This is a genomic window from Neisseria sp. 83E34 (assembly GCF_001308015.1).
Taxonomy (GTDB): domain Bacteria; phylum Pseudomonadota; class Gammaproteobacteria; order Burkholderiales; family Neisseriaceae; genus Neisseria.
Genome location: NZ_LGYH01000008.1, coordinates 57454 through 114629, shown reverse-complemented (window position 1 = coordinate 114629; position 57176 = coordinate 57454). Strand labels below are relative to the sequence as shown.

58 protein-coding genes and 3 tRNA genes (2 of these 61 only partly in view) are annotated in these 57176 nt (G+C 47.8%); 26 read left to right on the top strand and 35 right to left on the bottom strand.

Translation table 11 applies throughout. The features are described 5' to 3' along the window. From AKG09_RS09195 to hppD, 8 genes are all read right to left on the bottom strand, one after another. On the bottom strand, positions 1-589 hold the 5' portion of the coding sequence (locus AKG09_RS09195; RefSeq protein ID WP_054619150.1) for a CoA transferase subunit A. 110 nt of this gene lie to the left of the window's left edge; only the first 589 of its 699 coding nucleotides appear in the window; its start codon is at positions 587-589; its stop codon lies off the left edge, out of view. A 15-nt stretch (positions 590-604) separates the two neighbouring features. Beyond that, positions 605-1405: a 3-hydroxybutyrate dehydrogenase gene (locus AKG09_RS09190; protein WP_054619149.1), complete on the bottom strand. Its 801-nt coding sequence runs from the start codon at positions 1403-1405 to the stop codon at positions 605-607. A 124-nt stretch (positions 1406-1529) separates the two neighbouring features. Next, entirely contained in the window at positions 1530-2171 is a 642-nt protein-coding gene (gene maiA / locus AKG09_RS09185) for a maleylacetoacetate isomerase (RefSeq protein WP_054619148.1), read from the bottom strand. A 57-nt stretch (positions 2172-2228) separates the two neighbouring features. Then, positions 2229-3620 (bottom strand): Na+/H+ antiporter NhaC, encoded by a 1392-nt coding sequence (nhaC, locus tag AKG09_RS09180; protein WP_054619147.1) that lies wholly within the window; start codon positions 3618-3620, stop codon positions 2229-2231. Between the two features lie 158 nt (positions 3621-3778). Next, positions 3779-4780 carry a fumarylacetoacetate hydrolase family protein gene (locus AKG09_RS09175; RefSeq protein WP_054619146.1) on the bottom strand — a complete coding sequence of 334 codons (1002 nt, stop codon included), beginning with the start codon at positions 4778-4780 and terminating at the stop codon, positions 3779-3781. Between the two features lie 89 nt (positions 4781-4869). Next, the gene (locus AKG09_RS09170) at positions 4870-5415 is read right to left on the bottom strand and encodes a VOC family protein (RefSeq protein ID WP_054619145.1); all 546 of its coding nucleotides are present in this window, start codon (positions 5413-5415) and stop codon (positions 4870-4872) included. 30 nt (positions 5416-5445) lie between these two features. Next, positions 5446-6759: an MFS transporter gene (locus AKG09_RS09165; RefSeq protein WP_054619144.1), complete on the bottom strand. Its 1314-nt coding sequence runs from the start codon at positions 6757-6759 to the stop codon at positions 5446-5448. A gap of 104 nt (positions 6760-6863) precedes the next feature. Beyond that, entirely contained in the window at positions 6864-7949 is a 1086-nt protein-coding gene (gene hppD, locus AKG09_RS09160; RefSeq protein WP_054619143.1) for a 4-hydroxyphenylpyruvate dioxygenase, read from the bottom strand. A 169-nt stretch (positions 7950-8118) separates the two neighbouring features. Between hppD and AKG09_RS09155 the strand changes: the two genes are divergently transcribed. Further along, positions 8119-9024 carry a LysR family transcriptional regulator gene (locus tag AKG09_RS09155; RefSeq protein WP_054619142.1) on the top strand — a complete coding sequence of 302 codons (906 nt, stop codon included), beginning with the start codon at positions 8119-8121 and terminating at the stop codon, positions 9022-9024. 51 nt (positions 9025-9075) lie between these two features. Here AKG09_RS09155 and AKG09_RS09150 read toward each other — a convergent pair whose 3' ends face one another. After that, positions 9076-9846 carry a hypothetical protein gene (locus AKG09_RS09150; protein ID WP_054619141.1) on the bottom strand — a complete coding sequence of 257 codons (771 nt, stop codon included), beginning with the start codon at positions 9844-9846 and terminating at the stop codon, positions 9076-9078. A gap of 55 nt (positions 9847-9901) precedes the next feature. After that, positions 9902-10078 (bottom strand): hypothetical protein, encoded by a 177-nt coding sequence (locus AKG09_RS11940; RefSeq protein WP_156320832.1) that lies wholly within the window; start codon positions 10076-10078, stop codon positions 9902-9904. Between the two features lie 104 nt (positions 10079-10182). Between AKG09_RS11940 and AKG09_RS09145 the strand changes: the two genes are divergently transcribed. From AKG09_RS09145 to lpdA, 7 genes are all read left to right on the top strand, one after another. Then, a complete protein-coding gene (locus AKG09_RS09145) occupies positions 10183-11322 on the top strand; it encodes a homoserine O-acetyltransferase (RefSeq protein ID WP_054619140.1) in 1140 nt (379 codons plus the stop codon). Next, positions 11319-11900, top strand: a complete 582-nt coding sequence (gene metW, locus AKG09_RS09140) for a methionine biosynthesis protein MetW (protein WP_054619139.1) — start codon at positions 11319-11321, stop codon at positions 11898-11900. Before AKG09_RS09145 ends, metW begins: the two co-directional genes overlap by 4 nt. A gap of 2 nt (positions 11901-11902) precedes the next feature. Continuing rightward, positions 11903-12628: an SDR family NAD(P)-dependent oxidoreductase gene (locus AKG09_RS09135; protein WP_054619138.1), complete on the top strand. Its 726-nt coding sequence runs from the start codon at positions 11903-11905 to the stop codon at positions 12626-12628. Positions 12629-12776: 148 nt separating this feature from the next. After that, complete coding sequence (locus AKG09_RS09130; RefSeq protein ID WP_054619137.1) at positions 12777-13406, top strand: Smr/MutS family protein; 630 nt, start codon at positions 12777-12779, stop codon at positions 13404-13406. 455 nt (positions 13407-13861) lie between these two features. Beyond that, positions 13862-16534, top strand: a complete 2673-nt coding sequence (aceE, locus tag AKG09_RS09125; protein ID WP_054619136.1) for a pyruvate dehydrogenase (acetyl-transferring), homodimeric type — start codon at positions 13862-13864, stop codon at positions 16532-16534. Between the two features lie 118 nt (positions 16535-16652). After that, positions 16653-18287, top strand: a complete 1635-nt coding sequence (gene aceF / locus AKG09_RS09120; protein ID WP_054619135.1) for a dihydrolipoyllysine-residue acetyltransferase — start codon at positions 16653-16655, stop codon at positions 18285-18287. A 94-nt stretch (positions 18288-18381) separates the two neighbouring features. Next, on the top strand, positions 18382-20169 hold the full coding sequence (gene lpdA / locus AKG09_RS09115; protein ID WP_054619134.1) for a dihydrolipoyl dehydrogenase: 1788 nt from the start codon (positions 18382-18384) through the stop codon (positions 20167-20169). 282 nt (positions 20170-20451) lie between these two features. On the opposite strand, the gene AKG09_RS09110 is transcribed toward lpdA, so the two are convergent. The 6 genes from AKG09_RS09110 to mutL form a co-directional block, all read right to left on the bottom strand. Further along, the gene (locus AKG09_RS09110; RefSeq protein WP_054619133.1) at positions 20452-20961 is read right to left on the bottom strand and encodes an RDD family protein; all 510 of its coding nucleotides are present in this window, start codon (positions 20959-20961) and stop codon (positions 20452-20454) included. Between the two features lie 8 nt (positions 20962-20969). Further along, a complete protein-coding gene (miaA, locus tag AKG09_RS09105; RefSeq protein WP_054619132.1) occupies positions 20970-21920 on the bottom strand; it encodes a tRNA (adenosine(37)-N6)-dimethylallyltransferase MiaA in 951 nt (316 codons plus the stop codon). A 13-nt stretch (positions 21921-21933) separates the two neighbouring features. Then, the gene (locus tag AKG09_RS09100) at positions 21934-22359 is read right to left on the bottom strand and encodes a hypothetical protein (protein WP_156320831.1); all 426 of its coding nucleotides are present in this window, start codon (positions 22357-22359) and stop codon (positions 21934-21936) included. Between the two features lie 11 nt (positions 22360-22370). After that, positions 22371-22610: a hypothetical protein gene (locus AKG09_RS09095; protein WP_054619130.1), complete on the bottom strand. Its 240-nt coding sequence runs from the start codon at positions 22608-22610 to the stop codon at positions 22371-22373. 79 nt (positions 22611-22689) lie between these two features. Further along, positions 22690-23142 carry a hypothetical protein gene (locus AKG09_RS09090; RefSeq protein ID WP_054619129.1) on the bottom strand — a complete coding sequence of 151 codons (453 nt, stop codon included), beginning with the start codon at positions 23140-23142 and terminating at the stop codon, positions 22690-22692. An 80-nt stretch (positions 23143-23222) separates the two neighbouring features. Continuing rightward, positions 23223-25130 carry a DNA mismatch repair endonuclease MutL gene (gene mutL / locus AKG09_RS09085; RefSeq protein WP_054619128.1) on the bottom strand — a complete coding sequence of 636 codons (1908 nt, stop codon included), beginning with the start codon at positions 25128-25130 and terminating at the stop codon, positions 23223-23225. Positions 25131-25230: 100 nt separating this feature from the next. On the opposite strand from mutL, the gene AKG09_RS09080 reads away from it, so the two are divergent. Next, positions 25231-25524 carry a hypothetical protein gene (locus AKG09_RS09080; RefSeq protein WP_054619127.1) on the top strand — a complete coding sequence of 98 codons (294 nt, stop codon included), beginning with the start codon at positions 25231-25233 and terminating at the stop codon, positions 25522-25524. Positions 25525-25721: 197 nt separating this feature from the next. Here AKG09_RS09080 and AKG09_RS09075 read toward each other — a convergent pair whose 3' ends face one another. Together AKG09_RS09075 and AKG09_RS09070 are read right to left on the bottom strand one after the other, a co-directional pair. Then, positions 25722-26204, bottom strand: a complete 483-nt coding sequence (locus AKG09_RS09075) for a DUF3465 domain-containing protein (RefSeq protein ID WP_054619126.1) — start codon at positions 26202-26204, stop codon at positions 25722-25724. A gap of 14 nt (positions 26205-26218) precedes the next feature. Beyond that, the gene (locus AKG09_RS09070) at positions 26219-26965 is read right to left on the bottom strand and encodes a hypothetical protein (RefSeq protein ID WP_054619125.1); all 747 of its coding nucleotides are present in this window, start codon (positions 26963-26965) and stop codon (positions 26219-26221) included. 79 nt (positions 26966-27044) lie between these two features. Between AKG09_RS09070 and AKG09_RS09065 the strand changes: the two genes are divergently transcribed. The 3 genes from AKG09_RS09065 (at position 27045) to AKG09_RS09055 (ending at position 29142) form a co-directional block, all read left to right on the top strand. Continuing rightward, a complete protein-coding gene (locus tag AKG09_RS09065; protein ID WP_054619124.1) occupies positions 27045-27296 on the top strand; it encodes a hypothetical protein in 252 nt (83 codons plus the stop codon). 132 nt (positions 27297-27428) lie between these two features. Further along, positions 27429-28205 (top strand): basic amino acid ABC transporter substrate-binding protein, encoded by a 777-nt coding sequence (locus AKG09_RS09060; protein ID WP_054619123.1) that lies wholly within the window; start codon positions 27429-27431, stop codon positions 28203-28205. Positions 28206-28296: 91 nt separating this feature from the next. Then, positions 28297-29142: a 23S rRNA (adenine(2030)-N(6))-methyltransferase RlmJ gene (locus AKG09_RS09055; RefSeq protein WP_054619122.1), complete on the top strand. Its 846-nt coding sequence runs from the start codon at positions 28297-28299 to the stop codon at positions 29140-29142. Between the two features lie 63 nt (positions 29143-29205). Here AKG09_RS09055 and ruvB read toward each other — a convergent pair whose 3' ends face one another. From ruvB to radC, 5 genes are all read right to left on the bottom strand, one after another. Next, positions 29206-30237: a Holliday junction branch migration DNA helicase RuvB gene (gene ruvB, locus AKG09_RS09050; RefSeq protein ID WP_054619121.1), complete on the bottom strand. Its 1032-nt coding sequence runs from the start codon at positions 30235-30237 to the stop codon at positions 29206-29208. A gap of 94 nt (positions 30238-30331) precedes the next feature. Continuing rightward, a complete protein-coding gene (gene cls, locus AKG09_RS09045; protein ID WP_054619120.1) occupies positions 30332-31813 on the bottom strand; it encodes a cardiolipin synthase in 1482 nt (493 codons plus the stop codon). A gap of 293 nt (positions 31814-32106) precedes the next feature. Continuing rightward, positions 32107-32856, bottom strand: coding sequence for a hydroxyacylglutathione hydrolase (gene gloB / locus AKG09_RS09040; RefSeq protein WP_054619119.1), 750 nt, complete (start codon positions 32854-32856; stop codon positions 32107-32109). Positions 32857-32860: 4 nt separating this feature from the next. Then, on the bottom strand, positions 32861-33394 hold the full coding sequence (locus tag AKG09_RS09035; protein WP_054619118.1) for an NUDIX hydrolase: 534 nt from the start codon (positions 33392-33394) through the stop codon (positions 32861-32863). Between the two features lie 223 nt (positions 33395-33617). Further along, complete coding sequence (radC, locus tag AKG09_RS09030; RefSeq protein WP_054619117.1) at positions 33618-34292, bottom strand: DNA repair protein RadC; 675 nt, start codon at positions 34290-34292, stop codon at positions 33618-33620. Positions 34293-34459: 167 nt separating this feature from the next. Here radC and AKG09_RS09025 point away from each other — a divergent pair, with 167 nt between their 5' ends. Beyond that, positions 34460-34732: a helix-turn-helix domain-containing protein gene (locus AKG09_RS09025; RefSeq protein WP_054619116.1), complete on the top strand. Its 273-nt coding sequence runs from the start codon at positions 34460-34462 to the stop codon at positions 34730-34732. Positions 34733-34795: 63 nt separating this feature from the next. Here AKG09_RS09025 and AKG09_RS09020 read toward each other — a convergent pair whose 3' ends face one another. Continuing rightward, on the bottom strand, positions 34796-35500 hold the full coding sequence (locus AKG09_RS09020; RefSeq protein WP_231623925.1) for a class I SAM-dependent methyltransferase: 705 nt from the start codon (positions 35498-35500) through the stop codon (positions 34796-34798). Positions 35501-35720: 220 nt separating this feature from the next. Here AKG09_RS09020 and AKG09_RS09015 point away from each other — a divergent pair, with 220 nt between their 5' ends. After that, positions 35721-37820, top strand: a complete 2100-nt coding sequence (locus tag AKG09_RS09015) for a LysM peptidoglycan-binding domain-containing protein (protein ID WP_054619115.1) — start codon at positions 35721-35723, stop codon at positions 37818-37820. Positions 37821-38138: 318 nt separating this feature from the next. Here AKG09_RS09015 and AKG09_RS09010 read toward each other — a convergent pair. The 4 genes from AKG09_RS09010 to rho all read right to left on the bottom strand — a co-directional run bounded on the left by AKG09_RS09010 (position 38139) and on the right by rho (position 41233). Next, a tRNA-Glu gene (locus AKG09_RS09010) sits at positions 38139-38213 on the bottom strand. Positions 38214-38229: 16 nt separating this feature from the next. Further along, positions 38230-38306 (bottom strand) — tRNA-Arg (locus AKG09_RS09005). Between the two features lie 168 nt (positions 38307-38474). Next, the gene (locus AKG09_RS09000; protein WP_054619185.1) at positions 38475-39815 is read right to left on the bottom strand and encodes a deoxyguanosinetriphosphate triphosphohydrolase; all 1341 of its coding nucleotides are present in this window, start codon (positions 39813-39815) and stop codon (positions 38475-38477) included. Positions 39816-39973: 158 nt separating this feature from the next. Next, positions 39974-41233, bottom strand: a complete 1260-nt coding sequence (gene rho / locus AKG09_RS08995; RefSeq protein WP_009116774.1) for a transcription termination factor Rho — start codon at positions 41231-41233, stop codon at positions 39974-39976. 292 nt (positions 41234-41525) lie between these two features. Between rho and dut the strand changes: the two genes are divergently transcribed. Further along, positions 41526-41978, top strand: a complete 453-nt coding sequence (gene dut / locus AKG09_RS08990; protein WP_054619114.1) for a dUTP diphosphatase — start codon at positions 41526-41528, stop codon at positions 41976-41978. Positions 41979-42040: 62 nt separating this feature from the next. On the opposite strand, the gene AKG09_RS08985 is transcribed toward dut, so the two are convergent. From AKG09_RS08985 to pcnB, 3 genes are all read right to left on the bottom strand, one after another. Next, positions 42041-42685 carry a deoxynucleoside kinase gene (locus tag AKG09_RS08985; RefSeq protein WP_054619113.1) on the bottom strand — a complete coding sequence of 215 codons (645 nt, stop codon included), beginning with the start codon at positions 42683-42685 and terminating at the stop codon, positions 42041-42043. Then, positions 42682-43176 (bottom strand): 2-amino-4-hydroxy-6-hydroxymethyldihydropteridine diphosphokinase, encoded by a 495-nt coding sequence (gene folK, locus AKG09_RS08980; RefSeq protein ID WP_054619112.1) that lies wholly within the window; start codon positions 43174-43176, stop codon positions 42682-42684. Before folK ends, AKG09_RS08985 begins: the two co-directional genes overlap by 4 nt. Positions 43177-43260: 84 nt before the next feature. Beyond that, a complete protein-coding gene (gene pcnB, locus AKG09_RS08975; RefSeq protein WP_054619111.1) occupies positions 43261-44613 on the bottom strand; it encodes a polynucleotide adenylyltransferase PcnB in 1353 nt (450 codons plus the stop codon). A 295-nt stretch (positions 44614-44908) separates the two neighbouring features. Between pcnB and AKG09_RS08970 the strand changes: the two genes are divergently transcribed. From AKG09_RS08970 to AKG09_RS08945, 6 genes are all read left to right on the top strand, one after another. Further along, entirely contained in the window at positions 44909-45094 is a 186-nt protein-coding gene (locus AKG09_RS08970; RefSeq protein WP_054619184.1) for a DUF3460 family protein, read from the top strand. A gap of 8 nt (positions 45095-45102) precedes the next feature. Continuing rightward, complete coding sequence (locus AKG09_RS08965) at positions 45103-45771, top strand: class I SAM-dependent methyltransferase (protein WP_054619110.1); 669 nt, start codon at positions 45103-45105, stop codon at positions 45769-45771. A 15-nt stretch (positions 45772-45786) separates the two neighbouring features. Continuing rightward, a complete protein-coding gene (locus tag AKG09_RS08960; protein WP_054619109.1) occupies positions 45787-46503 on the top strand; it encodes a tol-pal system YbgF family protein in 717 nt (238 codons plus the stop codon). Between the two features lie 70 nt (positions 46504-46573). Next, positions 46574-47059: a 5-(carboxyamino)imidazole ribonucleotide mutase gene (gene purE / locus AKG09_RS08955; RefSeq protein WP_054619108.1), complete on the top strand. Its 486-nt coding sequence runs from the start codon at positions 46574-46576 to the stop codon at positions 47057-47059. A gap of 281 nt (positions 47060-47340) precedes the next feature. Then, positions 47341-48579 carry an NADP-dependent isocitrate dehydrogenase gene (gene icd, locus AKG09_RS08950; RefSeq protein WP_054619107.1) on the top strand — a complete coding sequence of 413 codons (1239 nt, stop codon included), beginning with the start codon at positions 47341-47343 and terminating at the stop codon, positions 48577-48579. A 138-nt stretch (positions 48580-48717) separates the two neighbouring features. After that, positions 48718-48811 (top strand) — tRNA-Ser (locus AKG09_RS08945). 57 nt (positions 48812-48868) lie between these two features. Here AKG09_RS08945 and AKG09_RS08940 read toward each other — a convergent pair. The 4 genes from AKG09_RS08940 to gshA all read right to left on the bottom strand — a co-directional run bounded on the left by AKG09_RS08940 (position 48869) and on the right by gshA (position 52570). Beyond that, a complete protein-coding gene (locus AKG09_RS08940) occupies positions 48869-49384 on the bottom strand; it encodes an O-acetyl-ADP-ribose deacetylase (protein ID WP_054619106.1) in 516 nt (171 codons plus the stop codon). A 32-nt stretch (positions 49385-49416) separates the two neighbouring features. Next, positions 49417-50193, bottom strand: a complete 777-nt coding sequence (locus AKG09_RS08935; protein WP_054619183.1) for an RNA methyltransferase — start codon at positions 50191-50193, stop codon at positions 49417-49419. A gap of 88 nt (positions 50194-50281) precedes the next feature. Further along, complete coding sequence (thiD, locus tag AKG09_RS08930; RefSeq protein WP_054619105.1) at positions 50282-51124, bottom strand: bifunctional hydroxymethylpyrimidine kinase/phosphomethylpyrimidine kinase; 843 nt, start codon at positions 51122-51124, stop codon at positions 50282-50284. A 99-nt stretch (positions 51125-51223) separates the two neighbouring features. Continuing rightward, on the bottom strand, positions 51224-52570 hold the full coding sequence (gene gshA / locus AKG09_RS08925; protein WP_054619182.1) for a glutamate--cysteine ligase: 1347 nt from the start codon (positions 52568-52570) through the stop codon (positions 51224-51226). Positions 52571-52842: 272 nt separating this feature from the next. Between gshA and leuC the strand changes: the two genes are divergently transcribed. The 5 genes from leuC to leuB all read left to right on the top strand — a co-directional run. Continuing rightward, positions 52843-54249 (top strand): 3-isopropylmalate dehydratase large subunit, encoded by a 1407-nt coding sequence (gene leuC, locus AKG09_RS08920; protein WP_054619104.1) that lies wholly within the window; start codon positions 52843-52845, stop codon positions 54247-54249. A gap of 151 nt (positions 54250-54400) precedes the next feature. Beyond that, positions 54401-54535 carry an entericidin A/B family lipoprotein gene (locus AKG09_RS08915; RefSeq protein ID WP_054619103.1) on the top strand — a complete coding sequence of 45 codons (135 nt, stop codon included), beginning with the start codon at positions 54401-54403 and terminating at the stop codon, positions 54533-54535. 58 nt (positions 54536-54593) lie between these two features. Continuing rightward, positions 54594-55235, top strand: a complete 642-nt coding sequence (leuD, locus tag AKG09_RS08910; protein ID WP_054619102.1) for a 3-isopropylmalate dehydratase small subunit — start codon at positions 54594-54596, stop codon at positions 55233-55235. Positions 55236-55456: 221 nt separating this feature from the next. Continuing rightward, complete coding sequence (locus AKG09_RS08905) at positions 55457-56326, top strand: hypothetical protein (RefSeq protein ID WP_054619101.1); 870 nt, start codon at positions 55457-55459, stop codon at positions 56324-56326. 42 nt (positions 56327-56368) lie between these two features. Next, a protein-coding gene (gene leuB / locus AKG09_RS08900) for a 3-isopropylmalate dehydrogenase (protein ID WP_054619100.1) crosses the window boundary here: on the top strand, positions 56369-57176 show its 5' portion. The gene runs 263 nt beyond the window's last position; 808 of the gene's 1071 nt are visible here — the first part of the coding sequence; its start codon is at positions 56369-56371; its stop codon lies beyond the right edge, outside the window.

Below are 57176 nucleotides of genomic sequence, written 5' to 3'. Positions count from 1 at the left end.
CGACTTCCACAATTTCTTCCACTTCCGCCACAGTGATTTTTCCGGCAGAGGCAACATCAGGGTTGAAATTGCGCGCGGTTTTGCGGAAAACAAGATTGCCTGTTTTATCGGCTTTCCAGGCTTTTACCAGAGAAACATCGGCTGTGAGCGAGCGCTCCATCACATATTCCAGCCCGTCGAATTCGCGTGTTTCTTTACCTTCGGCCACTTGCGTGCCCACACCTGTGCGTGTAAAAAAAGCAGGAATGCCTGCACCGCCTGCACGCAGTTTTTCTGCCAAAGTGCCTTGCGGGGTAAGCTCCACTTCCAGTTCTCCCGATAAAAATTGCCGCTCGAATTCTTTGTTTTCACCCACATAGGAAGCAATCATTTTTTTGATTTGGTGGCTTTCCAATAAAAGTCCGAGGCCGAAGCCGTCAACGCCTGCGTTGTTGCTGATGCAGGTAAGGCCGCTCACGCCGCTGTCGCGCAGGGCGGCAATCAGCGCTTCCGGAATGCCGCACAGGCCGAAACCGCCCACGGCAATGGTTTGGCCGTTTGCTACGATGTCGTTTAGCGCTGTGGGCGCATCAGGGTAAAGTTTGTTCATTTTTTCTCCTTATGGTTATTTCATAGACCAACCGTGGCTGGCAATAAAAGACTGCCCGGTAAATACATTGTTGGGGAAGGCTGCCAAAAACAATGCAAGCTGTGTGATGTCTTCCGTGGTAGTAAACTCACCATCAACCGTATTGCCCAGCATAATGTTTTTAACCACTTCTTCTTCACTGATGTTTTTTTCCCGTGCTTGTAAGGGAATTTGCTGCTCAACCAGCGGTGTTCTCACAAACCCCGGGCAGATAACATGCGAGCGCACATTATGCTCCGCGCCTTCTTTCGCCAATACGCGGTTTAGCCCCAGCAAGCCGTGTTTGGCAGTGACATAAGGTGCTTTCAGCGGCGAGGCTTCATGGGAGTGGACGGAGCCCATATAAATGACCGTTCCGCCCCGCTTATCTGCGTACATATATTTCAGGGCCGCACGAGTGGTGAGGAATGCGCCGTCGAGATGGATAGCGAGCATTTTTTTCCATTCTGCAAACGACAATTTATCAATCGGGTTGATAATCTGTATGCCGGCATTTGACACCAATACGTCTATTCTGCCGAATGCCTGCACTACTTTGGCCGTGCCGGCGTTGACTTGGTTTTCATCGCTCACATCCATACCCACGGCGATTGCCCGCCCGCCTTTAGAGGCGATGTGTTCTGCTACTGCTTCAGCCTGCTCGAGGTTTAAATCAGCCACACCGACATTGGCTCCTGCACGACCGAATTCTACGGACATATCACGTCCGATACCGCTGGCCGCACCGGTAATCAATACGGTTTTGCCTTGTAAATCATATTGGGGAAGGGTAGACATCTATTACTCCGATTGTTGCTGTGCAATGAGACTTAATCTTACCACCTGAAATCATCTGTCATGCTCAAGTTTATGAAGCTTATCGCGGCGCCTATTTTGTTTGCAGATACAGACAGGCATACGCTTATTCTGCGTCCGGTTGGTTTTCCGGTGCAGCTGCCTGAAATTCCGGCAAAGACTCACATTCGCCGACAATGCGCATAATGGTCGGATAAGCAGATAAATCAACGTTGAAACGGCGTGCATTGTAAACCTGGGGAATCAGGCAGCAATCGGCTAAAGTGGGCGTGTTACCGTGGCAGAAACGGCCGGTTTGCGCCGATTGCAGCATACTTTCCAAAGCGGTAAAGCTTTCTTGAATCCAATGGCTGTACCATTCTGTTTTAGCGGCTTCGCTTGCACCCAATTGGTTTTGCAAGTATTGCAGCACCCTCAAATTGTTTAAAGGATGGGTGTCACAGGCAATCAGCTGGGAGAGGGCGCGTACGCGGGCGCGTTCGGCAGGTGCAGCGGGGAGCAGTGGGTGCTCGGGATGGGTTTCGTCCAGATATTCGATGATGGCCAGCGATTGGGTAAATATTTGCCCCTTATCTTCCAAAGAGGGAACCAGTTTTTGCGGGTTTAACTTTGCATATTCCGGTAATTTCTGCTCACCGCCTTGCTTAACCAAATGAACGAATGCGGTATCGTAAGCCAGTTTTTTCAGATTCAGGGCGATGCGCACACGGTAGGCGGCAGAGCTTCGATAGTAAGAATAGAGTTTCATAAACGAATCCTTCGGCACGGTTTTCAGACAGGCCTGTCTGAAAACCGTGTGTACAAATTATGCGGGTTCTTTTTCGGCTTTACTCAGCGTTAATCCCGTAAATCCGAACACCAGCGTCAACGCCAAACTCAGATAACAAAAGAAAGCATAAGGTAAATAATCAATCACTTGCACACCCAGCACATTGCTGATAAACACGCCGCACACGCTCCAGGGTACCAATGGGTTGATAACCGTACCTGCGTCTTCTACGGTGCGCGAGATATTGCGCGGGTGCAGGCCAAGCCTTTCATAAACCGGTTTGAAAGTGTTGCCGGCCAAGAGCAGGCTCAAGTATTGTTCGCCGATTAACACGTTGATGCCTAACGCCGTAGCGGCTACGGTAAAGGTGGCGCGTCCGGCATTGGTCAGCACATGGCCGACTCCGGCCAAAAGTGCCGGCAAAACGCCTAAAGTGTTCAGCAGTCCGCCCAAGCTTAAAGCCAGAATCACGATGGTTTGGGTGAAAAACATGCTGTTGATGCCGCCGCGCGAAATCAGCTTGCCCACTTCGCCCAAATCTACACCTTCGTTGGGCTTGTAGCCTGTGAAAAAGTAGCCGCCCAGCTGAGAAATTGTGGGGCTGCTGTGGATAAACGTGATAAGCAAGGCGGTTAAAATCGTGGCGATAATGGTGTAAATGGCGTTTACTTTTTTGACAGCCAAAACCAGCAACACAAAAAAAGGAAGCAAAGTATAACCGTGCACCAAACCGCTGGCTTCCAATTGCGTTCTGAAAGCCTGCACGCCGGCCAGATCGGCAGAATTGAGATTACCCGACAAAATCCAAAATATAACCGCGGTAATCGCAAAAGCGGGCAGAGTGGTATACATCATGTTTCGGATATGCTCGAACAAATCAATGCCCACTATTGATGCGGCAATGCTGGTGGTGTCGGAAAGCGGCGACATTTTGTCTCCGAAAAAAGCACCAGATACGACCGCTCCGGCAACAATCGCCGGATTTGCGGCAAACGCGCTGCCCATGCCGATGAAGGCCACGCCCAAAGTGGCGCAAGTGGTGAGGCTGCTGCCGATGGCCATACCGATAACGGCCGTCAGCAGGAAAGCGGAAAGATAAAATATTTTTGGCGAAATCAGCTCGAAGCCGTAATCAATCAAGGTGGGAATCGACCCGGCCATCATCAGCGCAGAAACCAACAGGCCGATAAAGAAAAACAGATAAATCGCGCCGATTCCGGATACCACACCCGAAGCCATGCCGCTTTGCATGTTTTTAAACGATATTTTTTTATATTTGCCGAATACCATCAAACCGCACAATACGAAAATTACCGATAAATGCGGCACCCATTCAAAACCGATCATGGTTGTGCCCATCACGGCGACCACCATCACGGCAATCAATAAAGCCTCCCGCGGCCTCATTCTCAATAATGCTTTATCCATGTGCTCCTCCTCTTTTTTCATTTTGTGGTCTTAATGCGCCAAAGTATTGATTTGATACGCATCGTTTCTTATTGCAGCACTTGTTAATAAATCTATATTGGATGCAATGCCTGTCTGAAAATGATGCCGTGTGCTTTCAGACAGGCATGGGGTTAAGGTCAGTATTTCGTGTTTACCTTATTGATGATGGTGCCGAAAATATTGTTGCCGTCTTTATCCAGCATTTCGATTTCCACCACATCGCCGTGCTGCATAAACGGCGTTTTCGGTACGCCGGTTTCAATGGTTTCATACATGCGCAGCTCCGCCAAACAGCAATAACCTACACCGCCGTTTTCCACCGAAGAGCCGTAAAGATCGTCTTGCTTATTGGAAACCGTGCCCGAGCCGACAATCGAACCGGCGGCTGCGTTGCGGGTTTTAGTCACATGCGACAAAAGGCGGCCGAAGTCGAAAGTCATATCATCGCCGGCATTGGGGAAACCAAACGCCTTGCCATTGAGCGTTACACGCAAAGGCAGGTGCACTTTATTGTCTTTCCACGCTTCGCCCAACTCATCAGGCGTAACGGCCACGGGGCTGAACGCGCTGGCGGGCTTGCTTTGGAAAAAGCCGAAACCTTTGGCGAGCTCGGCAGGAATCAGATTGCGCAGTGACACATCGTTAACCAACATTACCAAGCGGATGGCTTTGGCTGCTTCTTCATTTGTTGCGCCTTGTTGCAAGTCTCCGCTCACCACCACCACTTCCGCTTCAAAATCAATGCCCCATTCCGGCTGAGCCAAAATCTCATCACGCGGGCCGATAAAGCTGTCCGAGCCGCCCTGATACATCAAAGGATCATCGTAGAATGACTCGGGCACTTCGGAATTGCGTGCTTTGCGCACCAATTCCACATGGTTGAGATAAGCCGATCCGTCTGCCCATTGGTAGGCGCGCGGCAGAGGGGAATGGCAGTTTTCAGGGTCGAATGCTTCGCCTTTTTCAGGGTTGGCATTCAAGTCGTCATACACGGCTTTCAGACGGCCTTCCGCTTGCGCCCAATCGTCTAAAGCAGCTTGCAGGGTTTGGATTTCCGGCAATACATAACGGCTCAAATCACGGCTTACCACCGCCAAACGACCGTCACGGCCACCTTGTTTCAATGTTGCTAATTTCATATTTTTTCCTTCTTAGTATTTTCAGGCTCTATCTCGAAATACGGTTTTCTTTTTCATCATTAAGTACGGCTGAATAACGTGATAATCGATTAAACTTCCGGCGGTTCCGTACCGTCGTGAATCCAGCGGGCATGCTGCGGAGCACGTTTTGTTTCCGCCCACTCGTTAAGCATATCCCATTTCACATTATCCAAAGCCCGGTTCATTTTTTCAGTCGCAATGTCGCATGCCAGCTCAATGCGGTGGCCGCTCGGGTCAAAGAAATAAATAGATTTGAACAAAGTATGGTTTACAGGCCCGAGCACATCGACACCTTCTGAAATCAGCTTATCTTTGGTTGCCAGTAGTTTTTCCATGCTTTCCACTTTGAAAGCAATATGCTGTGTCCACACCGGCGTATTGGGATCGCGCCCCATTTCAGGTTTGGTCGGCAATTCGAAAAACGCCAGAATATTACCGCCGCCGGCATCCAAAAAAATATGCATATACGGATCAGGTTCGCCGGTAGATGGCACTTTGTCTTCCGCAATCGCCAACACAAAGTCCATATCCAAGTGTTTTTGATACCATTCAACGGTTTCTTTCGCGTCTTTGCAGCGGTAAGCGGCGTGGTGTACGCCTTGAGTAATAGCCATGATATTTCTCCTTCATGATGTAATGGGAAATTATGCTTTGGCAATGCCGAGCATTTTCTGTAAAAAGAGGAAAGCAATAATCACTACAGACGGCACGGCAACGAAATAAAACAGTTGCTGCGGGCTCAAATTACCTGCATGTACCAGCCAGCCTCCTAAAACCGGACCGATAACAGAACCAATACGGCCGACACCTAAACTCCAACCCACTCCGGTAGTGCGGTACTCGGTAGGATAGTAATTGGCTGCCATTGCATTAATTGCAGGCTGACCGCCGATTACGGTGAATCCGATTACGAACACAACTGCAAAAAACATTCCGATAGATCCAACGGTGCTGCCCAAAGCCGCTATCGATACGGCCGACACAGCAAAACACGGTATCAGCACTTTGTAGAAACCCTGTCTGTCGATGATGCGCCCCATCAGCACAGTACCAATCGTGCCTCCCAATTGGAGTGTTGCGCCAACCAACACCGCAGTTTCCAGCGACATGCCGGTTTGCTTGGCTAAGGTGGGCATCCAGCTTGATAAAAAGTAGAGTGCAATCATGTTCATCAGGCTGATAACCCAAATTGTCAGTGTAAACGTGTGACGGCCGTATTCAAACAAAGCCTTAACCGGCATGCTGCCTTGAGCTTTGGCAGTCTGAACACTATCCGGCAGAGGCTGATCCGGATAAAACTCTCCCAAGACGCGACGTACCCTCGGATCTTGCGGATTGCGAAGCGCCAAATATTGCAGAGATTCGGGCATGTATTTGATCATCACGCCGAGTAATAAAAAAGGCAGCACACCACCAACTAAAAATACAGATTCCCAGCCGAAGCGCGGAATCAGGAAAGCTGCCAGAAAACCGCCTAACATCGCGCCTATGGTAAATCCGCAAGAAATCATCATCATGACTGAAATTCGCTGGTGTTTGGGCGTAATCTCGCCGCACAAAGCCATTGCATTTGGCATAATCGCACCCAGACCCAAGCCTGTGATAAACCGGAGCGCGACAAGCTGGGTAACGTTTTCAACAAAAGCCGTGGCAGTCATGCACAGAGCAAAAAACAATGTACTCCACAACAGAATCGGACGACGGCCGAATTTGTCGGAAAAATAGCTGAATACCAACGAACCGATTAACAAACCGAATAATCCTGAACCGAATACTGCCCCCAATTCAGATTTCTCAATCTGCCAATCCTGCAAAATGGCCGGTGCAGCATAGCTTACCGACTGAACATCAAATCCGTCTAATACCATCAAAATTCCGCAAATTACCAAAATCCAATATTGGCGTTTGCCTAAAGGGCGATTATCAATAATCTCTGAGAGATAAGGCTGCTGGTTCAATGTATTTCTCCAATTTTTATTTTAAGAAGCAAAAGCCGTTTGATAATTAAAATTATCTATAATGGATTTATTCAAACGGCACCAAAGCCATCATCTGGCGCTAATTATTCATCAACCGCCAACGCACCGCGGCGGATCTGATCCCGCTCCAGTGATTCAAACAAAGCTTTGAAGTTGCCCTCGCCGAAACCTTCCCGATAATCGCCTTTGCGTTGGATAAACTCGAAGAACACAGGCCCCAACAAGGTTTCGGAAAAAATTTGCAGTAACAAACGCGGGTGGCCGCCTTCGGTTGTGCCGTCCAGCAGAATACCGCGCGCACGCAATTCATCCACCGGTTCGCCGTGCCCGGGCAACCGTTCGTCGAGCATTTCGTAATAAGTAGCCGGCGGTGCAGTCATTAAAGGAATGCCGGCGGCGCGCAATTGGTCTATGGTTTCCGGAAGGTTGTCGCTCAACAGGGCAATGTGCTGGATACCTTCGCCGCCAAACTGCATCAGGTATTCCTCAATCTGACCGCCGCCTTGTTTGGCTTCTTCGTTTAAAGGGATCCGGATTAAACCGTCGGGTGCCGTCATCGCACGGCTGGTAAGGCCGGTGTATTCGCCTTTGATGTCGAAATAGCGGATTTCTTTGAAATTGAAAAGCTTTTCATAAAAGCCTGCCCAATAATCCATGCGGCCGCGGTAAACATTGTGAGTGAGGTGATCGACGACTTTCAGGCCGTAACCGAAGGGATTACGGTCGACATCAGGTAAAAATTCAAAGTCGATATCGTAAATGGATTTGCCCTCTTCAAAACGGTCGATCAGATAAAGAGGTGCACCGCCGATGCCTTTGATGGCAGGCAGGCGAAGCTCCATCACGGAAGTAGGAATCTCAATCGGCTGAGCGCCCAATTCCAAAGCGCGGTTGTATGCCTGATGCGCATCACGCACTCTGAATGCCATACCGCAGGCGCTCGACCCGTGTTCGGCGGCGAAATAAGCGGCTTCGCTTTTAGGCTCCCGGTTGACAATGAAATTAATGCCGCCCTGACGATAGAGCAAAACATCCTTGGAGCGGTGTTTTGCCACTGGTGCAAAACCCATTTTTTCAAACAAAGGCTCTAAAATATTAGGCTCGGGCGAAGCGAATTCAACAAACTCAAAACCACACAAGCCCATGGGGTTGTCAAACAAATCAGCCATAATCTTCTCCTCTTGAATATAGATTTAAATAAAATTTTATTGATTAAACGGTTTGTATATCTAGCTGATTAATATTTAGAAAAGTGAGCAATTTGTATGCAATAAATCATAAAACGGCTATCATTTATCAGACAATCAGTTTTTTATTATTTATTTATTGGTTTTTCTTATGAATATTACCCTACGTCAACTTAAGGCATTTATCACCGTGGCCGATTGCGGCAGTTTTACCCGTGCAGCGGAGGCACTGCATCTTACCCAGTCTGCATTAAGCGGCTTGATTAAAGAGTTGGAAAACAATTTGGATGTTAAGCTGTTTGACCGAACCACACGGCAGTTACATTTATCGGACTATGGCAGCTATTTGCTGCCGCAGGTAAGAAGAATTATCAATGAAGTATCGGTTTTGGATATTGAATTGAAAAATCTGAAGAATTTTCATCAGGGGCAAGTGCATATCGCCGTTTCCCAGCAACTTGCCGCTTCTGCTCTGCCGGCTGTAATGGCGGCGTTTCAACGCCAATATCCTGATATTCAAACCAATCTGATTGATTGCAGCGTAGAGCAGGTATTGCAGCGTGTGGAAGACAGCGAAGCGGATTTTGGTTTGGGGCCGGAGCGCACATACGGCAGTGATATCGAATCGGAGTTGCTGTTTAAATTGCCTTTTTATTTGGTTATGAAGCCGGAGCACCGTTTGGCAGGGCAAAATGCTGTCTGCTGGGCTGATTTGGCATCGGAGCAGCTGATCACACTCAGCAGCCCGTTTACAGACAGGCTTGCAGCTACCTTGCCGCCTGAAACCGCGGAATACATCAAGCATCCACGATATCGTGTGAATTTCCTGTCCACTGCATTGGGTATGACCAAAGCAGGGTTGGGCATAACGATGTGTCTACCATATGCTGCCGACTGGGTGAAGCAGCACGGTCTGGTAATGCGCTTACTTTCCGAACCGCAGGTAGAGCGCAGTTTTTTTCTCTACCGTCGCCGTAGTCGTGCGCTTTCCCCTGCTGCAGAAACGTTAAGGGATTTTTTGCACACTTATTCGGAGCAAGCATTTTCCGGTTTGTAAAAATGCCTGTCTGAAATTATGTTTCAGACAGGCATTCAGGTTGCGATTTTTCTATATCTTTTCCGCTTGATATAACAATTGAGCCAAAGCAGACAACCTGCGGGTATCGTTGCCCATCCAACCGGCCTTCAGTCTCCTCAACCACAATACACGAAGGTAGTTTTTACGCAGAGCGGTTTGCAGATTTTCGGGCAGGCTTTGAAAGTGTCGGCACCAAATGGCAACGGCTTCGGATAGATTGCCGGTTCGCTCAAGCCAGGTGGCGGAAGATTGCAGATAGCATAAATAGTCGCGGCATTGGCATTGTATCAAAGGCATGTGCAGCAACGGGTCGTCTTCAAAATCAATAAAGCCGATACCTCCATCGCTTTGCCGGATAATGTTGCGGATGAACGCCTGGCTGAGGTATTGCCCAGCTTTATGCACACGGGCGATTGCAGCCAAACCTTCTGCAAAGGAACCGAGCTGGGTGGCAGGATTTTCTATTTCGTGCATAAACCCATTTCCCCCCAAGTTGCTGAACATAATTGCTTTCCTGTTTTGCGCGAGCAGTTTGGGCGCCGGCACGCCGGCTTGTTCCAGCTCTTGCAGGCGTCGCGCTTCTATGGCGAGCGCCGCTTCGCCACCCAAATTGGGCACCGGCTGCAAAGCACCGAGTTTGAATACCTTACTGAGCAAACCCAATGCAGCATATCGCCATTGCGGCACATGTTTGCCTGCTTTCCGCACCCAAACGGTTTCCCCGCTTGCCAGCGTGTGGCTGGCAATGGTAGCGGTTTGTTCAGACAGGCATTGCGATAGGGCGGTTTGATAGTCGGTCATGTGAAAAACGTTTGTTAATGTGTTGCCGGAAAACGGGGCATTTTATCATGAGGTTTTAAATACCGAAGGAAAGATGCAGCAGAAAAGCCAATGTGGTTACAACCAATATCACCCAAGCAGCCAAGCGGACAATGTCGTTTAGCGCCCGTTTTTGTTTTTTGCCGAACAAGCGGTTTATGATAAGCGCCGCAATGGAAATCAATAGAATAATGCGTAAGATCCGCCCGATCATGCTTGATGCCTGTCTGAAAAACTCTGATGTGAAAATGCCTGTCTGAATGCACAAAGCAGGCGAAGCCGCTATAATAAACGCTTTTCCGAAAACATGCCTGCCTTATGAACCGTGCCAACAGCGTCGGGCTGGTCAGCCCGCAGAAAATTCCGTTTGAATTACCTTTGCTTTTGCAAAGCGGTCAAACGCTACCCCGTTTTGATTTGATGATTGAAACTTACGGAACGCTCAACGAGGCCAAAAACAATGCCGTCTTGATTTGCCATGCTTTATCGGGCAACCACCATGTGGCCGGATATTATAGCGAGCAGGATAAAACACCGGGCTGGTGGGACAACATGGTCGGCCCCGGCAAGCCGATTGATACCAACCGCTTTTTTGTAGTCGGGCTCAACAATCTCGGCGGGTGCCACGGCAGCACCGGCCCTTTGAGCGAAAACCCGGAAACCGGCGAAGAATACGGCGCCGACTTTCCGGTTGTTACCGTAAAAGACTGGGTTAAAAGCCAGGCAATGTTGGCCGATTATTTAGGCATCGGGCAATGGGCGGCGATTGTCGGCGGTAGCTTGGGCGGCATGCAGGCTTTGCAGTGGACGATTGATTTTCCCGACCGCGTGCGCCACGCTTTGGTGATTGCTTCGGCCACGTGCCTGTCTGCCCAAAATATCGCATTTAACGATGTGGCGCGCCAAGCCATTATCACCGATTCGAATTTTCACAACGGCCATTACCGCCGTTACAACACCATTCCCCGCCGCGGCTTGCGCATCGCGCGCATGATGGGGCATATCACTTATTTAGCCGAAAAAGGCATGGGCAAAAAATTCGGCCGCAGTATGCGCAGCGATGGTTACCAATACGGCTACGGCGTTGAGTTTGAAATAGAGTCCTATCTGCGTTATCAAGGAGATAAATTTGCCGAGCGTTTTGACGGCAACTCTTACCTGCGCATGACCAAAGCGCTGGATTATTTTGCTCCGGCCGACGAATACGGCAACGATTTATCAGCCGCGCTCAGCCATGTAAAAGCCAAATTTTTTGTTGCCAGCTTCAGCACAGACTGGCGTTTTGCGCCGGAACGCTCACGTTCATTAGTCAAACATTTGGTCAGAGCAGGGAAAAGCGTGCAATATATAGAAGTGGAGTCGTATCACGGCCACGATGCTTTTTTGATGACCGACGAGCCGTATGTCCGCGCCATGCGCGCCTATATGAATAATGTTTATAAGGAATTACAGCCATGAATCTGCGCGACGACTTGCAATTGATTTACGATTGGATTCCTGAAAACAGCCGCGTGCTGGATTTGGGCTGCGGCAAAGGCGAATTGCTCTCAGCGCTGGTGCAAAACAAACATTGCAGCGGTTACGGCGTGGAAATCGACACCGAAGGCGTGCTCGCTTCCATGGAGCGCGGCATCAACGTGATACAGGCTGATTTGGAGCAAGGCTTGCAGGATTTCGATTCCAACAGCTTTGATATTCTGGTGTTGAGCCAAACCATCCAAGCCATGCAAAACACAGAAAACATTTTGCGCGACCTCACACGCGTGGCCAAACAGGCCATTGTTTCTTTTCCCAATTTCGGCTATTGGCGCAACCGTGTGCAGCTTGGTTTAACCGGCCATATGCCCGTATCCGAGCGTATGCCGTATCAATGGTATAACACGCCGAATATCCATTTTTGCACCATTGTCGATTTCGAACTGCTATGCGTGAAAAACGGCATCCATATTCTGGAGCGCGCCGTGATGACCAAAGGCAAACGTGTCAACACATTGCCTAATCTTCTTGGCAGTTTGGCTTTTTACCGGGTAGGTTAAATATGGAAAAAGTCATTATCACCGGCCATAGCCGGGGATTGGGAAAAGCCTTAACTCAATACTATCTGGATAAGAATTGCACCGTTTTTGGCTTGTCGCGCAATCTTTTAAAAGAATGCCTGTCTGAAAACTTGCAGCAGCAAGCAATTGATTTGTCAGATAGTCAGGCATTGAATATATGGCTGGAGCAGGGCGTTTTGGCTCATTTTATAAGCAGTACCAAACATATTGTGTTAATTAATAATGCTGGCACAACCTCACCGAACGCTATATTATGCAAACAAAATGCTGCAGACATTATGCAGGCTGTTGCGCTCAATATCACCGCGCCCTTATTGCTCGCCAACCATCTTGCATCGCACAAACCAACCGATGCCTGTCTGAAAATTATCCATATCTCAAGCGGAGCGGGCAGAAATGCCTATCCGGGCTGGAGTGTGTACGGCGCCACCAAAGCCGCGCTTGATCATCATGCACAATGTGTCAATATTGAAGCCAATCCGAATATACGTGCCTTATCCATTGCCCCCGGCGTGGTCGATACTGATATGCAGGCAGCCATCCGCGCTTCTGATGCCGATCATTTTCCGATGCTGCAACGATTCCTCGACTTAAAAAAACAGGGCGGCTTGAGTTCTTCGAAAGAAACTGCCGCCAAAATAGCCGGCATCATTGAGGATGAACGCTTTGAATTGGAAGCAATATGTGATGTAAGGCAATATTCTTAAAAAACATTTTCAGACAGGCCTATGCCTGTCTGAAAACTTTTATGCTATATAGTTCTGAATACAGCAACATTTTAAGGCGTTGAAAAGCATAGTGATAAAACACATATTTCATGTCACAGCAAAACAAATAAATAACGCAGAGTAAATTATGAAACAAGATTTCCAAGCCACCTTGAAAGCGCTGGGCAAACAAGCCAAACAAGAAGCCGAAGCCAAAGCCAAGCAAGAAAAAGCAGCCCGCAAACAAGCAGCCGAAGAAGTGGATTTCGCCAAAATGATGAGCGACGTTAAACCCTTAAAAGGTCAAAACCGCTATATTCCTCCACGGGATAATTCGCCCATCAAGCCGCGCAAACACAACGAAACCGAACTTGAAGAAGAAAACTACTTTTATGTAGGGGAAGGGCAATGGTTGGAAGTGCCCGATAAATTCAGTAAAAACGGGCAGGGCAGCAACGATATCAAGCGCTTGCAAAGCGGCCATTATCCGGTTGTTGCCGATGTCGACTTACACGGTTACACACAGGAAGAAGCGCAGCAAGTGCTGAATGAATTTATCGAATTTACCAAAAAGCGCGGCGTGTGCGGCGAAATTGTTCACGGCAGCGGCTTAGGTTCTTCAGGTTACCAGTCCGTTCTTAAAAACTTAGTGAGGCGTTGGCTGATGCAGCACCCCGACGTGCTGGCCTATGTAGAACCGCGTAAAGGAAATGACGGAGCGGTCAGGTTTTTATTGAAACGCCAATGGCGCGGCCAAGATGAAAAAAGCGGCCGGTAAAGCATTTCGCCTTTAACTTTTTTAACATTGGCAGGCAAGATTACAAGCGGCACGCACAAGCTTCTTATTCGATTCGTTTTCGAAGATTTTAAGACTCGGCATGATTTTAATCTTTCAAATTTTCATTTTGAAATGTTCCAATACGAACACCAAAGAAAGAATAATAGAATTAAAATGCCAAAAATTTGTTTTAAGGCAAATTAAGCTGTTTGCCATACAAGATGATTGCTGTTAGCATTCAGAAATACGCTTATATCTAAATATAATACAATGGAATATCCCAGCAAGCTGCTATACAATAAGCCTGTCTGAAACCATTGTTTTATTTAGATAAAATACAAGTAACGGTTGCTTTTACATTTTGAAATTCTTCTTACTTTTTCGAAAACGAAAATATTAAGATTCGATAATTTAACAAGCTTCTTTAATTAACTCAACTGAAAGGGATTGTCATTATGTCCACCCAAATTCAAGACGTTGATCCTATTGAAACTCAGGAATGGTTAGACGCATTAAGCTCTGTTCTGGAACACGAAGGTACCGAACGCGCACATTTCCTCTTGCAAAATCTGGTGAAATACACCCGCCGCCGCGGTGTGCACATGCCGTTTGACGCAACTACCGCTTATCTGAACACCATTCCGGTAGGCAAAGAGCAGAAATCTCCGGGTAATCACGAATTGGAGCACCGTATCCGTTCTATCATCCGTTGGAATGCTGCTGCAATGGTATTGCGCGCAGGTAAAAAAGATTTAGAGCTGGGTGGTCATATTGCTTCTTTCCAATCAGCCGCTACTTTGTACGACGTGGGCTTCAACCACTTTTGGCATGCCAAAGGCAAAGACGGCGTAGAAGGCGATTTGGTATTCATCCAAGGCCACTCTGCGCCTGGTATCTATGCACGCGCATTTGTGGAAGGCCGTTTAACAGAAGACCAACTGAACAATTTCCGTCAAGAAGCAGACTCAGATGGCCTGTCTTCCTACCCCCACCCTTATCTGATGCCTGATTTCTGGCAATTCCCAACCGTATCTATGGGTTTGGGCCCGTTAATGGCGATTTATCAGGCACGTTTCCTGAAATACCTTGAGTCGCGCGGCTTAACCAAAACCAAAGGCCGCAAAGTATGGGTATTCTGCGGCGACGGCGAAATGGACGAACCGGAAAGCCAAGGCGCGATTTCACTGGCTGCCCGCGAAGGTTTGGACAACCTGATTTTCGTCATCAACTGTAACTTGCAACGCTTGGACGGCCCGGTACGCGGTAACGGCAAAATCATCCAAGAGCTGGAAGGTAACTTCCGCGGCGCAGGTTGGAACGTATTGAAAGTGATTTGGGGCGGTCGTTGGGACGGCTTGTTGGCCAACGACACCAACAACGCTCTGAAACAGCGCATGAACGAATGTTTGGACGGTGACTACCAAACTTATAAATCCAAAGACGGTGCTTACGTACGCGAACATTTCTTCAATACGCCCGAATTAAAAGCTATGGTAGCCAATATGTCGGATGAAGAAATCTGGGCCTTAAACCGAGGCGGTCACGACCCGCACAAAGTTTACGCAGCTTACTACGAAGCCGTAAACAATCCTGACGGCCGTCCGACCGTGATTTTGGCTAAGACCATTAAAGGCTACGGTATGGGTGCTTCAGGTGAAGGCCAAAATATTGCCCACCAAGCCAAAAAAATGGACGTGGCTTCTCTGAAACAATTCCGTACCCGTTTCGGCATTCCGGTAACCGACGAGCAAATCGAAAGCGGCGACCTGCCTTACTACCGTTTCCCCGAAGACAGCCCGGAAATGCAATACCTGCGTGAGCGCCGCAATGCTTTGGGCGGCTATCTGCCACAACGTAATCCGAATAACGAAGCTTTACCGATTCCTGCTTTGGAAACATTCGACGCACAGCTTGAATCAAGCGGCGACCGTGAGTTTTCTACCACCATGGCATTCGTACGTATTCTGTCAACCTTGTTGAAAGACAAGCAAATCGGCAAACGCATCGTACCGATTGTACCTGATGAAAGCCGTACCTTTGGTATGGAAGGCATGTTCCGCCAATACGGTATCTGGAACCCGAAAGGCCAGCAATATACGCCGCAAGATAAAGACCAACTGATGTTCTACAAAGAATCGGTTGACGGTCAGATTCTGCAAGAAGGTATTAACGAACCCGGTGCAATGGCAGACTGGATTGCAGCAGCAACAAGCTATGCAAACAGCCGCTACGCCATGATTCCGTTCTATATCTATTACTCAATGTTCGGCTTCCAACGCATCGGCGATTTGGCTTGGGCAGCAGGCGATATGCGTGCGCGCGGCTTCTTGGTGGGCGGTACCGCTGGCCGTACGACTTTGAACGGCGAAGGCCTGCAACACGAAGACGGCCACAGCCAAGTTCAAGCCGACCTGATTCCGAACTGTATGAGCTATGATCCGACCTTCCAATACGAGCTGGCCGTAATCGTTCAAGACGGTTTGCGCCGCATGTATGTGAATCAGGAAGATGTGTTCTACTATCTGACCGTGATGAACGAAAACTACGTACATCCCGCCATGCCGCAACGCGAAGGTATTGAAGAAGAAATCCTGAAAGGTATGTATCTGTTCAAAGCCGGCGGAGAAAGCGATAAGAAAGTCCAACTGATGGGTTCCGGCACGATTCTGACCGAAGTAATTAAAGCAGCTGAACTGCTGAAAAAAGACTTTGGTGTAGAAGCCGATGTTTGGTCTTGCCCGTCATTCAACTTGCTGCACCGCGACGCTATGAAAGTTGAACGTCATAACCGTCTGCATCCTTTGCAAGAACAAAAACTGCCGTTTGTTACCCAGCAGCTGCAAGGCCATGAAGGCCCGGTTGTTGCCGCTACCGACTATATCCGCGGCTTTGCCGAGCGCATCCGTGCCTACATTCCAAACGATTTCCATGTTTTGGGCACCGACGGTTTCGGCCGCAGCGACTCACGCGCCAACCTGCGCCGCTTCTTCGAGGTAGATAGCTACAACATCGTTGTTACTGCCTTAAATGCTTTGGCCGACCAAGGCAAAATTGAAAAAGTGGTTGTACAGCAGGCTATTGAGAAATACGGCATCAAAACCGACACTGTGCCCAGCTGGGAGCGTTAAACAGTGGTTTTCAGACAGGCATTATTATAGGCCTGTCTGAAAAAAGGATTTTGAATGGTTCTAACAAAATAATTAAGTTGCGAACCTTGCTTCACAACTAAATTAAAGGATAAGCACGATGAGTCAAATCGTAGAAATCAAAGTACCCGACATTGGCGGCCACGAGAATGTGGATGTCATTGCGGTAGAAGTAAAAGCCGGCGATACCATTGCCGTAGATGATGCCCTGATTACTTTAGAAACCGATAAAGCCACCATGGATGTGCCTGCCGACACCGCAGGCGTGGTGAAAGAAGTGAAAGTAAAAGTGGGCGATAAAGTATCGGAAGGCAGCGTGATTGTGTTGGTTGAAGCCACCGGCGCCACCGAATCCGCACCCGCTAAAGAGGCTGCACCTGCACCAGCCCAACAAGCTGCGCCTGTTGCATCAGCCGGCGGCAGTGTGGTTAAGGTAGAAGTGCCTGATATCGGCGGACATGACAATGTTGATGTGATTGCGGTGGAAGTGAAAGCCGGCGATACCATCTCTGTGGATGACACGCTGATTACTTTGGAAACCGACAAAGCAACGATGGATGTGCCGTCAACCGCGGCCGGTGTGGTTAAAGCTGTTCACATCAAAGTAGGCGACAAAGTTTCCCAAGGCACCATTATTGTTGACGTTGAAGCTGCCGGAAGTGCTGCTCCTGCCGCTGCCCCTGTTGAACAGAAAACCGAAGAGAAAAAAGCCGAACCGGCTCCTGCCGCCGCACCGGCTGCTGCCTCACCTGCGCCGCAAACCGCTTCTTCACCGGTTGCCGCATTTGGCAACACCCCTGTTAACGAAGCTGCTTTTGCCAAAGCGCACGCAGGCCCGTCTGCCCGTAAACTGGCACGCGAATTAGGCGTGGATTTAGGCTTGGTAAAAGGCACCGGCTTGAAAGGCCGTATTGTTGGTGATGACATTAAAGCCTTCGTTAAAGCTGCCATGCAAGGCGGTGCGGGCAAGGCTGCTCCGGCAGCGCCTTCTCTGGGCGGCGGTTTGGACTTGTTGCCATGGCCGAAAGTTGATTTCAGCAAATTCGGCGAAATCGAAGTGAAAGAGCTTTCGCGTATCAAGAAAATTTCCGGTCAAAACCTGTCGCGTAACTGGGTGATGATTCCGCACGTTACCGTAAATGACGAAGCAGATATGACCGATCTGGAAGAATTCCGCAAACAGCTGAATAAAGAATGGGAACGCGAAGGTGTGAAACTGTCACCGTTGGCGTTTATCATCAAAGCTTCCGTAACCGCTTTGAAAGCTTTCCCGGAATTCAACGCTTCCTTAGACGGCGACAATCTGGTATTGAAAAAATACTACAATATCGGCTTCGCAGCCGACACGCCTAACGGCTTGGTTGTACCGGTAATTAAAGATGCCGATAAGAAAGGTTTGAAAGAAATTTCTCAAGACCTAACCGAGCTGAGCAAAAAAGCCCGCGAAGGCAAGCTCAAACCCAACGAAATGCAAGGTGCAACCTTTACCATTTCCAGCTTGGGCGGTATCGGCGGTACCGGTTTCACTCCGATTGTGAATGCGCCTGAAGTGGCTATTTTGGGTGTGTGCAAATCGCAAATGAAACCGGTGTGGAACGGTTCCGGCTTTGAACCCCGCCTGATGTGTCCGTTGAGCTTGTCATTCGACCACCGCGTGATTGATGGCGCGGCCGGTATGCGCTTTACCGTGTTCTTGGCAAGTCTGTTAAAAGATTTCCGCCGCATTACACTGTAACGCTGTTCAGACAGGCATTCAAACAATGCCTGTCTGAAAAAATTACCGAAGGAACCGGTAGAATGCCGGTTGCTTTCCAGAAAGGTTTATAAGAATGAGCTTAATCGAACTCAAAGTGCCCGATATCGGCGGGCATGAAAATGTAGACATTATCGCCGTAGAAATCAAAGCGGGTGACACGATTGCCTTGGAAGACACGCTGATTACTTTGGAAACCGACAAAGCCACCATGGATGTACCGGCCGAATCTGCCGGCGTGGTAAAAGAAGTGAAAGTAAAAGTGGGAGACAAAATTTCCGAAGGCGGCGTGATTGCCGTTATCGAAGCAGCAGCTTTGGCTGAAGCCCCAAAAACTGAAAGCAAGCCGGAAACGGCACAAGAAGCACCAAAAGCAGCCGCACCGGCACCGCAAGCAGCGCAATTCAGCGGTGCTTCTGATGCGGAATACGATGTCGTAGTATTAGGCGGCGGCCCGGGCGGCTATTCGGCTGCTTTTGCTGCGGCCGACGAAGGCTTGAAAGTTGCCATTATCGAACAATACAGCACCTTGGGCGGCGTATGTTTGAATGTGGGTTGTATTCCGTCTAAAGCCTTGTTGCACAATGCAGCGGTAATGGATGAAGTGCACCACCTGAAAGCCAACGGTATTTCTTATCCCGAACCGGAAGTAGATATCGACATGCTGCGCGCATACAAAGACAAAGTCATCGGCAAATTAACCGGCGGCTTGGCAGGTATGGCGAAGGCCCGAAAAGTCGACATCATTCAGGGTTTTGGTAAATTTTTAGATGCGAATCACATTGAAGTTGCATTAACCGAAAGCCGGGAATACGAACAAGCCACACAAACCGGCAGCAAAAAAGTAGTAGCATTTAAAAACTGTATTATCGCAGTCGGCAGCCGTGTCGTGAACCTGCCGTTTATTCCGCAAGACCCACGCATTGTCGATTCCACCGGTGCTTTGGCGCTGAAAGAAATCCCGCAAAAAATGCTGATTATCGGCGGCGGCATTATCGGCTTGGAAATGGGTACGGTATACAGCACTTTAGGCGCCCGCTTGGATGTGGTGGAAATGATGGACGGCCTGATGCAGGGTGCTGACCGTGATTTGGTAAAAGTTTGGCAAAAACTAAACGAATATCGCTTCGACAACATCATGATCAACACCAAAACCGTAGCAGTGGATGCAAAAGAAGACGGCATTTATGTGAGCTTTGAAGGTGAAAACGCACCTAAAGAGCCGCAGCGCTACGATTTGGTGCTAGTTGCCGCGGGCCGTGCGCCGAACGGTAAATTGATTGATGCCGAGAAAGCCGGCGTAATTGTGACCGACCGAGGCTTTATCGAAGTTGACAAACAAATGCGCACCAATGTGCCGAACATCTATGCCATCGGCGATGTGGTTGGCCAACCGATGTTGGCGCATAAAGCCGTACACGAAGGTCATGTGGCGGCTGAGAATTGCGCGGGGCACAAAGCTTATTTCGATGTCCGTGTGATTCCGGGCGTGGCCTACACGTCGCCCGAAGTGGCATGGGTAGGCGTAACCGAAACTTCCGCCAAAGAAGACGGCCTGAAAATCACCAAAGCCGTGTTCCCGTGGGCTGCATCAGGCCGCGCCATTGCCAACGGTTGCGATCAAGGCTTCACCAAGCTGATTTTTGATGCAGACAGCGGCAAGATTATCGGCGGCAGCATCGTCGGCCCGAACGGCGGCGACATGATCGGCGAAATTTGCTTGGCGATTGAGATGGGTTGTGATGCGGCAGACATCGGCAAAACCATTCATCCACACCCGACTCTAGGTGAAAGCATTGGTATGGCTGCTGAAGTGGCATTGGGTGTTTGCACCGATTTGCCGCCTCAGAAAAAGAAAAAATAAGCCTGCTGGCTTGTTTAGAAAGGCTGTCTGAAACTGTTCAGGCAGCCTTTTTGCTATAGTCAATCAACACATTTTTGATACAAGGCAGCAAGCCTAAGACAGTACAAATGTGGGACGGAACTGATTTTGTTGCTGCTTCAAATGCTTACAAAATTGTTCACTTTGAGCTAAGGCGCAGCAACGCTGTAACAAAAGTTAAATGGATTAACTATAGTTTAGCAATGCCTGTCTGAAACCACTTTTTCAGACAGGCACCATTAACTTCCCAAATTAACCTGAATATTATTTTTTACGCAAATCTACCAAACGGGTACCGGCAAGGAAGTCGTATAAAAACTGGCGGTCTGCATTAAATAATGCAAAACCCCAAGGCAATATCCACCAGAAAAGGGCGGCACCGAATGCGGGTTTGGGTGGAATCCCCCAACCATGCAGTGCAGAATAGGCAAGCAGCGGAATGAATACGATAAACACACAAGCCCACATAAAGCGCAGGCGCAAGCGCGAGGTGTGCGGCTGATTGCCTGACTGGTCGGCAAGGCCGATATGCCAAGTACGCATAGGCAAGGTTTGGCCTTGTTTAAGCCAGTTGAGTTTGAAATAAAACCACCAACCCACCAGCATAATCAGGCTAACAGCAATTTGGGAAAGCAGCGGCGAAATCGGGTTGAGTAACATAGACGCTAGCCCGGCAGGCAGCCCAAGCGCCACGGTGATAGCGGCGGCCAATAAGCCTTCGTAGAGCAGGGAGGCAAGGCGGCGTTTGAGGGAAACGGTGGATGAATGGGGCATGGTCTTGCTCATTTAATAAAAGATGAAAAATGTGATTGTGCGGTTTGCAACATAATATTTAACGCATCGTCAGACTGACAGGGATCGATAAGCGTGTCGGTTGGCAATTTGCGCAACCAGGTTATTTGGCGTTTTGCAAGTTGGCGGGTAGCAACTATGCCTTTTTCAACAAATGTTTCGTAATCGGTTTCCCCTGCTAGATAATCCCATGCCTGTCTGTAACCCACGCAGCGCATGGAAGGCATATCTGCTGTTAGGCTAGGGTAGGCCGCTTGCAGCGCTTTCACTTCATCTGTGAAGCCTTGTTTCAGCATCATGTGAAAGCGCAAAGCAATATTTTCATGCAGCCGCTTTCTGTTTTCAGGAAACAGTGCAACCGCATGTATATCGAGAGGAACGGTATAAGCAGCTTGTTCTGCAAAATGTTCGCTTAAGGGCTTGCCGGTAAGCATCCACACTTCCAAAGCGCGTTCGATGCGCTGGCTGTCGGTAGGTTCCAAGCGTTGTGCGGTAGCCGGGTCAACTTCCTGCAAGCGTTGATAAAGGTGTGCTAATCCGCGGCTTTGTTTATCTTGCTGCAATTGCGTGCGCACCGCATCATCTGCTTCCGGCAAATCATTCAGGCCATTAACCAGCGCGTGGTAATACATCATGGTGCCGCCCACAATCAGCGGCAGATTTCCCCGCTTGTGAATTTCGTTACACAAGCGCAGGCAATCTGACACAAACTCTGCCGCGCTGTAGCTTTCCAGCGGCGAAATAATATCGATTAAATGATGAGGCACTTGGGCCAATTCTTCCGCAGAAGGCTTGGCCGTGCCGATATTCATATCCCGATAAACCAGCGCCGAATCAAGGCTGATGATTTCCACCGGCAAATGCTCTGCCAGCCTTAAAGCAAGGCTGGTTTTACCGCTGGCTGTTGGGCCTAAGATAGCAAGTGCTTTGGAAAAGTTCATAGGTTAGGATCTTTTAGCGGAAAGGACATAAATCTACAAAGCTTTCTACAAAGCTGTCGTTTTTGTTAAAGCAGGTCAGCGGAGCAGCAACCACGAAAATCGGCATAAGAGCTGCCACACCCAGGCTTTTACCAATATGCACTTTCTCACGCGAGTGACTACTTGAAACCGTTGCTTTGATAGGCGTTTTTAAAGCATGTTGAGCCAAAAGTTCATTTCTATTACTCAGGTCGATTAATTGGCCACGGCTTCGGAAACGGACTTCAATGATTTGGTTCCCTTCACGCCAATCGAGATGACTCTGTTTTATTTGCGTTAATAAAACCGGCTTGGGCGCTTTAGGTTGGGACACAGCAACGTCGCTATCCAAATTTTCAAATTGTTTTAAATCGGAATAATCACTTTTTTGCGCATCTAAATAAACATTGTAGTTAATCATAAACATTGTAGTTAATCATAAACATTGTAGTTAATCAGCGCACTGTTAGAAGCGCTATAACTGATATCCGTATTGGTAAGCACGATATGGTTCAGGTGGTTTGATTTCAAAAATGCGGAAAATGCTTTGTTTTCATAAAACAGATATTCATTGCGCTCCCCGATAACGTAAATATGATTCAACCCGTTTTTACTGTTTATATAAAAACCGATTAAGTTTTCATCCGGCTCTTTTTTGGTAACGGTTTCCATCGAAGTAATGCAGCCCGACTAGAAAACCGCCGCGACAATAGCGGAAAATAAAGCTTTCATTTTCGATCACCTCTATAAATCAAAGCTCAACCAGCGGCTCATTGAGCGCTTTTTCCACGGATTTAATCAAATCTTTAACCGGTATGGTAAACACACCCGCATCGCCCGCTTCCCAATCCTGTTTCCACAATTCATAACCTTCGGAAATATCCGGCAGATCAGTTTTTTCTTGTTCTTCCAATTTGGTTACACTTGATTTAAGCGAACCTTCGGAAACAGGCACATGGGGCAGGGTGGTTTGAATGCCTCCTGCAATATGTGGGTTTTTCAACGCCAAATTGTCAATATAAATATGAAATATTTTTCTTTGTTTCTCACCTTGGGTATCGGAATCGACTTTCACGATGTATAAGCGGGAATTTTGCTCGTTTGCGCGCTGTCGGTATTGCCAGACTTGACCTACTGCAAATTCTTGCGCAACGGCGCTTAGCGGCAGCAAGCAGCAGAGTAATGCGGAAATTTTTTTAATCATATGTATATTCCTAAATAAATGAGTAAGCAAATAGGCCGCAATGCCTGTCTGAACGGATTGGTTTTATTTTCAGACAGGCATTACTGCCCCCTTAAAAACAAAGCATCTAATTCCTTCAATGTAAGCTTAACCCAAGTAGGGCGGCCGTGGTTGCATTGATTACTGCGTGGCGTATTTTCCATATCGCGCAGCAGAGCGTTCATTTCGGGCAAAGTAAGCTGACGGCCGGCTCTGATAGAGCCGTGGCAAGCCATTGTGGAAAGAATTTGGTTTTCTCTTGCTTCAACGGCCTGCGAAGCACCTACTTGTGCAAACTCGCGCAGCATGTCGCGGGCAAGCTCTGCCACATCAGATTTACCGAGCATTTGCGGCACGGCACGGACGGCTATGGTGTTGCTGCCCATTGCGGATAAATCCAAGCCGAATCCGCGCAATGCTTCGCCGTGGTCGGTGAGCGCTGCCATTTCTTCATGGCTGGCGGCAAAGGTTACCGGAATCAGCAAAGATTGGCTGGGCAGGCTGCTATTTTGCTCGCGTGCCGCTTTCATTTTTTCATAATTCACGCGTTCGGCGGCAGCATGCATATCAATCAGCAGCAAACTGTCTTCTGCTTGTGCAAGGATATAAATGCCTAATAATTGTGCAATGGCAAAACCTAATGGCGGTAACTCACTATTATTTTCACTTGCTGCCTGATGCCTGTCTGAAAAGGTTTCAGACAGGCATTCCGTCTGCTCCAAAGGAAAACGGCTTTGCTCGAATGCTGCCAGTTCAATATCGTGTTCAGGTGTTTTGCGGTAGAGTTCGGCATAAGTATCCATAGCTGCGCGGCTTTCCCGCAAGCTAAGGTTGCGTTGTTGCGGTGAACGGGAAGCGGGTGTGTAAGAAACCGGGGATGATTTGACAGAAGATTCACTTGTTTCAGAATGCTTTTCAGAGGCAACGCCAAGCATATCATGCAGAATTGCCCCCGCATTGCCCACGCTCTCGGTTTGGTCGGCGCGGGTGGCCGCTAAAGTTTTATTCAGAGTATGGAACACAAGCTGGTGGACGGCCTGGCTGTCTCGAAAACGGATTTCGGTTTTGGTAGGGTGCACATTAACGTCCACCATCTCCGGCGGCAGCTCAAGAAACAGCACGAAAGCAGGCGTGAGCGCGTTGTGCAACACATCGCGGTAAGCCTGTTTCACAGCATGCAGCATCACTTTATCGCGCACAAAGCGGCGGTTAACAAAACAATATTGCCGATCGGTTTTGCCTTTGGCAAAAGTGGGTTTGGAAATCAAACCATGCAGGCGTACAAGCCCTTGGCCGCTGTCGGTAGGCAAAGAAGCTGCTTTAAATTCTTCACCCAAAATTGCGCAAACACGCTCTTCAAGGCTTTGTGGCGGTAGTTTGAAAATGCTTTTACCATTGTGTTTCAAGGAAAAACCGATTTCAGGATGCGCCAAAGCCAAGCGCTCAACGGTGTTGGCGCAATGCGCGTATTCCGTATTTTCAGATTTGAGAAACTTGCGCCGTGCGGGCGTGTTAAAAAATAAATCCGCCACTTCCACTGTGGTGCCGGTAGGGTGGGCAGCTGCGCGACCACTTTCCAATTTGCCATCAATAGCACGGATTTCCGAAGCATGCGCAGCATCTTCCCGGCGGCTGGTCAGCGTAAGCCTCGACACGGAAGCGATACTGGCCAAACCTTCTCCGCGAAAACCCATACTGGCAACATGTTCCAAATCATTTAAAGTGGCAATTTTGCTGGTAGCATGGCGGTGAAGCGCAAGATTGATGTCCTCTGCATGAATACCGAAGCCGTTATCCGTTACACGAATCAACTTGATGCCGCCCGAAGCCAATTCGATTTGAATCTCACTTGCCCCTGCATCAATGCTGTTTTCAACAATTTCTTTCAAAGCGTTGGCCGGACGCTCCACCACTTCGCCGGCGGCGATTTGATTAATCAGATGGTCGGGCAGGGCGGCAATGCGTTTCATGGGCGTATCCATAAATTTTCAGACAAACATCATTATATAGCAATCATAGCTGAGCCGGTTTCGCTATATAATTCGTTTATTTGCAAAACGGAGCCAACCCATGAACCAGCAGTTGCTCGGATTCTACTTCTTACCCCTCGGCGTATTGCTGATGGGCGCCGCCGCCTTGTGGCAAATGTATGTAGTGATGTCGGAAAGTTACAGCTTAAACCGCTTTAAGGAAGACAAACAACGCTTGGGCGCCGCCATAGCCATGTTTTTCAGCTTTTCATTAGCAATCTATATCTTGTGCCCCAATGCCCGAAAAAAAGGCCTGATTTTCCTGATGTTAGGGATTGTAGGCGCAACATTGTATATCTTAGGCAAAATGTGGTTACCGTGGAAAAATGCTTAGAGGTAATAATGAGCGTGGCAGGAAACATGTTAACCGACGCTGCCAATACCGATTTAGATAACCATCAAGGCCATGGCTGGTTTATCGCAGCTATTATTTCCCATAATCATAATTATGTTAAATTTTATATCTAGAGTTGATTCAATACGTTCGAAATTAAGTGCCCTATTTTAATCACTAATAACCTTTACCTAGTATCACTGATAAATAATGCCCTGATGCTTCAGCCAACCGTCTGGGTGCCGTTTGGCCGGATCATGATGTGTCCAATGAATAACGCCGCCTTGTTCGCTCCATTCATATTCGCCGTAAAAACCAACGGTATCGCCTTTTTTCAAACCTTTAATTTTTGGGGCTAAGTCGATATTGTGCGCAACGAGTAACGTTTGTCCACTGCTTAGTTCGAGGATGAAGCGTTGATGGCGAGAGCCTTTATTATCATCAGGCAATGTTTTTTTCACTGTACCACTACCTTCGATTTGCAGATTGCTTTGACGGTTTTGATAGGCTTGCTGCAGAAGCTGTTCGAAATTTTGGTTGTTTTGAACGGTGGTTTGTTGGCCATGCGGTTGGCTCAAACTTGTATTTGGTTCAGATTGCTGATTGGTTTTGTTGAAATGCTGCCAGCCGAAAACGGCAATGGCAGCGATGGCTAGGATAAGGATTTTGTTTTTATTCATTTTTTAGACAGGCATTAGCGTTTGTATTTTAAATCGTAGCGGATATCTTTCATCACACTGGCTAAGTTGTGGTCGAGCACTTCTTTTACTAATCCGGGTGTTTCTTTGGCAAGGGTTTCTTGGATTTGGTATGTGAGCACTGCGGTTTGTTTCTGCACCGCTGTGCGTATCATGCCGGAAACGGCGTCAGTTAGGTGTGGTAATAATTTTGCTGTAAGGCGCTCCAGCAATTCTTTTTCAGACAGGCATGTAACTGGCTGTTTGGGCGCGACTTGAGGATTGATCACATTGATGCTGACCGGAATATTTTCAGCGGAAATCGGCGGCGTGTCTTTATCGAAAAATTCTTTTTGTTCAATAGTTTGTTCGCCCCTAATCTGGCGTTTGGGATTGAGCCAAACGGTATGCGTGCTTTCAATGGCGCTTTCTTCGGCATCACCTTGCAAAGCTGCTTGTGCGGCTATCCAGTCTTCTTGTAATAAAACGGCAGCATCTTCTACGGGCTGCTCGGCAGAAAACTCCGCGTTGATTTCTTCTTGCCATTCCCGCAGATATTCTTGCAAAGCCCGTTCACGTGCTTCGGTTTGTGCAAGATTTTTCATGGCAGGTTGCGGGCGGATCGCACTGCTGACTTGACGTGCGCCGCCTGAAAGTGGCTGACCGCTGTTTTGACGACGCAACTGCTCGAGTTTACGTTCCCATTCTTCCTGCTGGCCTTGCGGAAGATTTTGATGTGTCGGGTTGAATCTTTGATTGTTCATTCTTTTTGCTTTCTTTGCTGGCATTTGAAGGCTTATAATCGGTGCCCTATTTTATCAGATTATTTTCTAAGGAAACATGATGAACAGCTTGGAACAAAGGATTGAATTTTTAGAAGAAGCCAATGAAGTGGTGCGTATGCAAAACCGCGTATTGTCTACGGCTTTAAAGGGGCTTATCCGCGCCCTGCCGGCCGATATGGCGCAAGATGCGGTCGAATCCATCCAACTGGCGTTTGAAGATGCTTTGGCTGAGTTGAGCTATGAAGACAGCCCGCATATTGATTTGTTTCATGATGTAACTTATTCTTTCTTTAGAGAAAAAGAGCATTAACCTTTTTAGAGTACATATGCCTGCCTGAAAAAATGTCACTTTATGTAAAGTCATGATAAAATGCCCAATTCGATAGAATCATTTATCTGGCTCTTCCTACTATTATTTATTTTCTGAAACAGGATCACGATCATGAATATGAAAAAATGGCTTGCCGCTACACTAATGTGTTCGGCTTTGGTATTGGGCGGCTGCGGCGGACAAGGCCAAAGTGGCGGACAAAAAGCGGATAAGGTTTACCGTGTGGCCATGAATGCGGAATTTGCGCCGTTTGAATCGTTGGATGCCCAAAATAATGTGGAAGGTTTTGACGTTGATCTGATGAATGCGATGGCTGCGGCAGGTAATTTCAAAGTGGAATACAAGCATCAACCATGGGATAGCCTGTTTGCCGCTTTGGGCAACGGTGATGTGGATATTTTGGCTTCCGCTATCACTATTACCGATGAACGCAAACAAAGCATGTCGTTTACCGATCCTTATTACAAAATTACCCAAGTGATTCTGGTACCGCAAGGTAAAAACATTAAAAATGTTGATGATTTGAAAAAAGCCAATAAGGTAGGCGTGATTACCGGCCAAACCGGAGATTTTGTTATTTCCAAGATGTTGGGCAAAGACAGCGCGAAGATTGCGCGTTTCGATACATTGCCTTTGGTAATCAAAGAGATGGAAAGCGGCGGCTTGGATGCTGTGGTTACAGATAGCGCGGTAGTCGGCAATTATCTGAAACATAATGCCAACAAAGGCTTTACTGTGGTAGAAGCACCTGATTTCACTGAAGAAAATTATGGTTTCGCCGTGCGTAAAAACGATGAAGAAACGCTCAAAATGCTGAATGATTCGTTGAAAAAAGTGCGTGAAAGCGGTGAATACGAAAAAATCGAAAGCAAATATTTTGCCAAATAAGCTTTTGCATCATTTTTTAATTTGAAGCAGAATGCCTGTCTGAAACATTCAGACAGGCATTATTTATCAACTCATCTATTTTTCTCAAATTATGCTCAGTTACCGCCACGCCTTCCATGCAGGAAACCATGCCGACATACTCAAACATTTTACGCTTTGGCTGGTATTGGATTATTTCAATAAAAAAGATAAGCCTTATTGGTATATCGATACGCATAGCGGCGCCGGTGTATATAACCTTGCCGGAGAGCAGGCTCAGAAAGTGGGGGAGTACCGGCAAGGAATTGCCCTTTTACGCGCAGCTTCTGGCTTGCCCGAAACATTGCAGCAATTTAATGCCTGTCTGAAAAACCTATTGCCTGATGAAAATCTTTATTGCGGCTCCCCGTTTTTGGCAGCAGCGACTTTGCGCGAGAGCGATAAAATGCGCTTGTTTGAATTACATCCGGCAGATTTTGAACTTCTGCAGAATAATATTCGGGAATGGAAACTGGGCAGGCGCTGCATCGCCAAGAAAGAAAACGGCTATCAAGGTTTAATCACCCTGTTGCCGCCCCCTACGCGCCGCGCTGTGGTATTAATTGACCCGCCTTATGAAGAAAAACAGGATTACGAGCGCGTAGTAAAAACGCTGAAAGAAGCGCAGAAACGCTTTGCGGAAGGCTGCTATATCGTTTGGTACCCTTGCCTATCCCGCGAGGAAAGTCGGAAATTGCCGCAGACCCTGATGAAACTTTCACCGGAAAACTATTTAAATGCACAGCTTCATGTACACGCGCCGCGGGCTGATGGTTTCGGTATGCACGGCAGCGGCATGTTTGTGATTAACCCGCCCTACCTTTTGGCCAAACAGCTCGCAGATACTTTGCCGGCGTTGTGCGAACTTTTAAAGCAAGATAATCAGGCGCGATTTGAATTGGATTATCGGATTGCATAATCTTAAAATGCCTGTCTGAAAACTAAATTTCTTTGAGGCATAGTTCATTTGAAGGCGATCCGATTACTTTTCAAATTTCAAACCAAAATGCAGGTAGCTTCGCTCGGTGGCCATACGACCGCGGGGAGTGCGCTGCAAAAAGCCTTGCTGGATCAGATAGGGCTCAATCACATCTTCGATTGTGTCGGTGCTTTCGCCTATGGCAGCCGCCACATTATCCAGTCCGACCGGGCCGCCACCGAATTTATGCAAGATAGCATCTAAAAATTTTCTATCCATCACATCCAACCCCTCGGCATCAACGTCTAACATGCTTAATGCGGCATCGGCTGTGGCTGCGGTGATTTTTCCGCCGCTTTTTACTTCGGCATAATCACGCACACGGCGTAGCAACCGGTTAGCAATACGCGGGGTGCCGCGGCTGCGTCGGGCGATTTCCATTGCGCCGGTGTCGTCGATATCCAATTGCAACAACGCGGCTGAACGGCCCACGATAACGGACAAATCTTCATTACGGTAAAATTCCAGCCGCGAAACGATACCAAAACGGTCACGTAAAGGATTGGTCAGCATACCTGCGCGAGTGGTGGCACCTACCAATGTAAACGGCGGCAAGTCGATTTTCACTGAGCGTGCGGCCGGGCCTTCGCCGATCATAATATCGAGCTGGTAATCTTCCAACGCGGGGTACAGAATTTCTTCTACCACCGGGCTTAGTCGGTGGATTTCGTCGATAAACAATACATCGTGCGGCTCAAGATTGGTAAGCAGCGCAGCCAAATCCCCTGCCCGCTCGAGCACCGGCCCGCTGGTTTGGCGCAGGTTCACGCCCAATTCGCGCGCAATGATATGCGCCAATGTGGTTTTACCCAAACCCGGCGGGCCAAACAGCAATGTGTGGTCAAGCGCTTCGCCGCGCTTTTTGGCCGCTTGAATAAAGATTTCCAGCTGCTCTTTGGCTTTTTCCTGACCGATATAGTCGGCCAGCGCTTTAGGGCGCAATGCGCGTTCGAGCTGTTCTTCTTGGGCGGAAAGGGTTTTCGGTGTAATCACGCGCTCGCTTCGTGCAGCGGTGAGATTATCGGTTTGCAGCATAGTGAGTGTTTCTGTTTAAAATGCAGGCTGTTATGATACCCGAAATCGGCAATGCCTGTCTGAAAGCTTTTTCAGACAGGCATTGATTGTATGTTCAGAGCAAAGGTGCGAGCAGGCGTACGCTGTTTTCTACCAACCCCCACCATTTGCTGCGCCGCTGCCATGCTTTTACCGTAACATAGCGGCTCTGGCTGAGATACTGCCGCTGCAACGCGGCCACTTCTTCAGTGGTTTTTTCATCATAAATCGCCAGACTGATTTCCAGATTGAGAAAAAAGCTGCGCATATCCATATTGACTGTGCCGAATAAGGTGTAGTCTTCGTCGATAGTCAGCGTTTTTGCATGCAGCAAACCGCCTTCAAACAAAGCTATTTTCACACCTGCGTTGAGCAGCATCGGGTAATAAGCTCGGGAAGCATAGCGCACCATCATGGAATCTACTTTGGCCGGCAGCACTAAAGTGACGTCCACCCCGCGCTTGGCGGCTACTACCAACGCGGTGAGCAGCGGGTCATCCGGCACAAAATACGGCGTGGTAATCACGATTTTCCGGGTTGCTGCGTAAATCACGCTGATGATGGTATCGTAAATCACGCGCTGCGCTTGGTCGGGCGCGGAAGGAATAACCTGCACCACAACCGTGCCCGCCTGTATTTTCTGCGGCAACAGCCCGGTTACAATGCTGCTGTGTTCCGTGATGTATTGCTGTACTTCAGACAAGCTTTCGTCACCTTCCACTGCCACATCTGCATAAAACACCGCCATCATTTCCAACACCATCGGCCCGCTGCAACGCATCATCACATCCACCCACTCTCCCACACCGGAACCTTGCTTGAAAAAGCGCGGGTCAACCAAATTGAAGCTGCCGGTATAGCCGATTTTTTTATCGATAATCATAATCTTACGGTGATTGCGTAAATCACTGCGGGTAAAAAACGTGCGCAAAACACCTACCGGCAAAGCCACATGCACTTCTACTCCTGCATTTTTCAACTTATCCGGCCAGCTGCTGCCGAAAAAATCGGCACTGCCCACGGCATCTGCAAGAATCACACAATTGACACCGCGTTGTGCTGCATAAATCAGCTCATTGAGCATGCTCTCGATTTTGCCTTGCGGCTGGATAATGTAAAAAGCCAGCAAGCATGATTGTTGGGCCGAGCGGATATCTGCCAACATGGCATCTACAATATCATCGGTTGTGGAAAGCAGCGTCATAGCGTTGTTTCTGGTAGCGCCCATACCGGTGATATCTGCGGCCACTCTCGCAATACCACGGTAGCGCGGGCCGATTTCATTGGTGATGTCCAAATCACTATCGGCAAGGTGCTGCTCGACAAATTCGCCGTAAAAGCGGTTCATCTCTGCAGACCGCTTTGCCCGTGCCATCCCCAAACGCGGTTCTCCTACCAACATATAGGCAACCACGCCGAGAAGCGGAAACACAAACAATATAATCAGCCATGCAAATGCCGTGCCCGTATTACGCTGCGTATAAAGGACACGCACCATACAGGCAAGCGCCGCCGCCGCGTGCAGGAAAACCAGAACTTGTCCCCAAGATATTGACATCGCAAACCTTTTTGATCATAAATAAAACGGAGTTTAGCATACCACACAAACAAGGCTGCATTTCCATGGTGAATCAACTTAAAAATAGTACACTCGTCATATTTGGGCTTGACCCGAATATTTTTAAATTCGAAATAATGTTGGGAGATATTCGAGTCAAGCCCGAGTATGACGGCGCTGTTACTGTGTAAGTGGTTTAACGATATGCAAAGCGGAGTTGCATAATGCCTAAAACAATGCCTGTCTGAACACAGATTTCAGACAGGCATTGCCATCAAAGCATAGGATTAATGTTAAAAGGTATTTTTCAATTCTCTCAACGCTGCAAAAACAGCGGCGTCATCATTCAAAGTTTGGCCTGATAATTTTTCCACCTGCCTAATCAGAATCGTTTGGTCGGTACGTAAAAATGGGTTTACCGCTCGCTCATGGGCCAAGGTTACGGGCAAGGTAGGCAATTTGTCAGACACACGCAGCGCTTCTTTTACCGCCGTGTTGCCCGGTTCCACATATTCGGCAAAACATAAATCGGATGCGGTATATTCATGCGCGGGATAAAACAAAGTGTCGGGCGGCAAGCTGTTAAAGCGCTGGATGCTGTTAAACAGTTGCCCGATTGTGCCGGTAAACACGCGTCCGCAACCTGCGCTGAATAAAGTATCGCCGCAGAACACATGAAGCCTGTCTGAAAGCAGCAAAAGGTAAGCAAAATGCGTGGCCGTATGCCCGGGAACATGCCACACCTGCGCCTCTGTTCCGCAAAACACAACCTTGCCGCCCTCTTCGATTTTGTGCGTCACGCCTTGAATATCGGCATTGCCATACACTTCGCAATCGGGAAACGCCTTTAACAAGCCTTCGATGCCGCCCGTATGGTCATTATGATGATGGGTAATCCAAATTTGGCGCAATGTCAGATTATGCTGCTTGAGATAATCCAATACCGGCGCTGCATCACCCGGATCAACACACGCTGCATCCGAGCCGCATTGCAGCAGCCAAATATAGTTATCGTTAAAAGCAGGAATCGGGATAATCTGCATAGCTTTATCCTTCCAAAAGCCATTCCTGCAAACCGATAACTGTTTTCGCATCTTCAATTTCACCGTTTTTCAAAGCTTGCAACACTTCTTCACGGCTAAGCACCACGGTTTCCACAAATTCATCTTGATCAGGCTCAAGTTTGCTGGTTTGGCTCACATTAATTGCACGATAAAGATACATTTTTTCATCGCAAAATCCCGGAGCAGTGTAGAAAGTCCGCATTAATTCAACGCGCTCGGCTTCAAAAAGCGTTTCTTCCGCCAACTCGCGCAAAGCACATACAGCGGGATCTTCTCCTTCTTCCAGCTTGCCCGCCGGAAACTCCAACATTGCTTTATCGCAGGCATAGCGCCATTGCCGCACAAACACAACCTTGTCATCAGGCGTAACAGCCAAAATGCATGCCGCACCGGGATGACGGATTACTATGCGGAAACTTTCATTGCCGTTGGGTAACCGCACCTTGTCTTGAGCAATCGACACAAACGTGCCGTTGAAAATTTTTTCGGAGCTGATTTGAGTTTCGGTTAAATCCATCGGCGTGTCCTTTCATAATGTAAGTATGTTTTCAGACAGGCATTGTATCTTAATTTTTAAGCGCACCGATAATTCAGCTCATATAGCAAATAAACTTATTTTTGATGCAAGGCAGCAAGTCTCATAGTACAGAACTGATTTTATTCATAATTCAACGGCTTACAAAATCGTTCTCTTTGAGCTAAGGCGCAGCAACGCCGTAGTAAAAGTTAAGTTCATTTGCTTATAGTAAACGCCGCTCGGCAAATGACACAGCTTGAGTTGAAGTAACCACAAAGTGATCCAGCAAAGCAACATCCACCAAGTTCAAAGCAGCTTTCAGCCTGCCCGTAAACGCAATATCTTCGCCGGAAGGCTCCGCAGAGCCACCCGGATGGTTATGGGCAATAATGATTGCATTGGCATGATGCTCCAACGCCAGTTTAACCACCTCACGCACATACACCGTATTTTCAGCTACCGTGCCCCGCGCCAACTCAACTAAATTAATCAATTGATTTTGCCGGTTCAGCAGCAATGCCAGCGTTACCTCCACCCGCTCCTGCCCAAGCTGGAGGCGCAAATAGTCGGCCACCGCCTGCGAACTGCCGAATACAGGCGCTTGCTGCAATTCTTCGCCCAACACCCTGCGCCCTACTTCGCGCACCACCGCAAACTGGGTATAGCTTGCCAATCCCATGCCTTTGTATTTAGACAATTCTTGTGCAGGCGCACTCAAAAGCCGCCCCAAGCTGCCAAACTCTTGCAAAAGATAGCGCGCCAAATCTACCGCACTCATTCCCCTTGTGCCCACACGCAGCAAAATCGCAAGCAATTCCGCATCACTTAACGCAGCCGCTCCCCGCTCCAACAGCTTTTCACGCGGGCGCTCCCCTTCCGGCCAGTGTTTAATACTCATATATAACAATCCGCAATGTTTTATAATTGATAGTTTCAGAAATTATTTTATCTTAAAATCAGAATGAACAGCAAAACGCTGATGCCTGTCTGAAACAGTTAAGCAAACATTGAGTTTTAATCAACCGTGAAGTAAAATCCGTTGAAATAAATACACAAGGAAAAATAATGTCCAACAAATTGCACGCCCCCACCGAGCTTCCCGATTCCAATGATTTACGTGCCGTACTTGCCTACAATATGCGTCTGTTCAGAGTGAGCAAAGGCTGGTCGCAAGAAGAGCTCGCCCGCCAATGCGGATTGGATCGAACCTACGTTTCCGCAGTAGAGCGCAAACGCTGGAACATCGCTCTATCCAATATCGAAAAAATGGCAGCCGCACTCGGCATTCCAGCTTACCAACTGTTACTACCGCCGGAAGAACGTTTAAAAATGATTTAACCCAAAACAAATGCCTGTCTGAAAAACATTTTTCAGACAGGCATTATGTTGATTGAAACACATTTACGTTTCCTTCACCCTAGCAGGTGTAAGCACCATTTTTCCTTCCGCCTCCAATGCTTCCTCATGATTTTCTTGTTTAAGCGGATGCATGCCTAGCTCTCTTTTTACCAACACCAAACCATAAACAGCGGCAGCATGAGGCCACCAACGATCACCGGCAGCTTCCATAAATTCCAAAGCACGTAAGGCTTGTTTATTTTGAATCATCGGCCGGTAAACCATAAACCGCCCGCTCTCAATCATAAATCCCAAATCCGACAACACATGTTTCAACTCAGGCAAAGGCAGACACTTACTTTTTTCAGGCAGGCGTTTTCCGTCGAAACAGCCGCTAAACTGCCAAAGTGAGTGCGGATTCAATCCGGTTAAAACCATACGCCCTTCCGGTTTCAAAGCCCGGTAAGCTTCGGCCAAAGCCACTGCGTAAGCATCACAGCACTCCAATACATGCGGCATCAGCAATAAATCAAGCGAATCTGCCATCCATGCAGAATATTCCGCTTCCATTTCAAAATCATAACCGGAACGGATAACATGATGCCCTTCCAATAAATTCCAAGCAGGCATACCCATCTGTACCGTTGTGCCGAAAGCATAGCGGGTTGCGGAGTGTGAGAAAAAAGACTCCTCTTCACTGCGAACATAGCTGCCTAAAAGTGTTTCATCAAACCAACAGCTGATATTATGATTTCTTACATTTGCCAATCCGCATATCTCCAACCTTCGATAACGTAAGCCGTATCATACCAAATGCAGCGGCAAAACCTATAAAAACATACGAAAAACCAATCAAGGCCAAAATTTTAGGCGTATTGTTATTCTAATATATTGAAAAAATAAATTAATTTCTTTTCAAAGCTTGACGCATCCAAACAAGGCCAGTACCATTCATTAAATTTTAATTACTAAACTATATGCAGAAACTATGGCGTCACTGAAAACGATTTCTCTTGCCGTTGCAGGCTTGTCTATTTCCACGGCTTCTCATGCCCAAACATCATCTTATTCGCCCAACCAAGTTGGTATGGCCATGATGCGTTTAAGCGCATCCCCGCTTGACCACAACAAAAAAATAGCTGAAAAATCAAGCAGCATTTGGGCGAAAATGCGTAAAGATTTCCGCATGAATGAAGTAAACCCCGAATTAGTGCGCCGCCACGAGAGTAAATTCAGTGCAGGATCAGCCTACTTTACCCGCACCATAGACCGCAGCAAACCCTATATGTCCTACATCGCGAGCGAAGTAGAAAAGCGCAACATGCCTGCCGAAATCGCCTTGCTGCCGTTTATCGAAAGTGCTTATGTAACCAAAGCCAAATCCCATGTCGGCGCATCCGGTTTATGGCAATTTATGCCGGCTACCGGCCGCCATTACGGCTTGGAACAAACTTCACTATATGATGGCCGCCATGACGTAAAAGCCGCCACCGATGCCGCTCTTAATTATCTGCAATATTTACATGGTCTTTTTGGTGACTGGTCATTGGCTCTAGCCGCCTACAACTGGGGCGAAGGCAACGTTAGCCGCGCCGTTAACCGCGCACGTGCACAAGGCTTGGAGCCGGTGTATGAAAACCTACGCATGCCAAACGAAACCCGTAACTATGTGCCTAAATTGATGGCTGTCCGCAACATTGTGCGCGATCCCCAATATTACGGTATCAACCTGGCCGAAATCGACAGCAAACCCTACTTTAAAGCCGTCACACTCGACCAACCTATCGACACTTCTGCTGCCGCCCGCTTGGCAGGCATTACAGAAAGCGAATTCTTGGCTTTGAACCCTGCATTCAAAGCACCGGTATTCGTGCCCAACGAAAAACGCAAAATGCTGTTGCCTGTTGGCTCGGTTGCCACTTTTGAAAAAAATTACAGCAAAGCAGATAAATCAACCTTGCTTTCATGGAATGTATACCAAACACAAGGCATGACCAGCTTAGCCAGCATTGCAGCAGAAACCGGCACCAGCCTGAGCGAACTAAAACGCCTTAACGGCATCAAAGGTGCTTCCGTTAATGGCGGATACAGCCTTTTGGTTGCTAAAAATGGCACCAACGTAAATCAAGCTGCCAGCTATATTGATTTCGCGCGCATGGATAAAGATTTAAATCCAAATGATAATAAACTACAAACAGTAGAGCCGATGCAAGGTGGCTCAATCGGCAACTCGCTGGCTGCCGTTCAACCGGTAATGCCTAAACCTGTTGTAATGGCTCAGAAAGCAGAAGTCATTCCGGTTTCAAAAACGGCGTCTGTATCTACTACACCAGTTGAGGGCTTCGTAGCAATTGCCTCAAACAAACCAACCGTTAATGATCAAACTGCTCCGGTAAATATCGCGACCAACCAACCATTAGCATCGCCTCTGACGTCTGAAGTTCACCCAACGGTTTCTGAAAATTTAGCAACAAACACAATAGTTACCGAACCCCAAATTCAGATAGCCAAAACAGAAGCTTCTGCAACACCGATAACAAACGGTTCAGTAACGAATACCAACACTCAATTGGCAACACTTGAAAACAACCAATCCGCAGATGAGTTGCAAGTTTTGGCTGAACAAGGCAATGCAGCTGAAGTTATCCGCAGTACAATTGCACGTTTGGAAGAAGATGAGGCACGTGCTGCGAAAGCCCGCTTGGCAAAAGCCAAACAACAAGAACGTACACAAGCCCGCTTAGCTCGCGCTCTACAACAGCAACAAACGCTGGCATCCGGAACGCATAGGGTAACCGATGGCGATACTATGTATAATATCTCTCAGCGCTATAATATCAGCGTTGCAGACTTAGCTACTATTAACAACATCCGTGGTAACAATATTCAAAAAGGCCAGGTATTGAAAGTCGCGACCAACACTAACAATGCTTCCAATATACGTTCTGTATCTTATACGGTGCGTAAAGGCGATACATTAAACACAATTGCTAACCGTTTTAATATCAACATAAATGATATCCGCCGCTGGAACAAAAATACACGTACAGTAACACCCGGCCAACGCATTAATTTGATCGGAATCTAAACTAAAATTTATAAGCCGGACTTAAGTCCGGCTTATTTTATTTCCATAGTCAATTAACTTAGTTTTTGCTACAACATTGCTGCGCCTTAGCTCAAAGAAAGCCGCTAAAGCAGCAACAAAATCAATTCCGCACACTTATACTGTCTCTTGCTGCCTTATATTAATGTGTTATGACTATAACATGACCGATTATTGTTAAATGGAACTTTTAATTTCAGAAATGACTGGTTTTGAGCAAATTGAGCAACTTTAATATAATTTAATCTTTAAGATAAAAAAGACCTCTTGCTATTGGCAAGAGGTCTTTTTTATAAAATCTGGCACGCCCACGGGGAATCGAACCCCGGTTACCGCCGTGAAAGGGCGATGTCCTAACCGCTAGACGATGGGCGCGGATAATTTAATTTTTTGGCGCACCCGGAGCGATTCGAACGCCCGACCCTCTGGTTCGTAGCCAGATACTCTATCCAACTGAGCTACGGGTGCATTTCGATTCAGCTACAACTTATTAAGTGCAACCAATCAAGAAATAGAATAATATATTTTTTTTTCTTTGCTGTCTAGCAATCTTTCCAATTAATTTTTAAAATCAAAATAATATTATGAATTTTATCGATATTATTTTCAGACAGGCATCAATGCCTGTCTGAAAGACTATATCATGCCGATACCGGACAACTCTCTTGCCATTTTGGCCGCAGTGTTATCAGTCATACCGCCAACAAAATCCAAGATTTTCATATAAGCCGTGTATAGTGAATCATTGTATTCTAGCGGCTCGTCTGCCAAAAGCTCCAAAGCTAGGGAGTGGCGCGGGCTGAGCTGCTTGTTATGTATCCATTGATGTGCGGCCGGCACTAATAAATCCAAAACCGAAGCCAAGCATGGAAACGCGGCAATAGAAGTCAAAAGCTTGGATTCATGGCGGAAAACTTTAGTTTTTGCCAAATCTTTAGCTTTATGTAGAGTATTTTGCACCGCCGGGCTGCACAAAGCGAGCAAATCTTTGCCTTTGAATTCACCATTTAGCAAATCAGATTGATGCATCATAAATGTTTGTGCCACATCTTCTATAGCCCTACCGATGGCAATTCCTCTGAGCATAGCGCAACGCTGCCTGCTGGAAGGTGCATGCCAAGTGCTTTCGGAAAATGTGAGTTCAGACAGGATGCTTTCCATTTCCATATCATTAAGCAGCCCGATTTCAACAGCATCTTCCAAATCCAGCAATGCATAGCAAATATCATCCGCCGCTTCCATTAGATAAGATAAAGGATGGCGGGCCCAGCAATCTTTACTCAATTCCGGCAAACCGAGCTCTTGTGTGATTCGGCGGATAAAGGGTAACTCGGTTTGATAAATATTGAATTTTTTACTGCCCCGGGAATCCAGCGTAGTCCACGGATATTTAATTAGCGCACCGATTGAGGCTGAGGTGAGCCGCATCCCGCCATGGTTTCGATACATCTCCAAATTAGCAACTAAACGCAAACTATGGGCATTACCTTCATAAGTTTGAATGTCGCTACGTTCTACTTCGGTTAAACCTTCCAAATAACGGGCATGCTCAGGCGCACGAAACCAATCGCGCAACGCATCTTCACCTACATGCCCAAAAGGCGGATTACCTAAATCATGTGCCAAGCACGCTACCTGAACAATGGCACCGATGTCGCTGGGCATATTGCCTTGCGGTAGGAAACCGCCGGCTGCCAACATCACACCGACGCGGTTGCCCAAACTTCGCCCTACACTGGCCACTTCCACACTATGCGTTAAACGATTATGCGTGTGGTCGTGCTCCGCAAAAGGATGGACTTGTGTTTTACGCCCTAATCTGCGGAAGGCGCTGGAAAATACAACACGGTCATAATCGATATGGAAATCAGTGCGTAAGGCATCGATACCTTCTTGAGTCGATGGTGTGCTTGTGGGTTCGATACCGCCGTTTTTCGGGCGGAAACGTTGTGTGCTTAACAGCTGCTGCCAATTCATTCGGGGCATAGCTACAATCCTTTATTGTATTTAAATGCCTGTCTGAAAAATTCATTCCGGGCTTTATATATCACCGTAAACCGGTTCGGTCACTCAATATTCAGACAGGCATTATTGATAGTAAATGGCTGTCTGAAATTTTCAGACAGCCACTCTGATTATTTACCGCGCATCAATTCAAAGAAATCATTGTTGTCTTTTGAATCTTTGAGTTTGCCCACTAAAAACTCCGTTGCTTCGATTTCGTCCATCGGGTGCAGGAATTTACGTAACAGCCACATGCGCTGAAGCTGATCGTTCGGTACCAACAATTCTTCTCGTCGGGTGCCGGACTTGTTGATATTGATAGCAGGGAACAAGCGCTTCTCAGCCATGCGGCGGTCGAGATGCAGCTCCATATTGCCCGTGCCTTTAAATTCTTCGTAAATCACATCATCCATACGGCTACCGGTTTCCACCAATGCCGTAGCAATAATAGTGAGCGAACCGCCTTCTTCTACATTACGCGCCGCACCAAAAAAGCGCTTGGGGCGGTGTAATGCATTGGCATCCACGCCACCGGTAAGTACCTTACCGGATGCCGGCACTACGGTATTGTATGCGCGTGCAAGGCGTGTGATTGAGTCGAGCAAAATCACCACGTCTTTCTTATGCTCCACCATGCGTTTGGCTTTTTCAATCACCATCTCGGCAACTTGAACATGGCGGCTGGCCGGTTCGTCAAATGTGGAAGATACCACTTCGCCGCGCACGGACCGGATCATTTCGGTTACCTCTTCCGGGCGCTCGTCTATCAGCAAAACGATCAATTCAACATCGGGATAATTGGCCGTAATTGCATGAGCAATGTTTTGCAGCATCACGGTTTTACCCGATTTGGGCGGTGCAACCACCAATGCACGCTGGCCGAAACCGATAGGGGCCACCAAATCAATGGCACGGCTGGTTAAGTTTTCTTCGGCTTTGATGTCGCGTTCGAGCTTGAATTGTTTGGTTGGGAAAAGAGGGGTGAGATTTTCAAATAGAATCTTGTGTTTGCATACTTCCGGCTTGTCGCCGTTGATGGCATCCAAACGCACGAGTGCGAAATAGCGCTCATTGTCTTTCGGCACGCGCACCGTGCCTTCGATGGTGTCGCCGGTGTGTAAATTGAAGCGGCGGATTTGGCTGGGCGACACATAAATATCATCAGGCCCTGCCAGATAAGAAGTGTCGGAGCTGCGCAGGAAACCGAAGCCGTCAGGCAGGATTTCAAGTGTGCCCGAGCAGGAAAAATCTTCGCCCTGTTTCATGAGCTGGCGCACAATAGCAAAAACAAGGTCTTGCTTGCGCAGGCGGTTGGCGTTTTCAATACCTAATTGTTCGGCTTGTTCGAGAAGTTTGGAAATATGTTGTGTTTGTAGTTCGGAAACGTGCATGATGTTTGATTCAAATATGAAAGATAAATCTGCCAGAGCTGAGTATGGCTCGGCATTTATTGATATGCGAAGGATTTAAATGGTTTTAGAATGATTTCGAGAAATTATTCGGACGCAATGGAAGAAATCGATTGCCCGCGTATTCTATGGAAAATGACAATTCATGTCAACGAATACACAGGAAAGTTAAGGCGAATAGGCTTCGGCCCATCTGCATTCAGACAGGCATTGGGCAAATGCAGGCAGGAAACGTATAATTGCTTTTTTATCCGACCCGAGTTTAGGAATCTTTATGCAAATGGAACTTGAACTGAAAATCCTCAATCCTAAAATGGCAGACCAGCTGCCTGCTTATGCCACACCGGGTTCGGCCGGTTTGGACTTGCGCGCCTGTTTGGATGAAGCGGTAGAATTGGCGCCGGGAGATACTTTTCTAGTGCCCACCGGTTTAGCAGTGCATTTAAACAACCCAGCCTATGCGGCCGTGCTATTGCCGCGCTCGGGCTTGGGGCATAAACACGGTATCGTATTGGGCAATTTAGTCGGATTAATCGATTCGGATTATCAAGGCGAATTGAAAGTGTCGGTGTGGAACCGCAGCAAAGAAACTTTCACCATTGAGCCAATGGAACGGATTGCGCAGATGGTGATTATGCCGGTGATTCAAGCGGCTTTTAAGGTGGTGGACGAATTTGCAGCCAGCGAACGCGGCGAAGGTGGTTTCGGCAGCACCGGCAAGGCTTGAGCGTATAAATCTGTTAAATAGCCAAATGCCTGTCTGAAAGCGTTTTCAGACAGGCATTGTTATTATTCGCTCAAATTTAGATAATGGCGGCTGCCTTTCATATCACCCATTGCACGAATCAGCATTTCAAAATGTTCGTCATTTTCTTCAAAATCCATTTCGTCGGCGTTGGCGATCAACAGCGGCGCGTTTTGATAGAGGTGGAAAAAGTGGCGGTATTCTTCATGAATTTGATTCAGATGGCCGGCCGGAAATAAATTCAATATATTATCGCCGCGTTTTTGCAGACGTTTTTTGGTATTTTCGGCTGACGTTTGCAGATAAATCACCAAATCCGGTACGGGAAATTCAGGCATGATCTTGTGCTTTACCTGCCAAAACAGCGTTTGCTCGTTACCCGGTTCTTTGCCTTTGAGCACCACCGGTACAAAAATCTGATCTTTTTCCAATAGGAAATCCGCCACAATCCGACGGCTGCCTTCTTCTTCAGCGTTTATCGTGTCCACCGCTTCGGCGCGGCGCACCAGATAATACAATTCGGTGGCCAAACCGTGATTGGTCGGGTTTAGGTAAAACTGTTCCAAAAAAGGATTGCGCTCGGGATTTTCCGTGAGGTAAAGCGCATCAAAATATTCTGCCAAGCGGCGGCTGACTTTTGATTTGCCGCTGCCTATCGTACCTTCGACAACGATGTATCGGTAGTTCATTCATCTTCCTTTGATAATTTCTCTATACCGCCCTGCTCCAATCCGGCAGCGATTTCAGCCGCTTTTCCCAAACCGCCCAACTCAAAATCCGGTGCGATTTCTGCCAGCGGCACCATCACAAAGCTACGTTCGGCTGCCCGGGGATGAGGTAAGGTCAAAGTAGGATCATCCGAACGGTGGTGCGCGTAATCAATGATATCCAAATCCAAAGTGCGCGGCGCATTACGGAAAGTACGCTCGCGGCCGGCTTGCGCTTCGATGATGTGTAACGTTGCCAACAATTCGGGCGGATCCAAATCGGTTTCAATCATACTTACGGCATTCACAAAATCCGGTTGATCGGTGTAACCAACAGGTTTTGTTTGATAAAACGATGAAGTTTTTACAACATGAATCTGCGGATGCGAACCCAAAGCAGATAAGGCGTTACGAATTTGTTCGGCAGGCTGTTCTAAATTGCTGCCGAGCGCGATAACTGCGGTTTCTTTCATAAATAGATTCCGGTATCCCTAATGCCTGTCTGAAACATTTTCACGTCGTTGAAGCTTCGTTTTCAGACAGGCATTGGTTTCAAACTAAATTTGCACGATCACTGGTTTTGGCTTGCGTTTACGTGGCCGGCGGCGTTTTTTCTTGGCAGGTTCGGTTTCCCCGCTCTGTGTAGCCGGCACATGTTTAGCCGAAGTCATTTCCTGTTTGGTATGTTCATCGGCATGTTGGAATACCGTCCACCAATCAACCAATTCTTGCGGCACTTCACCGGCTTGCGCACGCAGCATTAAAAAATCATACGCCGCGCGAAATCTCGGCTGCCCCAACAAGCGAAACGGACGGTTGCCACGTACAAAATCAAACTGTGGCTGCAAAGCCCAAATTTCCCTCATAGTCGCGGAAAAACGCTGCGGCACGCCCCACCCTTGCTCCATATTATCGCGCATCACGCCGATCGCACTATTGAGTGCAGCAACAGGCTTTTCTCCTTGCGACAAATGTTGCTGCCAGTAGCCGTACAGCTCCGGCCACAACACCGCTGCCAACACAAAACCCACCGATACGGATTTGTCCGCCCGCAAACGTTCGTCGGTATTCTTCAATGCAAGCGTGATAATGTTTTGCCCATTGTGATGATCAGATTGTTTCAGTGCATCTAAAATCGGATGGATCGAAACATCAATATCGGAGCGTTTCAACGCATCCAAACAGCGGCGTGCATAACCTGATAAAAGGATTTTCAGCATTTCGTCAAACAAGCGTGCGACCGGCTCGTTTTTCAAACGGGCTGCATTTTCTGCAATCGGCGCAGCGGTTGCTTCTTCGATATCAAAACTCAGTTTGCCCGACAATCGGATAGCCCGCAAAATTCTTACCGGATCTTCCTGATAACGCGCTTCAGGTTCCCCTATCATTACCAGCTTTTTATTGCGCACATCTTCTACACCGTGATGAAAGTCAATAATTTCACGGCGAATCGGATCGAAATACAGCGCGTTGCAGGTAAAATCACGGCGCATGGCATCTTCTTCCATCGAGCCGTAAGTATTGTCTTTCATAATGCGGCCGTGTTCGTTCTGCAAAGCATTATCGCCGCCTCGAAATGTGGTTACCTCAATCGTTTCAGGGCCCACCACCACATGCACAATCTGGAAACGGCGCCCGATAATGCGGCTGCGGCGGAACACTTTTCGCACTTGCTCCGGCGTGGCATTGGTTGCCACGTCAAAGTCTTTGGGCTCTATGCCCAAAAGCAGATCTCGCACGGCACCGCCCACCACATAAGCTTCATAACCTGCATGATGCAAACGGTCTACCACTTTTTCGGCGGCAAAGTTTAATTTATCCGCGCTGATATGATGCTCTGCAAAAGGCAGCACCCGTTTATGCATTTTGCTTTTCGCCGGCACCATTTTACGCCACAGTTTTTTCAGCATAAATCTCCTGTTTTCAAACAATCTCATGCCTGTCAGAAACACAACGGTTTCTTTAAAACAAACCTTTGCACAAACATCTGAAAAGCAAATGCTTCTGCAAAGGTTTCAGACAGGCATTTTTAAAACGCGCCACATTATACCCTCATCCCCGCGGCTGCAACATGTTATTGAAAGTAAAGCTGCTTATATCAAAAAATCAGGCTATAATATCTGCTTAACAAAGCATACTAAAACATGCCGGATTATTTCCGAATTCGGCATATACCATAACAAGCCGACATCACAAGGAGTCAACATGTATAACTACCAATCCGAAGCCACCCAGTTTCTGAATGAATACATCGAAAAAAATCCCAAAGAGGCCGAACAACGCCTAAAAAATCGCGGTTTATTGTGGGATGTAGAATTAAATCCCGAAGAGCAAGCCGGTTTTGAAGCAGCCAAGCTCCCTAAAAAACCTTACGCTTACCAACCTGACTAATAACAGGCATGAGCGTTCACGCCGCCACCGTAAATCCTGAGCTGGCCTGCTATCTGCGCAACATCAGTGAACCCGAGCATCCGGTTTTAACACAGCTCAGAACTGAAACTTCAGGCCACAGGCTCGGCAAAATGGCCATCGCTCCCGAGCAGGCTGCTCTGCTCTGCTGGCTTGCCCGTTTGATGCACGCCGAGCGCTATTTGGAAGTTGGCGTATTTACCGGATACAGCAGCACGGCCATGGCATTGGCATTGCCCGAACACGGCAGACTTACCTGTTGCGATATCAATGTAAGCTTTACCGATACCGCCCGCCGCTTCTGGCAGCAGGCCGGTGTAGCCGATAAAATCACGCTCCACCTACAACCCGCCCTGATTACCTTAGACGAATTGATTAACGAAGGCCATGCGGGCAGCTACGACATTGCGTTTATCGATGCCGACAAACCGCCCACTCCCCAATATTACGAGCGCTGCCTCACATTAGTGCGCAGCGGCGGCATTATCGCTATCGACAACATCCTGCTTGGAGGCCGAGTGATGCAGGAAGCCACCCCCAACGATCCTCCCGCCTTATCCATTTTGCAAGCATTCAACGCATCCTTGCCCCATGATAACCGTATCATTCCGATTACGCTGCCCGTTGGCGACGGCTTAACGCTTCTGTTAAAAAAATAATACCCTCACAGCATTATGAACCATAAAACGCTCCCTATATTGCTTTCCTTCTTGTTGACAGCCTGTGCAGTAAGCAGACCGCCCGTTTCAGCACCCCACACTCCTGCAACACAGCCCGAACCGCCCAAACATGTTGTCAAAACCGAGGAAGAAGTTCTTTATCCCACTATCGATACAGAAACGCAAATCAACCAACTAGGCATACAGATTGCCCGCTTGGAGCAACAGGTTCAAACCTTGCAAACCCGCATCCAGCAGCTCGAGCGCCGTAACCAAACACGCACTACAAGCACACTCCGCCCACGTTCCGCAGCCAGCAGCATTTCGGCGGATGAAGCCGCGCAAACCCAACAAATACAACAAAATGCCGCACAAACCTTGCAACGCGCGCAAAGCCAATATCAGAGCGGTCAATTCAAAGCCGCCGTAGAAACACTTAAACATGCAGAAAGCGGTGGCGATGGCAGCGATACCGCCCGTAAAAGCATGTATCTGCTCATGCAAAGCCATCAGCGTTTAAACAATTGCGAATCCGCCATCAATATCGGCAACCGCTTTGTCGGCCGCTTTCGCAACAGCCAAGAAGCACCTGAAGCCTTATTCAACGTCGGCCAATGCCAATACAATATGCAGCAGCACGACATTGCAAAAGTTACCTGGCGCAAGCTGATACAAACTTATCCCGACAGCTCCGCCGCCAAACGTGCCCACCAACAACTGAATAAAAAATAAGTGTTAACCCATCTTCATTTCAGACAGGCATTGCCTGTCTGAAAACCCAATTTCATAAGGAAAGCAAAATATGGCAAAAATCGGCATCATTATGGGTAGCAACAGCGACTGGCCCGTTATGCAGCATGCAGCACAATTCTTAAAAGAATTCGGCGTAGAATATGAAGCCCGCGTCGTATCCGCCCACCGCACACCCGATTTAATGTTTGAATACGCAGAAAGCGCACGGGAACGCGGTCTAAAAGCCATTATTGCCGGCGCCGGCGGCGCAGCGCACTTACCCGGCATGGTGGCAGCCAAAACCACCGTGCCCGTATTGGGCGTGCCCGTACCCAGCAAATACTTGCGCGGTGAAGATTCGCTGCTTTCTATCGTGCAAATGCCCAAAGGTATCCCCGTTGCCACCTTCGCCATAGGTGAAGCAGGAGCAGCCAACGCCGCCTTGTTTGCCGTTTCCCTGCTGGCCAACGAAGATACCCTGCTGGCTCAAAAACTTGAAGATTTCCGCAAAAAACAGAAACAAACCGTTCTGGATATGCAGCTATCCGAAGAATAATCGTCACTCAACAATGCCTGTCTGAAACCTTGTTCAGACAGGCATTTTGCTAGCTTTGTTTCCGGAATCCTCCGGCAGATTCCATTCGACAGCAGAAATAATAAAGTATTACCGGTTTTTAAAGCATTCTATTTTCACAGTTTATATTAATAACCTAATAAAGTTTATTACCTACGCACCCTAGCGCAATAAACAAAAATACCGCATAATCACGCGAAGGCGCACCGATCAATCGGTGCTTGCTCTGAAGAAAAAAACGAACCTAACAATCAGGAGACACCATGAGTCATATCCAAGTACCCGCAGAAGGTCAAAAAATCATTCCCGGTCAAGCTATTCCCAACAACCCGATTATCCCCTTCATCGAAGGCGACGGTATCGGCGTAGACATTACGCCAGTAATGAAAGCAGTAATCGATGCTGCCGTAGAGAAAGCTTATGGTGGCGAGAAGAAAATCCATTGGATGGAAGTTTATGCAGGCGAAAAAGCCACCCGCGTATACGGAGACAATGTATGGCTGCCTGAAGAAACTCTGGAAGCGTTGAAAGAGTATTCCGTTTCCATCAAAGGCCCGATGACCACCCCTGTCGGCGGCGGTATCCGTTCTCTGAACGTAGCCCTGCGCCAAGAATTGGACTTATACCAATGCGTACGCCCCGTCCGCTACTTCAACGGCGTACCTTCTCCGCTGAAAGATCCAAGCAAAACCGATATGGTTATTTTCCGTGAAAATACCGAAGACATTTATGCCGGTATCGAATGGGAAGCCGAAAGTGAAGCGGCTAAAAAAGTAATTGCATTCCTGCAAAACGAAATGGGCGTGAAAAAAATCCGCTTCCCTGAAACATCAGGTATCGGCATCAAACCTGTTTCTAAAGAAGGCACTCAGCGCTTAGTGCGTGCAGCCATCCAATACGCTATCGATAATGATCGCGACAGCGTTACTTTGGTGCACAAAGGCAACATCATGAAATTTACCGAAGGCGGTTTCCGCGATTGGGGCTATGAGCTGGCACAAAAAGAATTCGGTGCCGAGCTGATCGACGGCGGCCCGTGGTGCAAATTTAAAAACCCGAAAACCGGTAAAGAAATCATCGTGAAAGACGCAATTGCCGATGCTTTCCTGCAACAAATCGTATTGCGTCCTGCCGAGTATGATGTGATTGCCACTCTGAACTTGAACGGCGACTACATTTCCGACGCTTTGGCTGCCCAAGTAGGCGGTATCGGCATCGCTCCCGGAGCCAATATTTCGGACAAATACGCCGTATTCGAAGCGACCCACGGCACTGCGCCCAAATATGCCGGTCAAGACAAAGTAAATCCCGGCTCACTGATTCTTTCTGCCGAAATGATGTTGCGTCATTTAGGCTGGAAAGAAGCTGCTGATTTGGTGATTGAATCTATGGAAAAAGCCATCGGCGACAAACAAGTAACTTATGACTTTGCCCGCTTGATGGATGGTGCTAACGAAGTATCTTGCTCAGCCTTCGGCAAAGCCATGATTGAGCGCATGTAAGCTGCCCGAGCAGAATAAAAACCCATTGCTGTTGCAGTGGGTTTTTATTTAATTTAACTTCAATCAGTTAAGATTTAGTATAAGCTAAAGGCTTGACACTATCACTTTAAACCTTTATATTTCGTGCTTCTTCGAAACGGAGTAGTGGCTGAGAGGCTGAAGGCACACCCCTGCTAAGGGTGCATCTGGGCTAAAACCTGGATCGAGGGTTCGAATCCCTCCTACTCCGCCAAATATGAATCCCAAGCTACCATAGCTTGGGATTTTTACGTTCTTAACCTTTATTCCCTTATTCTAAATCTACCAGCATCTTTTGATAAATGCGTGCATCATTTGCTGAAAAACAGCACAAAATCACACGTTCGATAGTCGGACATTGAGGCAGTGTTACCAAAATCGTGTTCAATGCTATTTCTGCGGCTTGCTCGAAAGGATAACCGTACACACCTGTGCTGATACTGGGAAAAGCTATGCTGCGAATGCCTTCAGCTTCCGCCAGTTTTAATGAATTGGCATAAGCATTAGCCAGCAGCTCTTCTTCTCCTTGCACACCACCGTTCCAGATGGGGCCTACGGTATGGATCACTGATCGCGCGGGCAAAAGGTAGCCCGCTGTGATTTTTGCTTCACCGGTTTTGCAACCGTTCAGAGTACGGCATTCAGCAAGCAGCTCCGCTCCTGCCGCCCTGTGAATGGCTCCGTCCACACCGCCTCCGCCAAGCAAAGTGGGATTGGCGGCATTTACGATAGCATCCACCCGCAAGGTGGTGATATCTGCTTCTATCACTTCGATTATGGCTTTCATTGCTGTATTTCTCCCTTTTCAGACAGGCACGGTTACAAGCGCTGGCGCATTTGTTCAAACAAGCAAATCGTAGCAGCCATTGCAACATTCAGAGATTCCGTTTCACCAAGCATTGGTATGCGTACCGTGCCAGTTGCGGCTTCCTGCATAACTTGGCTCACGCCGCTTCCTTCGTTGCCAAATATCCACGCGCAAGACTGCTTCAGGTTGATATTATAAAGACTTTGGTTATTATGTCCCAAAGCAGTTACCCACACTTGCCCTGAATAGCGCTCGCGCCAAATATTCAAATCAACACGAGTGTGAAGCTTTAACAGAAAATGCGCGCCCATTCCGGCCCGCAACACTTTGGGCGACCAAACATCCGCACATTCCTTGCTTAACACAACCTGCCGTACACCTGCGGCCGCTGCGCTTCGTAAAATAGTGCCGATATTGCCCGGGTCTTGCACTTGCTCCAATACAACGCAATCGCCATTATTCGGTAGCGAAGGCTCGTCCGGTAGTGATACCAGCGTCATCACCTCTTCACCTTCTGTCAAACTTGTGATTTTCGACAAAGCTGTGCTGCCTACGATGGTGGTGTTTTGCTCGTTAAGCTGCTTGAGTAAAACCTGTATTTCCGGTTTATCGGCTTTGCTCTCAGGAATATAGAGATGCTGCGGCTTCCAGCCTGCTTTCAGACAGGCATCAAGCAGATGGGTGCCTTCCAATACAGTTTGGCGACACGTTCGGCGCTCTTTGGCTGAAGAAAGTAGTTTGACCAAATGCTTGAGCTGCTCGTTTTTAACTGAAGTGATATGTTTCATAATTAAATCAATCGATAGCAAGAATGCCTGTCTGAAAATATGCTGCAACATTTTCAGACAGGCATTTCGAACTTGAGAAAATTTTGCCTCAATCCCGCTCTATCCGCCAAAAATGCGCCAAGGGGCCGTTACCTTTGCCCACTTTCCAGTTCGCCCCTGCTTCAATCGCACCTTGAACGTAACTTTTGGCTGAAGATACAGCAGAGCGCAGATCCCGTTTATGAGGATAATAGGCCGCAATCGCGCTGGCAAGCGTGCAACCTGTACCATGGGTATTTTGTGTCGGCACACGAGGAGAAATGAAGCATTGCGGCTGCTCCACGCCTTGCTGGATTAACCAGTCACGCGCATCATTGCTGTTTTCCCAATGCCCACCTTTAAGCAATACGGCTTTTGCTCCTTTATTCATCAATTGTTTGCCCTGCTCGAGCATTTCTTCCTCGGTTTGCGCTAACGGATTGCCGGTAAGCTCTGCCAATTCACTCAAGTTCGGTGTGATGATGTCGGCAAGCGGCACCAATTCACTCAACATGGCATCAACCGTATTTTCCAAAGCGAGACTGTCTCCGGAAGTGGCCACCAACACGGGATCCAACACCACAAAAGGTGGTTTATGCCTACCCAACACATCGGCCACCGCGCCTACTGTTGCGATATTCGGCAACATGCCGATTTTAACCGCATCAATCCGAATATCGGTTAGTACCGACTCACACTGTTCCCGCACCATCTCGGGCGGAATCACATGCAATCCTTGTACTCCCTGCGTATTCTCTGCAACAATCGTAGTAATAACGCTGGCACCATAAGCGCCAAGTGCATCGAATGTCTTGATATCGGCCTGAATACCGGCACCTCCGCTGCAATCCGATCCTGCAATGGTCAATACGCACGGAAAAGGTTTGTTGTACTGCAATTCTTTTATTTCCATAATTTATCTCTGCAATTTGAATTCGTTTTTAATTTTAAAAAATTATTATGTTATCGATACATCTTAATGCCTGTCTGAAAAACTTCTGCACACTCAGACTTATTTTGCCGTAGTTTTCAGCTCCAACGAAGCTGCCAGCAGCGACAAGCGCGCCATTACGCCATATACATACAGGCGGTTGCACTCGCAATCCGGATCGGCGTGATTGGTTTGCGGCACACCCAAAGTATTCCATTGCTCAAACACCCGTTTACAACGTAATTCGGAGCCGCCTTCTTCTGACTCAGCCACCGGAATACTCTGTTCCAGCGGCACAAACAGCATACCTGTCGCGTTCAGATTTTCATCGGCGCTACGCCCTTCATGCACACGGTAAAAACCACCAATCACAAAACGGTCCATCATATAAACCACCGGCTCCGATACTGCGCCATTCAGGGTTTCATAAGTATAAATTCCTTCCTGAACAATCACTTCAGTAACGGCCAAACCTTCTTTCACCGTAGCCATTTTATTGCGGTTTTTACGGTTTAGGCTGCGCACTTCTTCTGCCGATTTCACACTCATCACACCCATACCGTAAGTGCCCGCGTCGGCTTTCACGATCACAAAAGGCGCATCCTTAATGCCTTTTTCATCATACTTAACCTGAATTTTTGCCAGCATGCGTTCGACTGCATCAGCCAGCATGTCTTCGCCTTCACGCTCTTGGAAATCCAAACCGCTCACCTGCTCAAAATACGGATTGATACGCCACTCATCAATATCAATTAACTCGGCAAATTCGGCCACTACATGGTTATAAGCTTCAAAATGTGTGGTTTTTCTGCGGTTGGTCCAGCCTGCATGCAAAGGCGGCAACACCGTTTGGCTTAAATTTTGCAAAATATCAGGCACACCGGCAGACAAGTCATTGTTTAGCAAAATCAAACACGGAGAAAAGCCATCTGCCAGATGTACACGTTCGCGGGTGCGCATTAAAGGCTCGAGCAATACCTTGTCTCCCAAAGCCGTTTCAAACTCGGTAGCTTCTTTGATTTCAGGATTCAGGCTGCCTAAACGCACTTCAAAGCCCGCACTGCGCAAAATATTGCTCAGCGCATATACGTTTTGCAGATAAAAAGTATTACGCGTATGGTTTTCAGGAATAATCAGCACCGAACGCGCCGTTTCACAAGCACGCTCCACAGCATCCTGAGCCGCCATAGCAGCCAGAGGGATAAAGTTTACATTTAAATTATTGAAGCCTCCGGGAAACAGGTTCATATCAATAGAAGCCATTTTATAACCGGCATTGCGGATATCCACCGAACCATAAAAAGGCGGCGGATTTTTGCTCCATTGCGCACGAAACCAGGCTTCGATTTTAGTTTGATTTGATAAAATTTTCTTTTCAAATTCCTGAAGTTGCGGCAAGTAATCAGATGCCATCTCAGCTAGATTCATGATATATGCTTCCAGAGAAATTTCAATAAACCGCATAATACGGGGTTTTTCATTAAAAAAACAAGTAGGCTCACTCTGAGAAAAATCGGCGTTTAATCAACCAATCCGCCATAAAATAGACAATAAGTCTAAAATTTGAATTAAATTTTAATTAATTTTATATTCTAGGAAATTTTTTAGACATTTTCGCTTGCCATTTAATCATGAACAGCCTAATATACAACCACCTGCAAACCCATTTAACAAACCCATTTAATTAGAAAAAACAAATCATGAATCCACAAACCCTCTACGACAAACTCTGGAACAGCCATATCGTCCGCCAAGAAGAAGACGGCACGGTTTTACTTTATATCGACCGCCATTTGGTTCATGAAGTAACCAGCCCGCAAGCCTTTGAAGGTTTGAAAATGGCCGGCCGAAAACTGTGGCGCGTTGACAGCGTGGTTTCCACTGCCGACCACAACACACCCACCGACAACTGGGACAAAGGCATCCAAGATCCGATTTCCAAGCTGCAAGTCGACACTTTAGACGGCAACATCAAAGAATTCGGCGCGCTGGCTTATTTTCCGTTTAAAGACAAAGGCCAAGGCATCGTGCATGTGATGGGGCCGGAACAAGGCGCCACCTTGCCGGGTATGACCGTGGTTTGCGGCGATTCGCACACCTCTACCCACGGCGCATTCGGCGCATTAGCTCATGGCATCGGCACATCCGAAGTCGAGCATGTGATGGCCACCCAATGCATCACCGCCAAAAAGTCCAAATCCATGCTGATTAAGGTCAACGGCCGTCTGAAACCGGGCGTAACCGCCAAAGACGTTGCCTTATACATCATCGGCCAAATCGGCACCGCAGGCGGCACGGGCTATGCGATCGAATTCGGCGGAGAAGCCATCCGCTCGCTCAGCATGGAAGGCCGCATGACCTTGTGCAATATGGCGATTGAAGCCGGCGCGCGTTCGGGCATCGTGGCAGTGGACGACATCACCATCAACTACGTAAAAGACAAACCTTTCGCCCCCAAAGACGAAGCATGGGAGCAAGCCGTTGCCTATTGGAAAACGTTGGTTTCCGACGAAGGCGCGCAATTCGACAGCGTATTCGAGTTTGATGCCGCCGATATCGAGCCGCAGGTAACTTGGGGCACTTCGCCTGAAATGGTGTTGGACATCAACGGCAAAATTCCGAATCCGGCGCAAGAATCCGACCCCGTCAAACGCAGCGGCATGGAGCGCGCCCTCGAATACATGGGCTTGACCGCAGATACACCGCTGAACGAAATCACTGTGGATGTGGTATTTATCGGTTCATGCACCAACAGCCGCATCGAAGATTTGCGCGAAGCCGCGGCAGTAGCCAAAGGCCGTCTGAAAGCAGACAACGTGAAGCGCGTTTTGGTCGTGCCCGGTTCCGGTTTGGTAAAAGAGCAAGCCGAAAAAGAAGGTTTGGACAAAATCTTTACCGAAGCAGGCTTCGAATGGAGAGAACCTGGCTGCTCGATGTGTTTGGCCATGAACGCCGACCGTTTGGAACCTCAAGAACGCTGCGCTTCCACCTCCAACCGCAATTTCGAAGGCCGCCAAGGCAACGGTGGGCGCACCCATTTGGTTAGCCCTGCTATGGCTGCTGCCGCCGCAGTAACCGGCCATTTTACTGATGTTCGCAGTTTGTAAAAGCAATGCCTGTCTGAAAAAATTTTTCAGACAGGCATAGGCAGAATATACAGTTTGCTTATGATAGTTTGTTTTTTCCTACAATTTTTGGCATTATAGCAAGTACAGCAATGCGTATTGTCTGTACTTTCAAAAACTAGGAGATTACACCATGAAAAAATTAGTATTGATCGCTTTAACTACAATGACCCTGCTTTCTGCCTGCAACACCGTATCAGGCTTCGGTAAAGACGTATCCAAAGCCGGCGACAAACTTGAGCAATCTGCTGACAGACATACCCACTAAACAGCATTGCCCCCGCCTCATTTAGCGGCGGGGGTATTTCCCAACGAAAGTACACACAATGAAAGCATTTACACAAATCACTGCGTTGGTCGCTCCGCTTGACCGCGCCAATGTCGATACCGACGCCATTATCCCCAAACAATTTCTAAAATCTATCAAACGTTCAGGTTTCGGGCCCAACTGCTTCGACGAGTGGCGCTACCTCGACCACGGCGAACCGGGCATGGACAACAGCAAACGCCCGCTCAACCCTGATTTTTCGCTTAACCGGCCGCGCTATCAGGGCGCACAAATCCTGCTGACCCGCAAAAATTTCGGTTGCGGTTCATCACGCGAACACGCCCCCTGGGCTTTGGACGACTACGGTTTCCGCGCCGTAATCGCCCCTTCTTTCGCCGATATTTTCTTCAATAACTGCTACAAAAACGGCTTGCTGCCGATTGTATTGAGCGAAGAAATTGTAGATAAACTGTTTCAAGAAACCGAGGCCAGCGAAGGCTACAAACTCTCGATTGATTTGGAGAAACAAACCGTTACCACACCAAGCGGCGAATCTTTCAGCTTCGATATTACCGAACACCGCAAACACTGCCTGCTCAACGGTTTGGACGAAATCGGTCTGACCCTGCAACACGCAGACGAAATTAAAGCATTCGAAGCGCAGCGCAAACAAGCGCAGCCATGGTTGTTTAATGCTTGATCCGGTGCTATTCAAAGGCCTGTCTGAAAATTTTTCAGACAGGCCTTACCTTACGATATATACAGATGGAAGGTATTTAATTACTAACGAATATTTCTAGGTTCATTACATAAACATTTGAATCTGACTAATAGTTAAGTATGCTATTAATTTTTTTGCTATCGATCAGGTTTATAAATTAAAGATAAAATCTACAGATTTCATTAACGAGGAAAAGGGTCATGTCTTTTTTTAAAAAATTATTTGGAAATGGGCGCAAAAGCATCATGGATTGGAAAGCGTTTACGGAGTATCTCGCTTCCAAATTTGTCGAACAGCTCGACGAAGAAATCACCATTGTGTGGGGCGCGGATATTGAAAGTACCAAAATTAAAATCATTGCTTCAGACGGCTTTGAAAAATACACCTACCTTGCCAATTTTTATGCTGAATACGTTAAAAATCCCGATAATTTGGATGAAATTGTTCGATATTCAATGGAGCCATTAACCAATAAAGGCAAAAGCAACAGCATTTCAAGCGCCCAAATTCTGCCGGTTGTTAAAGATTTGAAATGGCTTGAAGATTCCTCAAGCCAACTTAAAGAAACGATGCAGGCGGATATATCCGAAGTTTTGATTACCGAACCGTTGGCAGCAGATTTGGTTTTAACTTATGTGATTGATGACGAAAATAATATGCGTTATTTGTCTCCGCAAGAAGCCGCCGGTTTGGGTTTGGAAGAGCAGCAATTATCTTTGCGTGAGTTAGCTACTTCAAATTTTTTCCAATGCGCAGCATTCAGAGCGAATGCTTATCTCGTTGAAGACGACATTCAGCTATATCAATTTGTTTTAGATGGAATTTACGATAGCAGCTTGCTGCTGTTCATCGGAGAAATGAGTAATTCACTGAATAATCCTTTGAAAGGAAATCCGGTAATCGCCGTTCCGTCCCGTAACAGGTTATTGGTTTGTGGCTCGGAAGATCAAGTAGCGATTGAAGCAATGAAAAAATGGGTTCAAAAGATTTCAGAAGAAGAAACTTACTTGATTTCACCGAAACTTTATCTGTTAGAAAATGGTAATATCCGCCTGTTTCAAGTCCAATAAGCCGTTCTCGGCTTTATCAACAAAATATAGAGGAATCCTAAAATGACCAAACAAATTGCCATCCTTCCCGGTGACGGTATCGGGCCCGAAATTATCGCGCAAGCTGTGCGTGTGTTGGATAAATTGATTTCAGACGGCCTCGATGTCCAATATCAATACGCACCGCTTGGCGGCGCCGCTTACGACGAATACGGCCATCCTTATCCCGAATTCACGCAAAAACTCTGTCGCGAAGCAGATGCCGTATTGCTCGGCGCAGTCGGCGGCCCGCAATACGATAGTCTCGAGCGCCCGCTCCGCCCTGAGCGCGGTTTGTTGGCCATCCGCAAAGATTTAAACCTGTTTGCCAACCTTCGCCCGGCCATTCTGTATAAAGAGCTGGCCAACGCTTCTACGCTCAAACCCGAAGTGGTTTCCGGCTTGGATATTCTGATTGTGCGCGAACTCACCGGTGATATTTATTTTGGCGAACCGCGCGGCATCCGCACGCTGGAAAACGGCGAGCGTGAAGGCTTCAACACCATGAAATACAGCGAAAGCGAAATCCGCCGCATTGCCAAAGTTTCATTTGAAGCCGCGCAGAAGCGTAATAAAAAATTATGTTCGGTCGATAAAGCCAATGTGTTGGAAACCACTGAATTATGGAAAGAAATCTTTACCGAAACGGCTAAAGATTATCCCGATGTAGAGCTTTCCCACATGTATGTCGATAATGCCGCCATGCAACTTGTGCGCGCACCGAAACAGTTTGACGTGATCGCCACCGGCAATATTTTCGGCGATATTCTGAGCGATCAGGCATCGATGCTGACCGGCTCCATCGGCATGCTGCCGTCTGCATCTTTGAACG

Bases quoted from the DNA above. Each gene is read 5' to 3' on its own strand.
- AKG09_RS08935 (WP_054619183.1), bottom strand. From the start codon at position 50,193: ATGAAACATATCACTTCAGTTAAAAACGAGCAGCTCAAGCATTTGGTC.
- AKG09_RS09145 (WP_054619140.1), top strand. From the start codon at position 10,183: ATGAACCGTGCCAACAGCGTCGGGCTGGTCAGCCCGCAGAAAATTCCG.
- rho (WP_009116774.1), bottom strand. From the start codon at position 41,233: ATGCACGTTTCCGAACTACAAACACAACATATTTCCAAACTTCTCGAA.
- AKG09_RS09095 (WP_054619130.1), bottom strand. From the start codon at position 22,610: ATGGAAACCGTTACCAAAAAAGAGCCGGATGAAAACTTAATCGGTTTT.
- nhaC (WP_054619147.1), bottom strand. From the start codon at position 3,620: ATGGATAAAGCATTATTGAGAATGAGGCCGCGGGAGGCTTTATTGATT.
- AKG09_RS08970 (WP_054619184.1), top strand. From the start codon at position 44,909: ATGTATAACTACCAATCCGAAGCCACCCAGTTTCTGAATGAATACATC.
- aceF (WP_054619135.1), top strand. From the start codon at position 16,653: ATGAGTCAAATCGTAGAAATCAAAGTACCCGACATTGGCGGCCACGAG.
- AKG09_RS09155 (WP_054619142.1), top strand. From the start codon at position 8,119: ATGAATATTACCCTACGTCAACTTAAGGCATTTATCACCGTGGCCGAT.
- AKG09_RS08915 (WP_054619103.1), top strand. From the start codon at position 54,401: ATGAAAAAATTAGTATTGATCGCTTTAACTACAATGACCCTGCTTTCT.
- lpdA (WP_054619134.1), top strand. From the start codon at position 18,382: ATGAGCTTAATCGAACTCAAAGTGCCCGATATCGGCGGGCATGAAAAT.
- AKG09_RS09055 (WP_054619122.1), top strand. From the start codon at position 28,297: ATGCTCAGTTACCGCCACGCCTTCCATGCAGGAAACCATGCCGACATA.
- ruvB (WP_054619121.1), bottom strand. From the start codon at position 30,237: ATGCTGCAAACCGATAATCTCACCGCTGCACGAAGCGAGCGCGTGATT.
- AKG09_RS09090 (WP_054619129.1), bottom strand. From the start codon at position 23,142: ATGATTAAAAAAATTTCCGCATTACTCTGCTGCTTGCTGCCGCTAAGC.
- cls (WP_054619120.1), bottom strand. From the start codon at position 31,813: ATGTCAATATCTTGGGGACAAGTTCTGGTTTTCCTGCACGCGGCGGCG.
- AKG09_RS09000 (WP_054619185.1), bottom strand. From the start codon at position 39,815: ATGAATTGGCAGCAGCTGTTAAGCACACAACGTTTCCGCCCGAAAAAC.
- AKG09_RS09075 (WP_054619126.1), bottom strand. From the start codon at position 26,204: ATGAATAAAAACAAAATCCTTATCCTAGCCATCGCTGCCATTGCCGTT.
- AKG09_RS08985 (WP_054619113.1), bottom strand. From the start codon at position 42,685: ATGAACTACCGATACATCGTTGTCGAAGGTACGATAGGCAGCGGCAAA.
- AKG09_RS09065 (WP_054619124.1), top strand. From the start codon at position 27,045: ATGAACAGCTTGGAACAAAGGATTGAATTTTTAGAAGAAGCCAATGAA.
- folK (WP_054619112.1), bottom strand. From the start codon at position 43,176: ATGAAAGAAACCGCAGTTATCGCGCTCGGCAGCAATTTAGAACAGCCT.
- AKG09_RS09170 (WP_054619145.1), bottom strand. From the start codon at position 5,415: ATGGCTATTACTCAAGGCGTACACCACGCCGCTTACCGCTGCAAAGAC.
- metW (WP_054619139.1), top strand. From the start codon at position 11,319: ATGAATCTGCGCGACGACTTGCAATTGATTTACGATTGGATTCCTGAA.
- AKG09_RS11940 (WP_156320832.1), bottom strand. From the start codon at position 10,078: ATGATCGGGCGGATCTTACGCATTATTCTATTGATTTCCATTGCGGCG.
- AKG09_RS09060 (WP_054619123.1), top strand. From the start codon at position 27,429: ATGAATATGAAAAAATGGCTTGCCGCTACACTAATGTGTTCGGCTTTG.
- leuD (WP_054619102.1), top strand. From the start codon at position 54,594: ATGAAAGCATTTACACAAATCACTGCGTTGGTCGCTCCGCTTGACCGC.
- AKG09_RS09175 (WP_054619146.1), bottom strand. From the start codon at position 4,780: ATGAAATTAGCAACATTGAAACAAGGTGGCCGTGACGGTCGTTTGGCG.
- gloB (WP_054619119.1), bottom strand. From the start codon at position 32,856: ATGCAGATTATCCCGATTCCTGCTTTTAACGATAACTATATTTGGCTG.
- pcnB (WP_054619111.1), bottom strand. From the start codon at position 44,613: ATGCTGAAAAAACTGTGGCGTAAAATGGTGCCGGCGAAAAGCAAAATG.
- miaA (WP_054619132.1), bottom strand. From the start codon at position 21,920: ATGAACTTTTCCAAAGCACTTGCTATCTTAGGCCCAACAGCCAGCGGT.
- purE (WP_054619108.1), top strand. From the start codon at position 46,574: ATGGCAAAAATCGGCATCATTATGGGTAGCAACAGCGACTGGCCCGTT.
- AKG09_RS09100 (WP_156320831.1), bottom strand. From the start codon at position 22,359: ATGATTAACTACAATGTTTATTTAGATGCGCAAAAAAGTGATTATTCC.
- thiD (WP_054619105.1), bottom strand. From the start codon at position 51,124: ATGGAAATAAAAGAATTGCAGTACAACAAACCTTTTCCGTGCGTATTG.
- hppD (WP_054619143.1), bottom strand. From the start codon at position 7,949: ATGGCTGATTTGTTTGACAACCCCATGGGCTTGTGTGGTTTTGAGTTT.
- maiA (WP_054619148.1), bottom strand. From the start codon at position 2,171: ATGAAACTCTATTCTTACTATCGAAGCTCTGCCGCCTACCGTGTGCGC.
- dut (WP_054619114.1), top strand. From the start codon at position 41,526: ATGCAAATGGAACTTGAACTGAAAATCCTCAATCCTAAAATGGCAGAC.
- AKG09_RS09135 (WP_054619138.1), top strand. From the start codon at position 11,903: ATGGAAAAAGTCATTATCACCGGCCATAGCCGGGGATTGGGAAAAGCC.
- AKG09_RS09110 (WP_054619133.1), bottom strand. From the start codon at position 20,961: ATGCCCCATTCATCCACCGTTTCCCTCAAACGCCGCCTTGCCTCCCTG.
- AKG09_RS09070 (WP_054619125.1), bottom strand. From the start codon at position 26,965: ATGAACAATCAAAGATTCAACCCGACACATCAAAATCTTCCGCAAGGC.
- leuC (WP_054619104.1), top strand. From the start codon at position 52,843: ATGAATCCACAAACCCTCTACGACAAACTCTGGAACAGCCATATCGTC.
- AKG09_RS08965 (WP_054619110.1), top strand. From the start codon at position 45,103: ATGAGCGTTCACGCCGCCACCGTAAATCCTGAGCTGGCCTGCTATCTG.
- aceE (WP_054619136.1), top strand. From the start codon at position 13,862: ATGTCCACCCAAATTCAAGACGTTGATCCTATTGAAACTCAGGAATGG.
- AKG09_RS09080 (WP_054619127.1), top strand. From the start codon at position 25,231: ATGAACCAGCAGTTGCTCGGATTCTACTTCTTACCCCTCGGCGTATTG.
- mutL (WP_054619128.1), bottom strand. From the start codon at position 25,130: ATGAAACGCATTGCCGCCCTGCCCGACCATCTGATTAATCAAATCGCC.
- AKG09_RS09150 (WP_054619141.1), bottom strand. From the start codon at position 9,846: ATGACCGACTATCAAACCGCCCTATCGCAATGCCTGTCTGAACAAACC.
- AKG09_RS09035 (WP_054619118.1), bottom strand. From the start codon at position 33,394: ATGGATTTAACCGAAACTCAAATCAGCTCCGAAAAAATTTTCAACGGC.
- AKG09_RS09190 (WP_054619149.1), bottom strand. From the start codon at position 1,405: ATGTCTACCCTTCCCCAATATGATTTACAAGGCAAAACCGTATTGATT.
- gshA (WP_054619182.1), bottom strand. From the start codon at position 52,570: ATGAATCTAGCTGAGATGGCATCTGATTACTTGCCGCAACTTCAGGAA.
- AKG09_RS09015 (WP_054619115.1), top strand. From the start codon at position 35,721: ATGGCGTCACTGAAAACGATTTCTCTTGCCGTTGCAGGCTTGTCTATT.
- radC (WP_054619117.1), bottom strand. From the start codon at position 34,292: ATGAGTATTAAACACTGGCCGGAAGGGGAGCGCCCGCGTGAAAAGCTG.
- AKG09_RS08940 (WP_054619106.1), bottom strand. From the start codon at position 49,384: ATGAAAGCCATAATCGAAGTGATAGAAGCAGATATCACCACCTTGCGG.
- AKG09_RS09025 (WP_054619116.1), top strand. From the start codon at position 34,460: ATGTCCAACAAATTGCACGCCCCCACCGAGCTTCCCGATTCCAATGAT.
- AKG09_RS08960 (WP_054619109.1), top strand. From the start codon at position 45,787: ATGAACCATAAAACGCTCCCTATATTGCTTTCCTTCTTGTTGACAGCC.
- AKG09_RS09130 (WP_054619137.1), top strand. From the start codon at position 12,777: ATGAAACAAGATTTCCAAGCCACCTTGAAAGCGCTGGGCAAACAAGCC.
- AKG09_RS08905 (WP_054619101.1), top strand. From the start codon at position 55,457: ATGTCTTTTTTTAAAAAATTATTTGGAAATGGGCGCAAAAGCATCATG.
- icd (WP_054619107.1), top strand. From the start codon at position 47,341: ATGAGTCATATCCAAGTACCCGCAGAAGGTCAAAAAATCATTCCCGGT.